This window comes from Nocardia sp. NPDC127526 (assembly GCF_042672265.1).
Taxonomy (GTDB): domain Bacteria; phylum Actinomycetota; class Actinomycetes; order Mycobacteriales; family Mycobacteriaceae; genus Nocardia.
This window is the reverse complement of the sequence record NZ_JBHXVO010000021.1, coordinates 1-57,494: the sequence shown is the minus strand read 5'-3', so window position 1 is coordinate 57,494 and position 57,494 is coordinate 1. Positions and strand designations below refer to the sequence as shown.

At 68.3% G+C, this 57,494-nt stretch carries 51 protein-coding genes (1 of these 51 running past the window's edge); 18 read left to right on the top strand and 33 right to left on the bottom strand.

The features are described from left to right. From tsaB to dapA, 4 genes are all read right to left on the bottom strand, one after another. Positions 1-128: the start of a tRNA (adenosine(37)-N6)-threonylcarbamoyltransferase complex dimerization subunit type 1 TsaB gene (gene tsaB, locus ACFVIV_RS27645; protein WP_379201195.1), read on the bottom strand. Its footprint begins 637 nt before the window's first position; 128 of the gene's 765 nt are visible here — the first part of the coding sequence; it begins with the start codon at positions 126-128; its stop codon lies off the left edge, out of view. Between the two features lie 62 nt (positions 129-190). Continuing rightward, on the bottom strand, positions 191-649 hold the full coding sequence (gene tsaE, locus ACFVIV_RS27640) for a tRNA (adenosine(37)-N6)-threonylcarbamoyltransferase complex ATPase subunit type 1 TsaE (protein ID WP_379201193.1): 459 nt from the start codon (positions 647-649) through the stop codon (positions 191-193). Further along, complete coding sequence (gene alr / locus ACFVIV_RS27635; protein WP_379201191.1) at positions 646-1,782, bottom strand: alanine racemase; 1,137 nt, start codon at positions 1,780-1,782, stop codon at positions 646-648. The genes tsaE and alr overlap by 4 nt, the downstream gene beginning before the upstream one ends. Before the next feature lie 152 nt (positions 1,783-1,934). Next, entirely contained in the window at positions 1,935-2,822 is an 888-nt protein-coding gene (gene dapA, locus ACFVIV_RS27630; RefSeq protein ID WP_379201189.1) for a 4-hydroxy-tetrahydrodipicolinate synthase, read from the bottom strand. A gap of 70 nt (positions 2,823-2,892) precedes the next feature. On the opposite strand from dapA, the gene ACFVIV_RS27625 reads away from it, so the two are divergent. Further along, entirely contained in the window at positions 2,893-3,768 is an 876-nt protein-coding gene (locus ACFVIV_RS27625) for a LysR substrate-binding domain-containing protein (protein ID WP_379201187.1), read from the top strand. A gap of 534 nt (positions 3,769-4,302) precedes the next feature. Here ACFVIV_RS27625 and ACFVIV_RS27620 read toward each other — a convergent pair. Beyond that, positions 4,303-5,751, bottom strand: a complete 1,449-nt coding sequence (locus tag ACFVIV_RS27620; RefSeq protein ID WP_379201185.1) for an NAD(P)H-hydrate dehydratase — start codon at positions 5,749-5,751, stop codon at positions 4,303-4,305. A 475-nt stretch (positions 5,752-6,226) separates the two neighbouring features. Here ACFVIV_RS27620 and ACFVIV_RS27615 point away from each other — a divergent pair, with 475 nt between their 5' ends. Continuing rightward, on the top strand, positions 6,227-6,643 hold the full coding sequence (locus tag ACFVIV_RS27615; protein WP_379201183.1) for a plastocyanin/azurin family copper-binding protein: 417 nt from the start codon (positions 6,227-6,229) through the stop codon (positions 6,641-6,643). Positions 6,644-6,718: 75 nt separating this feature from the next. Here the strand turns inward: ACFVIV_RS27615 and glmS are convergent, their stop codons facing one another. After that, positions 6,719-8,587, bottom strand: coding sequence for a glutamine--fructose-6-phosphate transaminase (isomerizing) (gene glmS, locus ACFVIV_RS27610; RefSeq protein ID WP_379201181.1), 1,869 nt, complete (start codon positions 8,585-8,587; stop codon positions 6,719-6,721). 101 nt (positions 8,588-8,688) lie between these two features. Between glmS and ACFVIV_RS27605 the strand changes: the two genes are divergently transcribed. Then, entirely contained in the window at positions 8,689-9,555 is an 867-nt protein-coding gene (locus tag ACFVIV_RS27605; protein WP_379201179.1) for a dienelactone hydrolase family protein, read from the top strand. Positions 9,556-10,162: 607 nt separating this feature from the next. On the opposite strand, the gene ACFVIV_RS27600 is transcribed toward ACFVIV_RS27605, so the two are convergent. The 4 genes from ACFVIV_RS27600 to ACFVIV_RS27585 all read right to left on the bottom strand — a co-directional run bounded on the left by ACFVIV_RS27600 (position 10,163) and on the right by ACFVIV_RS27585 (position 13,224). After that, positions 10,163-12,259, bottom strand: a complete 2,097-nt coding sequence (locus tag ACFVIV_RS27600; protein ID WP_379201177.1) for a hypothetical protein — start codon at positions 12,257-12,259, stop codon at positions 10,163-10,165. Beyond that, entirely contained in the window at positions 12,256-12,576 is a 321-nt protein-coding gene (locus ACFVIV_RS27595; RefSeq protein ID WP_379201175.1) for a hypothetical protein, read from the bottom strand. The genes ACFVIV_RS27600 and ACFVIV_RS27595 overlap by 4 nt, the downstream gene beginning before the upstream one ends. 33 nt (positions 12,577-12,609) lie before the next feature. Beyond that, complete coding sequence (locus ACFVIV_RS27590; RefSeq protein WP_379201173.1) at positions 12,610-12,918, bottom strand: DUF6802 family protein; 309 nt, start codon at positions 12,916-12,918, stop codon at positions 12,610-12,612. A gap of 63 nt (positions 12,919-12,981) precedes the next feature. Next, positions 12,982-13,224, bottom strand: a complete 243-nt coding sequence (locus tag ACFVIV_RS27585; RefSeq protein WP_379201171.1) for a PspC domain-containing protein — start codon at positions 13,222-13,224, stop codon at positions 12,982-12,984. Positions 13,225-13,340: 116 nt separating this feature from the next. Here ACFVIV_RS27585 and ACFVIV_RS27580 point away from each other — a divergent pair, with 116 nt between their 5' ends. Next, positions 13,341-14,987: an ABC-F family ATP-binding cassette domain-containing protein gene (locus tag ACFVIV_RS27580; protein ID WP_379201169.1), complete on the top strand. Its 1,647-nt coding sequence runs from the start codon at positions 13,341-13,343 to the stop codon at positions 14,985-14,987. A 237-nt stretch (positions 14,988-15,224) separates the two neighbouring features. Here ACFVIV_RS27580 and glmM read toward each other — a convergent pair whose 3' ends face one another. From glmM to ACFVIV_RS27555, 5 genes are all read right to left on the bottom strand, one after another. Further along, on the bottom strand, positions 15,225-16,592 hold the full coding sequence (glmM, locus tag ACFVIV_RS27575; RefSeq protein WP_379201167.1) for a phosphoglucosamine mutase: 1,368 nt from the start codon (positions 16,590-16,592) through the stop codon (positions 15,225-15,227). Positions 16,593-16,817: 225 nt separating this feature from the next. Then, a complete protein-coding gene (rpsI, locus tag ACFVIV_RS27570; RefSeq protein WP_379201165.1) occupies positions 16,818-17,333 on the bottom strand; it encodes a 30S ribosomal protein S9 in 516 nt (171 codons plus the stop codon). Beyond that, positions 17,330-17,773, bottom strand: a complete 444-nt coding sequence (gene rplM, locus ACFVIV_RS27565) for a 50S ribosomal protein L13 (protein ID WP_379201163.1) — start codon at positions 17,771-17,773, stop codon at positions 17,330-17,332. The genes rpsI and rplM overlap by 4 nt, the downstream gene beginning before the upstream one ends. A 231-nt stretch (positions 17,774-18,004) precedes the next feature. Continuing rightward, positions 18,005-20,098 carry a hypothetical protein gene (locus tag ACFVIV_RS27560; protein ID WP_379201161.1) on the bottom strand — a complete coding sequence of 698 codons (2,094 nt, stop codon included), beginning with the start codon at positions 20,096-20,098 and terminating at the stop codon, positions 18,005-18,007. Positions 20,099-20,144: 46 nt separating this feature from the next. After that, positions 20,145-22,889, bottom strand: coding sequence for an ATP-binding cassette domain-containing protein (locus ACFVIV_RS27555; protein ID WP_379201159.1), 2,745 nt, complete (start codon positions 22,887-22,889; stop codon positions 20,145-20,147). 100 nt (positions 22,890-22,989) lie between these two features. Between ACFVIV_RS27555 and ACFVIV_RS27550 the strand changes: the two genes are divergently transcribed. Next, positions 22,990-24,447 carry a metallopeptidase gene (locus ACFVIV_RS27550; RefSeq protein WP_379201157.1) on the top strand — a complete coding sequence of 486 codons (1,458 nt, stop codon included), beginning with the start codon at positions 22,990-22,992 and terminating at the stop codon, positions 24,445-24,447. A gap of 33 nt (positions 24,448-24,480) precedes the next feature. Here ACFVIV_RS27550 and ACFVIV_RS27545 read toward each other — a convergent pair whose 3' ends face one another. After that, a complete protein-coding gene (locus ACFVIV_RS27545) occupies positions 24,481-25,836 on the bottom strand; it encodes an FHA domain-containing protein (RefSeq protein ID WP_379201156.1) in 1,356 nt (451 codons plus the stop codon). A 207-nt stretch (positions 25,837-26,043) separates the two neighbouring features. On the opposite strand from ACFVIV_RS27545, the gene ACFVIV_RS27540 reads away from it, so the two are divergent. Both ACFVIV_RS27540 and ACFVIV_RS27535 read left to right on the top strand, forming a co-directional pair. Next, positions 26,044-27,240, top strand: a complete 1,197-nt coding sequence (locus ACFVIV_RS27540) for a hypothetical protein (protein ID WP_379201154.1) — start codon at positions 26,044-26,046, stop codon at positions 27,238-27,240. A gap of 88 nt (positions 27,241-27,328) precedes the next feature. Then, positions 27,329-28,906, top strand: a complete 1,578-nt coding sequence (locus tag ACFVIV_RS27535; protein WP_379201152.1) for a serine/threonine-protein kinase — start codon at positions 27,329-27,331, stop codon at positions 28,904-28,906. Positions 28,907-29,100: 194 nt separating this feature from the next. Here ACFVIV_RS27535 and ACFVIV_RS27530 read toward each other — a convergent pair whose 3' ends face one another. Both ACFVIV_RS27530 and ACFVIV_RS27525 read right to left on the bottom strand, forming a co-directional pair. After that, entirely contained in the window at positions 29,101-29,337 is a 237-nt protein-coding gene (locus tag ACFVIV_RS27530) for a hypothetical protein (RefSeq protein ID WP_379201150.1), read from the bottom strand. 30 nt (positions 29,338-29,367) lie between these two features. Then, entirely contained in the window at positions 29,368-29,517 is a 150-nt protein-coding gene (locus tag ACFVIV_RS27525) for a hypothetical protein (protein WP_379201148.1), read from the bottom strand. 200 nt (positions 29,518-29,717) lie between these two features. On the opposite strand from ACFVIV_RS27525, the gene ACFVIV_RS27520 reads away from it, so the two are divergent. From ACFVIV_RS27520 to ACFVIV_RS27490, 7 genes are all read left to right on the top strand, one after another. Further along, positions 29,718-30,170: a hypothetical protein gene (locus tag ACFVIV_RS27520; protein ID WP_379201146.1), complete on the top strand. Its 453-nt coding sequence runs from the start codon at positions 29,718-29,720 to the stop codon at positions 30,168-30,170. A gap of 13 nt (positions 30,171-30,183) precedes the next feature. After that, entirely contained in the window at positions 30,184-31,398 is a 1,215-nt protein-coding gene (locus tag ACFVIV_RS27515) for a hypothetical protein (protein WP_379201144.1), read from the top strand. Positions 31,399-31,603: 205 nt separating this feature from the next. After that, positions 31,604-31,933, top strand: a complete 330-nt coding sequence (locus tag ACFVIV_RS27510; RefSeq protein WP_379201142.1) for a WXG100 family type VII secretion target — start codon at positions 31,604-31,606, stop codon at positions 31,931-31,933. Positions 31,934-31,976: 43 nt separating this feature from the next. Next, positions 31,977-32,282, top strand: a complete 306-nt coding sequence (locus ACFVIV_RS27505) for a WXG100 family type VII secretion target (RefSeq protein ID WP_379201141.1) — start codon at positions 31,977-31,979, stop codon at positions 32,280-32,282. A 168-nt stretch (positions 32,283-32,450) separates the two neighbouring features. After that, entirely contained in the window at positions 32,451-32,927 is a 477-nt protein-coding gene (locus ACFVIV_RS27500; RefSeq protein WP_379201139.1) for a DUF1772 domain-containing protein, read from the top strand. 27 nt (positions 32,928-32,954) lie between these two features. Then, a complete protein-coding gene (locus tag ACFVIV_RS27495; protein WP_379201137.1) occupies positions 32,955-33,353 on the top strand; it encodes a PPOX class F420-dependent oxidoreductase in 399 nt (132 codons plus the stop codon). Positions 33,354-33,497: 144 nt separating this feature from the next. Then, a complete protein-coding gene (locus ACFVIV_RS27490; RefSeq protein WP_379201135.1) occupies positions 33,498-34,049 on the top strand; it encodes a hypothetical protein in 552 nt (183 codons plus the stop codon). A 102-nt stretch (positions 34,050-34,151) separates the two neighbouring features. On the opposite strand, the gene eccCa is transcribed toward ACFVIV_RS27490, so the two are convergent. Beyond that, entirely contained in the window at positions 34,152-38,177 is a 4,026-nt protein-coding gene (eccCa, locus tag ACFVIV_RS27485; RefSeq protein WP_379201133.1) for a type VII secretion protein EccCa, read from the bottom strand. A gap of 160 nt (positions 38,178-38,337) precedes the next feature. Between eccCa and eccD the strand changes: the two genes are divergently transcribed. Continuing rightward, positions 38,338-39,801: a type VII secretion integral membrane protein EccD gene (eccD, locus tag ACFVIV_RS27480; protein ID WP_379201131.1), complete on the top strand. Its 1,464-nt coding sequence runs from the start codon at positions 38,338-38,340 to the stop codon at positions 39,799-39,801. 11 nt (positions 39,802-39,812) lie between these two features. Next, positions 39,813-41,225 carry a type VII secretion-associated serine protease mycosin gene (gene mycP / locus ACFVIV_RS27475; RefSeq protein WP_379201129.1) on the top strand — a complete coding sequence of 471 codons (1,413 nt, stop codon included), beginning with the start codon at positions 39,813-39,815 and terminating at the stop codon, positions 41,223-41,225. 15 nt (positions 41,226-41,240) lie between these two features. On the opposite strand, the gene ACFVIV_RS27470 is transcribed toward mycP, so the two are convergent. Together ACFVIV_RS27470 and eccB are read right to left on the bottom strand one after the other, a co-directional pair. Then, positions 41,241-41,945, bottom strand: coding sequence for an Rpn family recombination-promoting nuclease/putative transposase (locus tag ACFVIV_RS27470; RefSeq protein ID WP_379201319.1), 705 nt, complete (start codon positions 41,943-41,945; stop codon positions 41,241-41,243). A gap of 98 nt (positions 41,946-42,043) precedes the next feature. Next, positions 42,044-43,525: a type VII secretion protein EccB gene (eccB, locus tag ACFVIV_RS27465; RefSeq protein WP_379201127.1), complete on the bottom strand. Its 1,482-nt coding sequence runs from the start codon at positions 43,523-43,525 to the stop codon at positions 42,044-42,046. 111 nt (positions 43,526-43,636) lie between these two features. Between eccB and eccE the strand changes: the two genes are divergently transcribed. Next, positions 43,637-45,280, top strand: coding sequence for a type VII secretion protein EccE (gene eccE, locus ACFVIV_RS27460; protein ID WP_379201125.1), 1,644 nt, complete (start codon positions 43,637-43,639; stop codon positions 45,278-45,280). Positions 45,281-45,285: 5 nt separating this feature from the next. On the opposite strand, the gene ACFVIV_RS27455 is transcribed toward eccE, so the two are convergent. Genes ACFVIV_RS27455 through ACFVIV_RS27445 form a run of 3 tightly spaced genes read right to left on the bottom strand, consistent with a single transcriptional unit; the run spans position 45,286 to position 48,019 of the window. Next, the gene (locus tag ACFVIV_RS27455) at positions 45,286-45,846 is read right to left on the bottom strand and encodes an NADPH-dependent FMN reductase (protein ID WP_379201123.1); all 561 of its coding nucleotides are present in this window, start codon (positions 45,844-45,846) and stop codon (positions 45,286-45,288) included. 42 nt (positions 45,847-45,888) lie between these two features. Further along, the gene (locus ACFVIV_RS27450; RefSeq protein WP_379201121.1) at positions 45,889-47,169 is read right to left on the bottom strand and encodes an NAD-dependent epimerase/dehydratase family protein; all 1,281 of its coding nucleotides are present in this window, start codon (positions 47,167-47,169) and stop codon (positions 45,889-45,891) included. Positions 47,170-47,203: 34 nt separating this feature from the next. Continuing rightward, positions 47,204-48,019, bottom strand: coding sequence for an S-methyl-5'-thioadenosine phosphorylase (locus tag ACFVIV_RS27445; protein ID WP_379201119.1), 816 nt, complete (start codon positions 48,017-48,019; stop codon positions 47,204-47,206). 96 nt (positions 48,020-48,115) lie between these two features. Here ACFVIV_RS27445 and ACFVIV_RS27440 point away from each other — a divergent pair, with 96 nt between their 5' ends. Then, positions 48,116-48,448: a metal-sensitive transcriptional regulator gene (locus tag ACFVIV_RS27440; protein WP_379201117.1), complete on the top strand. Its 333-nt coding sequence runs from the start codon at positions 48,116-48,118 to the stop codon at positions 48,446-48,448. An 84-nt stretch (positions 48,449-48,532) separates the two neighbouring features. Here the strand turns inward: ACFVIV_RS27440 and ACFVIV_RS27435 are convergent, their stop codons facing one another. The 9 genes from ACFVIV_RS27435 to ACFVIV_RS27395 all read right to left on the bottom strand — a co-directional run bounded on the left by ACFVIV_RS27435 (position 48,533) and on the right by ACFVIV_RS27395 (position 57,241). Then, entirely contained in the window at positions 48,533-49,516 is a 984-nt protein-coding gene (locus ACFVIV_RS27435; protein ID WP_379201115.1) for a nitrilase-related carbon-nitrogen hydrolase, read from the bottom strand. 79 nt (positions 49,517-49,595) lie between these two features. Further along, the gene (locus tag ACFVIV_RS27430; protein WP_379201113.1) at positions 49,596-50,558 is read right to left on the bottom strand and encodes a helix-turn-helix domain-containing protein; all 963 of its coding nucleotides are present in this window, start codon (positions 50,556-50,558) and stop codon (positions 49,596-49,598) included. 95 nt (positions 50,559-50,653) lie between these two features. Beyond that, a complete protein-coding gene (locus ACFVIV_RS27425) occupies positions 50,654-51,508 on the bottom strand; it encodes a nitrilase-related carbon-nitrogen hydrolase (RefSeq protein WP_379201111.1) in 855 nt (284 codons plus the stop codon). Positions 51,509-51,636: 128 nt separating this feature from the next. After that, positions 51,637-52,617 (bottom strand): AraC family transcriptional regulator, encoded by a 981-nt coding sequence (locus ACFVIV_RS27420; RefSeq protein ID WP_379201109.1) that lies wholly within the window; start codon positions 52,615-52,617, stop codon positions 51,637-51,639. 359 nt (positions 52,618-52,976) lie between these two features. Beyond that, positions 52,977-53,975, bottom strand: coding sequence for a helix-turn-helix domain-containing protein (locus ACFVIV_RS27415; RefSeq protein WP_379201107.1), 999 nt, complete (start codon positions 53,973-53,975; stop codon positions 52,977-52,979). A 356-nt stretch (positions 53,976-54,331) separates the two neighbouring features. Next, a complete protein-coding gene (locus ACFVIV_RS27410; protein ID WP_379201105.1) occupies positions 54,332-54,619 on the bottom strand; it encodes a hypothetical protein in 288 nt (95 codons plus the stop codon). A 26-nt stretch (positions 54,620-54,645) separates the two neighbouring features. Continuing rightward, positions 54,646-55,560 carry a tRNA pseudouridine(38-40) synthase TruA gene (truA, locus tag ACFVIV_RS27405; RefSeq protein ID WP_379201103.1) on the bottom strand — a complete coding sequence of 305 codons (915 nt, stop codon included), beginning with the start codon at positions 55,558-55,560 and terminating at the stop codon, positions 54,646-54,648. A gap of 64 nt (positions 55,561-55,624) precedes the next feature. Further along, positions 55,625-56,131, bottom strand: coding sequence for a 50S ribosomal protein L17 (gene rplQ / locus ACFVIV_RS27400; RefSeq protein ID WP_379201101.1), 507 nt, complete (start codon positions 56,129-56,131; stop codon positions 55,625-55,627). A 51-nt stretch (positions 56,132-56,182) separates the two neighbouring features. Then, positions 56,183-57,241, bottom strand: coding sequence for a DNA-directed RNA polymerase subunit alpha (locus tag ACFVIV_RS27395; RefSeq protein WP_029923719.1), 1,059 nt, complete (start codon positions 57,239-57,241; stop codon positions 56,183-56,185). Positions 57,242-57,494 lie beyond the last annotated feature (253 nt).

Genomic DNA, 57,494 nt, shown 5'->3' with positions numbered 1-57,494 from the left:
GCGTCCACGGTCACCTTCGCGGCGATCGTGGTGATTCGAGGTGCGGTTGTCTCGGCGTCCGCCGGTTCCAGTTCCACCAGTCCCGCCGTCACGGCCGGAGTCGAGGTGTCGACAGCCAGTACAAGCATGATTGCGTCAACAATACCGGGTGATAGCGGCCACTCGGTCCGTGCGTCCCACTCCCGACCTGCTAGTTGGCCGAAACCCACTCCCATTCGGCGGTGCGCACATCCGAGTCGGGTTCGCGGCGGAGCAGGACGCGCAGATGCCGGTCGGCCAGATGCTCGACGACGCCCAGACCCCATTCGACGACCACCACGGCGTCGTCGAGATCGGTGTCCAGGTCGAGGGCGTCCAGTTCGTCGAGATCGCCGCCGAGGCGGTAGGCGTCCACGTGCACCAGGCCGATGGAACCCGGTTCGGCGCCCGCGCGATGCTGCCGGGCAATGATGAAAGTCGGTGAGCTGACCCGGCCTTGGACGCCGAGACCGGCGGCGATGCCACGGGTGAGCGCGGTCTTGCCCGCACCCAGCGGGCCGTCGAGGATGACGAGATCACCGGCCTGCAACTGGGCGGCCAGCTCCTGTCCGAGCTTCTCGGTGTCCTCGACGGTGGGGAGCATCCGGTGGCCGCGACTGTCGGTGATCATGCGGCGCCGCCGATATGGGTGCGCACCGTCCGGCCGTGCGGAGAGCACACCACCTCGTAGTGAATGGTGCCGAGCAGATCCGCCCACTCCTGCGGATGCGGATCGCCGTCATTGCCGCCGAACAGGACCGCGTGATCACCCTCACGAATGCCGTCCGCGTTCGCGCCGAGGTTCACCACCAGCTGATCCATGCACACCCGGCCCACGGTGGGATACCGCTTCCCGCGCAGCGAGACGTCGATCCGGCCGCCCAGCGGGCGCAGCACGCCGTCGGCATACCCGGCCGGAACCAGGGCGACCGTGGTGTCGCGGTCCGCGATCCATTCGTGGCCGTAGGAGACGCCCTCACCGGCCGCGACCCGCTTCACCAGCACGACGCGGGCGCGGAAGGTCATGGCCGGGCGCAGCCCGAAGTCGGAGATCTCCGGCACCGGCGACAGGCCGTAGACGGCGATGCCCGGGCGCACCATGTCGAAGGCCAGGTCCGGGCGGGTCAGCGTGGCCGCCGAATTGGCCAGATGCACCAGCTCCGGTTCCAGGCCGTATTCCTTCGCGGTGGCGATGTATTCGAGGAATCGGGCGCGCTGCATGTCATTGGCCGGATGCTGCGGCTCGTCGGCCAGCGCGAGATGGGAGAAGATCGCCCGGAAGCGCACGGTTCCCGCCGCGACGAGCTGCTTCAGCAGTTCCAGGACCTTCGGGTATTCCGTCGGCGAGGCGCCATTGCGGTTCAGGCCGGTGTCCACCTTCAGCGTCACGATCGCGGTGCGCCCGGTCGCTCGCGCCGCGGCGGCCACGGCTTCCAGATGCGCCACCGACGACACCGCGATCTCGATATCGTTCGCGACGGCCTTCGCGTAGTCGACGTCGGAAGTGTTGAGCCAGCACAGAATCGGCGCGGTGATGCCCGCCTCGCGGAGGGCGACGGCCTCGGCGACCGTGGTCACCCCGATCTCGCGTGCCCCCGCCGCCAGCGCCGCCTTGGCGACCTCGGCGGCCCCGTGGTTGTACCCGTCCGCCTTCACCACCACCATGACCGCGGCCTCCCCGGCATGCCGGGTCAGAATGCGGACGTTGTGGGCGATGGCATCCAGATCGACGAGGGTCTCCACCTGCGGTTCAGGGCTGTTCACACCATCGATCCTACGGTCCCGCCTCCCCGCGACTTTGGCGCCCGGCTGAGAGCCGCCCATCGTCGGCAACGCGTGCCGGCGGTCGGGAGCCGGACCTATTTCGGTCGTAGCCGGTGAGTTACCCGGCCCGCACGAGATCATTGGGTCACCTTTCACACCACCGTGTAGACGCCGTCGAGGGCGCGCAGTGCGGCCGCGACCGTGGTCTCGTGCGCGGGGAGCAGGGGCAGCCGCACGTCGGCGGTGGGGATGCGGCCCTGTGCTGCGAGCACTCCTTTCAGGACAGTGGGATTGGGCTCGGCGAACAATGCCGCGGCGAGTGGGGCGAGTCTGTTGCCGATGGTGCGGGCGCGATCGAGCGGGCCGGTCCGCCAGGCGGAGATGAGTTCGGCGTAGCCGGCCGGTGCCACGTTCGCGCAGGCCAGGATGCCTCCGGTGGCGCCGAGCGCGAGCAGGGGCGCGGCGTGCAGATCGTCGCCCGCGAGGACGGCGGTATCGCTGGGGATCCGGCTCAGGAAGGCGATGGTGGAATCGTCGATGCCGCCGGCGGCGTATTTGAATCCGGCGATATTCGGCAGTTCGGCCAGGCGGCACAGGGTTTCGGCGCTGAGGGGGCGGCCGGTGCGGTAGGGGACGTGGTAGACCAGCAGTGGCACCGGGCTGACGGCGGCCACGCGCCGGAAGTGTTCGACCACACCGTCTTCGGACGGACGGTTGTAGTAGGGCACGACGGTGAGCGCGGCGGCGATGCGATCATCGAAGGCGGCGAGCGTGCGCACCGAATCGGCGGTCACGTTCGATCCCGCCGCAACGATCAAGGGCGCCTTGCGTTCCCGGCACACGGCACCGCAGATATCGAGGACCAGGCGGCGTTCGGCGCCGGTGAGGGTCGCCGGTTCGGCCGTGGTGCCGAGCGCGACGATCCCGCGCGCGCCGGCCTCGAGCACCTCGTGGGCCAGGGTTTCCAGTGCGGCCGCGGCCACCTCGCCGGTCGGGGTGAACGGGGTGACCAGGGGGACGAACAATCCTGTGAGCGTCATGCATTCAGCGTGAATGGCGAATCGCATCAGGTCTATTTCACGTTTCTGGTTTCGAGCTTAAGCTGAACTGATGCTCGATCTGCGGCGCCTGCGCCTGCTGCGTGAACTCGCCCACCATCGGACGATCGCGGCGGTCGCCGAGGCCATGTCCTATACGCCGTCGGCGGTGTCGCAACAGCTCACGGCGTTGGAGCGGGAAGCCGGGGTGCCGCTGCTGGAGCGCACGGGGCGCAGCGTCACGCTGACTCCGGCCGCGCTGCGGCTGGTCGAGCATGCCGAATCGGTGCTGGCGATCATGGAGCAGGCGAGTGCCGAACTCGCCACGGCTCGAACCGAACTCACCGGGGCGCTGCGGATCGGGGCGTTCACTACTGCTATCCGGACCATTCTGTCGCCTGCGCTGGTCAGTTTGAGTCGGGATCATCCGCGATTGGAATTGCTTGTCACCGAGCTCGATCCGGCGGCTGCGCCTGCGGCGCTGCGGGCTGGGACGCTTGATATCGCGTTGGTTCAGGAGTACGACTATGTGCCTATTGATCCTGAGCCTGGGCTGGATACCGAACCGTTGTTGACCGAAACCGTTCACCTTGCGGCGCGGACGACGGATTCGCTTGCTGATCACCGGGATTCGCCATGGATTGCTGGGACGCCCGGGACGCTGTGTCACACCATGACGGTTCGGGCCTGCCTTGCGGCGGGGTTCACGCCGCGGATCCGGCACCATGCGGATGATTTCGGGACTGTGCTGGCGCTGGTTGCTGCGGGGCAGGGGGTGGCGCTGGTGCCGGAGTTGGGGGTGCAGGCGGTGCCGGCGGGGGTTGCCCTTACTGCGTTGCCTACTTATCGGCGGACGCACCTCGCCTATCGGCGCGGTACTGGTGACCACCCTGTCATCGCTGCGGCGCGGGCCGCCCTGCAGGACGCCGGGCGGGCTGAGAGCTGTTGAGGGCGGGTCTGATCGGGACCGCTCGTGGCTGTGTTTAATTTGCCTCCGCTTCGCTCCGGCGGGGTTCGGGGCCTGACGGTCTCGATTTTTCCCTCCCTCCGCGCACGCCGGAGCTCCTCCGCTTCGCTCCCCCGCTCCGACGCACGCTCCACTCAGTCCAAAATCGAGACGGCCCCGAACCCACACAGCGAGTGGACCAACTGTCTTCCCTGCCGTTTATTGACAGTTCGCCTGCGGCGGACCAACACACAGGCGCACGGGCTGGTGACCAGACGGGCTGGTGACCCGGACCGGCCGACAATCGCACCGGCTGGCAACCGCACCAGCTGGCAACCGCACCGGCTGGCAACCGGGCCGGGCTGGGAACCGGGCCGGGCTGGTGACTCGACGGGCTCGTGACCACGCCAGTTCATGACCGCACCAGTGGGCGAGTGGGTCAGCTAGCGGGCAAACACCAGCGAGCGAGCAGATCAGCGAGCGGGCGGACAGTCAGGCGGGCAGGGTGGTGCGGCCCGGGCAGGGTGGTGCGGCCCCTCAGGAGGTCGCGACTTCGCGGAGTACCCCGATGGCCTCGCGGATGTGGGACAGCAGCGGTGAGGCCGAAATCGGTGAACCCGCGACTGTGGTGGCGTGGGCGGCGATATTGGCGGCTAGGGCGTGTACGCGGGCGGCGGCGGCCGCGGACCAGGCCGGGTCGCGGCCGGCGGCCAGGAGGGCGGCGATGATGCCGGAGAGGACATCGCCGGAACCTGCTGTGGCGGCCCAGGAACCGGCTGCCTCGTTGACCAAGACCGGGCGGCCGGGGGCGGCGACCAGGGTGGCGCGGCCCTTCAGGAGAACCGTCACCTGCCAGGAATCGGCCAGTTTGCGGACGGCGGCCACGCGGTCGGGGCCGGGTTCGTCGCCGGTGAGGCGGGTGAACTCACCGGCGTGCGGGGTGAGGACGGTGGGGGCGGTGCGGGCGGTGAGGAGGCTCGGATCGGCAGCCAGGAGGGTGAGGCCGTCGGCGTCGACGACCACTGGCAGGTCGGTGGACAGGATTTCGGCCAGGCGGTCGCGGGCGGCGGCATCGGTGCCCGCGCCGGGGCCGAAGACCCAGGACTGGACGCGGCCGGTCTCCGAAACGGTCGGGGCGGCAATGACTTCCGGGAAGTGGGACAGGACCTGGTCGGAGCCGGTGCCGGCGTAGCGGACCATGCCGGAGGTGGCGGCGACCGCGCCGCCGGTGCAGAGGATGGCGGCGCCGGGATATGTGGAGCTGCCGGCGCAGACGCCGGTGACGCCCTGGGTGTACTTGTCGTCGCTCGCGCCGGGAACGGGCCAAGCCGCACCGATCGAAGCAGATTCCAGCGCAGCGAGATTCGGCTCCGGCAAGTGTAATCCGATGGGTACCAGCTCGATTCGGCCGCAATAGGGTGCGGCGAGAGCATGGACGGGCTTGTAGGCGCCGAAGGCGACCGTGACCTCGGCGCGGACCGCGGGGCCGGTGACCGCGCCGGTGTCCGGGTCCACGCCGCTGGGCAGGTCGGCGGCAATGATCGGGACATCGACGGAGGCAACGAGTTCCGCCGCGTTCGGGCGGAGTGGGCCGCGGCCGGAGATGCCGACGATGCCGTCGATGATCAGGTCCGGGTTGCCGAGGTCGTCACGCACGCGACCGCCGGCGCGGCGCAGGGCGGCGAGTCCGGCGGTATGGGCGCGCTCGGGTGACAGGAGGACCGCCTGGACCGCGACGCCTCGTCGGCGTAGGAACGATCCCGCCCAGAGGGCGTCGCCGCCGTTGTCGCCGGAGCCGACCAACAGGGTGACCGTGCGGCCCGCCACTCCCCCGGTGCGCTCGCGCAGTTCGCGCGCCACCACGTCGGCCAGGCCGAAAGCGGCTCGGCGCATGGGCATTCCGGCAGGGATCCGAGTGAACAGTTCGGCCTCGGCCGCGCGGACCTCGTCGGCCGTGTAGTACCCGCGTACCGCCGGTGTGGTCATCGTTCGCCTCCCGCGACGAGGATTGCGCGGGGACGGGCCCCGCCTGGCTGCGACGACGCCAGCGTACGCTCCGGGGCCGGCGGCGAGCGGCCTCACCGCGCGAAGGCGGCGACCGCCATCGCGACACCCCAGCACGGCGCCTGCGAGCGACACGCCATCACGGTGAATGCGAGCGGCGGATCACGGTGAATTCGAGCGGCGGCACCGCTCGGCGGCATGGCAACATCTCAACTCGGCGCGTGCGACCGACGCCTCAGCGCAGGGCGTGCAACCAACACCCCAACGCAGGCCGTGCGACCGACACCCCAACGCAGGCCGTGCGACCGACACCCCAACGCAGGCCGTGCGACCCGCACCCCAACGCAGGCCGTGCAACCAACACCCCATTCCCGCCGAGCGGGAGCGGCACGCCGTTGCTGCGGCGGGAGCGGCTGCCTGCGAATAGCGGGCTAATCGTGGGGGTTACGCTGGCCGCATGCCTATCCGCCACTACTCGTCCGTGCGCGTCCTGTTCCTCGTTTCCGTGGTGGCGGGGGCGCTAGCGCTCGGCGGGTGCGGGTCCGACTCGTCGAAGACCGCGGGCACCTCGACGGCGGCGAGTTCGACGGCGGCCGCCACGTCGGGGCCGCGTACGCCTGCCACGATGACGGTGGATGTGGTGGACATGAAGTTCTCCCCGGCCGCGCTCACGGTCAAGACCGGGGACACCGTCACCTGGAAGTTCGAGGACAAGGCGCCGCATGCGGTGCAGGGGATCGGGGATGTGGCCATGGGGATCAACAGCCCGATCATTCACAAGGGCGAGTGGAGTTACACGTTCACCGTGCCGGGGACCTACCGGTATCTGTGCCCGCTGCATCCGGATATGAAGGGCACGATCACGGTCGAGTAGACGCCCCTACCGATATGACACGCCCCGCAGCCTTCTCAGAGCTGCGGGGCTTTCTGTTCCGAGCGGAACCGGAAGTTATTCGACGGTCACGGATTTCGCGAGGTTGCGCGGCTTGTCGACGTCGTAGCCGCGCGCCTGCGCCACTTCGGCGGCGAAGATCTGGAGTGGAACGGTCGACAGCAGCGGCTGGTAAAGAGTTGGGGCCGCCGGGATTTCGATGAGGTGGTCGGCGAACGGGCGCACCGTGTCGTCGCCCTCCTCGGCGATGACGATGGTGCGGGCGCCGCGGGCCTGGATCTCGCGGATATTGCTGAGCAGCTTGGAGTGCAGCACGGCACGGCCCTTCGGGGAGGGCATGACCACGATGACCGGCAGGCCGTCCTCGATCAGGGCGATGGGACCGTGTTTGAGTTCACCGGCGGCGAAGCCCTCGGCGTGCATGTACGCCAATTCCTTGAGCTTCAGCGCGCCTTCGAGCGCCACCGGGTAGCCGACGTGGCGGCCGAGGAACAGCACGGTGGGGACGTGTGCGAGCTGCCGGGCGAGTTCGCGCACCTGCGGAGCCGATTCCAGCACGCGGGCCACGAGTTTGGGCATGGCCTCGAGTTCGGCGAATTCGCGGGCGACCTCATCGGGGTACTTGGTGCCGCGGGCTTGCGCGAGGGCCAGGCCGACCAGGTAATTGGCGGTGATCTGCGCCAGGAACGCCTTGGTGGAGGCGACGCCGATCTCCGGGCCGGTGCGGGTGTAGACGACGGCGTCGGATTCGCGGGGAATCTGCGCGCCATTGGTATTGCAGATGGCCAGGACTCGCGCCTTCTGCTCCTTGGCGTGCCGGACGGCCTCGAGGGTGTCTGCGGTCTCGCCGGACTGCGAAATGGCGACTACCAGCGTGGAGCGGTCCAGAACCGGGTCGCGGTAACGGAATTCGCTGGCCAGCTCGACCTCGACGGGCAGGCGGGTCCAGTGCTCGATGGCGTATTTGGCGAGCAGGCCCGCGTGATACGAGCTGCCGCAGGCGACCACGAAGACCTTGTCGAATTCGCGCAGTTCCTGATCGGCCAGGCGCTGCTCATCGAGAATGATCTTGCCGTCGGCGAAATGGCCGATCAGGGTGTCGGCGACACCGGCCGGCTGCTCCTCGATCTCCTTGAGCATGAAGTAGTCGTGGCCGCCCTTCTCGGCGGCGGCGAGATCCCAGTCGATGGTGAACGGGCGGGTGCGGACGCCGTCGGTCGCGCCGTGGAAGTCGGTGACGGTGTAGCCGTCGGCGGTAATGACCACGGCCTGGTCCTGGCCGAGTTCCACGGCCTCGCGGGTGTGTTCGATGAAGGCGGTGACATCGGAGGCGATGAACATCTCGCCCTTGCCGACGCCGACCACCAGCGGGGTGTTGCGGCGGGCGGCGATGATGGTGCCGGGATGGTCGGCGTGCGCGAAGACCAGGGTGAACGCGCCCTCCAGGCGGCGCAGCACCGACAGGGCGGAGGCGACGAAATCACCGGCGGTGTCGCCCTTGTTGTAGGCGCGGGCGACCAGGTGCACGGCGACCTCGGTGTCGGTGTCGCTGCCGAGTTCGACTCCGGCCTCTTCGAGTTCGCGGCGCAGCGGCGCGAAGTTCTCGATGATGCCGTTGTGCACCACCGCGACCCGGCCGGTGCCGTCGCGGTGCGGGTGGGCATTGCGGTCGGTGGGCGCGCCGTGGGTGGCCCAGCGGGTGTGGCCCATGCCCGTCGCGCCGGCGAAGCGGGCCGTGCCCGATTCCGCCAGTTCGGCTTCCAGATTCGCCAGGCGGCCCGCCTTGCGCTCGACGGCGAGCCCGCCGGCGCCGTCCAGAATGGCCACTCCGGCGGAGTCGTAACCTCGATACTCCATGCGGCGCAACGCGTCCACTACTACGCCGAGGGCATCCCGATACCCCACGTACCCCACGATTCCGCACATGGGTCACCAGCCTAACCGGGCAGGTTCGACACGCGAATCCGGATGTGACCGGGACCGGGCGAAACGCCCCAAGCTCGCGCGCATCCTATAAGTTCAACGTCGTGTCGCCGTCTGTGAAAACGCTCCTGAGCACCCTGACCGCGCGTGGCCCGCACCAGGTGCTGCGCGGCAACCTCGGTATCGCCGGGCAGCCCGGCGTCGTCTACACCCCCGAGAAGGGGCTCAACCTACCGGCGGTCGCCTTCGGCCACGGCTGGCTGGCCGGTGCGGCGAACTACCGGCGACTCCTGGAGCACCTCGCCTCCTGGGGCTATGTGGCCGCCGCCCCGGACACCGAACGCGGCCCCATCCCCTCCCACCTCAACCTCGCCACCGACCTGCTCACCGCCCTGGACATCTGCACCGGCGTGCGCTTGGGCGTAGGCGACATCAGCGTCCACCCCGACAAACTGGCCCTCGCCGGCCACGGCATGGGCGCCGGCGCGGCCGTCATCGCTGCCTCCCAGCGCGAGGTAGCCGCCGTAGCCGCCCTCTACCCCGCCCCCACCGCCCCCTCCGGCGAATCCCTCGCCCCCGCCATCGAGGCCCCCGCCCTCATCCTGGCCGGCGCCACCGATCTGACCTCGGTCACCTCCAACGCCGTCCCCCTCGCCGCGGCCTGGGGCGGCGACGCCCTCCTCCGCTCGGTCGACAAGGCCACCAACAACGGCCTGGTAGAAGGCCGCCGCGCCCTGGCCGCCCTCGGCGCCGGCAAACACGAACCCAAAACCGAACGCCTCACCCGAGCCATCCTCACCGGCTACCTCAACTACACCGTCCTCGGCGACAAGAAATACAAACCCTTCGCCGACCCCGAAGCCCTCATCCCCCACACCCAATTCGTCGACCCCGACGCGGTGGAGGAAGAACCGGAAGAAAAGCCCCAGAAACTTCCCTTGCTCCAACTGGTCCAAGCTCTCCGCAAATAGCCGCTTCGCGCGAGACCCCGCGCGCGGACGGGCTGCCACCGTGTCCGACGCCGACGCCGATCCGAAACACCATCGACCGGGAACTGGTGGCGGGCTTCTCCGGCGTGTCACCGCCACCAGTTCCCGGTCGGCGATGTTTCACATGTCCCTTGCGCCGCCCGGGATCTCGACACTCGATTCGCCACCGCTGCGGGTTGGCACCGGTTCACCCGGCGCATCAGGGCTGTCGGCGGACAGTTCGGATCAGACGAGCGGCAGGTATCGCGATCCCTGAGCCGCCATCGCTGAGGGTGAAGCCGGATTCACCGACGCGCGAGGGCAATCGGCCTGCGCGACGTCGCCGTAGAGCCTGGTACGGATCCCCGCTGCGTCATCCGCTGGCATCAGGTAATCGACGTGGGCTGGGGATGGCCAGCGATCTACCAGTTCGGTCGCGCTCCGGGATTTCGGCGCTCGAGCCGCCATCACTGAGCGGTTGCACCGGATTCATCGACGCACCCGGGCAATCGGCCAGCTGCGGCATCGCCGTAGAGCCTGGTACGGATCCCGACCATGTCATCCGCCGGGGGAATGCCGCTCCGCGCGAACTCGTTGACAGGCATCGTCATCATTCCACGACTTCCGGGATTTCCACTCCGCCGTCTGGGATTTCGACGCTCGAGCCGCCATCGCGGAGGGGTGGCACCGGATCCACTGGCGTCCCGGGGCTATCGGCTGGTGGCGATGCTGCTTCCGGCGGCAATGTCCCTTGTCCGGGTGGGCTCGGATCGGCACCGAGGGGCGCTGGTTCCTTGTCGGGCGGCAGAGGGTTGCTGCCGGGCGGGGCGGGATCGCATTCGGGCACAGCGATATTGCCCGATGGTGGGGGACCCTGCTCCGGAGGTCCGGTTTCGTCCTTTTGGCCGCTCGTACCTTCCGGATTGTGGGCGCTTCCGGGCGGTACGCATTCGCCTGGTGGGGACAGGGTGCCCTCGGGCTGGGCCCGGTTGGGTGCGGGGGCGGGGATCTCGCTGGGCGGCACGGGATTTCCGGGTGGGGTGGTACCGCATTCCGGGTGGGGCGCGGCGTCTTGCGGCGGCGCGGCGCTGTCTCCCGGAGAGGAGGGGGGACAAGTCGTTGGCGCAGGAGCGTCTTGGCGTGGTGCGGCGTCGGCCAGCGTGCCGGCCGGCGGGCAGTCCTCGGACGGCGGGACGAGCTGGCAGCTTTCCAGGGAGGCGGGTGGCATGCGTTGGTCCGGAATGGGCGCTTCGCAGCCTTCCGGCACGCTCGGCTCGGCGGACTTCGCACCCTGGGCAGGTGGCTGACTATTGAGTTCGGACGGATCGGGCGCTTGATCGGAAGGCGGAGCGTCCGGCCCGGATTCGCGATCGTCGGACAGTGACGTTTCGATGCTGGGGTCGGCGGGCGGATCAGGTTCGGCCTCCGGGTCAGGTTCGGCCTCCGGGTCAGGTTCGGCCTCCGGGTCAGGTTCGGCCTCCGGGTCGGGTTCGGTGACCGGGTCGGGTTCGGTGACCGGGTTCTGGGGCTCGAGGAGGTCGGTGAGGGATGGGAGTTTGTCGAGGCCGAGGCCGGTAATCACGGAGCGGATGAGGTCGACCAGGCCGGAGAGGCCTGCCGTGAGGGTGGTGGACAAGTCCTCCATCGGCTGGGATGACTGCGTGGGGTTCGGGTCCTCGGGTGACGATTCCGGTTCGGATTGTGGTGATTTCAAATGCCGGCCGGATTGGAGCGATGCCGCAGGGTCGGATGGGGCGGGAACGGCGGCTGGAGAGGTCGACCCCTCGGGGGTCGATACCGGAGCTGCGGGGATTGGACCTTGTTGTGGCTGAATGCTCTGTTGCGCGGTCGGCGGCGACGCCTGGGTCGCTGGGGCGAATGAGGCTGGGGCGGATGGGGTTTCCGGGCAGGACTGCGATGCGGGCCCGCTGGAGTGTGAAGGCAGCTGTGGCGCGAGGCCGCCGGATTGTGGCGCCGGTTGTGGCGCGGGGTCGGCGGGTGGCGGGGATATGAGGAGGTCCACCGGTTGGGGGTAGGGGATGTCGATGACCCGGTTCAAGGCGGTGAGCAGTATTTCGTAGTGGGTTTCGAAGCACTGGTTCGTGGTTGTGCAGGCGGCCTTGAAGGCGTCGAGCTTGGTTTCCACGTCGGGGCGGAAGGTTTCGGTCAGCCAGGGGTCGGAGTTGTCGGCGAGCAGGGCGTCTACATCTTCGGGGGTGCGGCCGGCGATGGTGAGTTCGGTTGTGCCGTCCGGCGTTTGCGGCAGGAGGGCAAGGGCGTGTTCGGCCTTGGTGACGGCCGCTTGGCGGAGCGGGTCGATCATGTCGCTCAGGGCCGTGAGGGCCGAGCGGGCGGCGTCCAGGTCTTCGCGGGCGCGGCGGAGTTGGGTGTCGACCATGGCGAGGGCTTCGGAGCCGGTGCCGCCGGTCCAGATGGACGGGAGTCGGTGGGCGAGATCCAATTGGGTGGTCCAGCCGGATTCGGCGGTGTCGAGGGCTTTCGCCAATTCCGTTCGGGTGGTTTCGAGTTCGGCCAGGTTCATGCCGCGCTGCTCGTCGTAGGCGGCTTGCAGGGCGGTCACGGCAATGGGCTCGGGTGGGTCGAAGGCCTTGTCGTACAGGGGCAGGAAGTGTTCCCAGTACTGGAGGCCGGGTGCGCCGTGGTCCAGGATTTCGTCGATCGACTTGCCCGCCGGGTCGAAGGTCACGGGCGTGCCCCTGACAGGGCGGTGGTGCGGTTGCGGTCTATGCGGGTGTATTCGGCTGCGGCGCGGTCGAATACGTCGGCGGTGGCCGCGGCGGCGGTGCTCCAGTTGCGCAGGGCGGCGGCGATTCGCGCCAGGCCATCGTGGACGGCGATGCCCTGGCGCGAATAGTTGCGGCCCGCCCGGTCATGGCCGAGGCCGAAGGTGTGCTCGGCAATGCGGCGTGATTCCTGTGCCAGCGTGCCCGCGCCCGTGCGCAGGCTCGCGGCCGTCGTGCGCAGGGCGTCGATGTCGACGCCGAGCGCGTTCGATCCACCCATGTGTCCCCCCTTGGTCGAATCCCCCCGGTTCGGCTATCTGCCCAGCCGTCCCGCGTCGGTGCGCACCCATTCGGTGGACCCGTCCGGGTGGTGGTGGAACTCCCAGGCCGCGTAGTCGCCGCCGCTGTCGACGACGGTCACGTGGTCGGCGTAGCCGTCGTGGTCCAGGTCGGTCCACACCTGCATGGCGTTATCGCTGGTGGTGGTCACCGTGTCGAGGGTGCCGTCACCATCGATGTCCTGGGTGGGGTGCTGTAGCTCCACGGCGCCGAGCGCACCGAGTTCGGTGTGCGCGTCGAGGTTCGGCAGATCAAGGCCTGGCAGATCACCCGATGTGACCATGTGCGCTCCTCCGCAGTGACGTGGCTATCATCCTGTCACTCGGGCATCAGCGCCGCAGCACCTTCATACCGATTGTGGATAACTCACGTCCTGGGGATAGGTCGGGGTCTGCTTCTTCGGAATGATCAGCCACAGCACCAGGTAGATGATGAACTGCGGGCCCGGCAGCAAGCAGGACAGCACGAACAGCAGGCGAATGATATTGGCGTTCCAGCCGAAGTACTCGGCCAGCCCGCCGCACACGCCCGCGATCCACTTGTCGCTGGTCGAGCGGGTGAGCTTGCGGGTGGGGGTCGGTGTCGTCATACCTCCACTCTCCGCGCGCCCGGCCGCCCCGGCATCGGTCCCATGACCCATTCGCACCCTGATCTTCACCGGGCCCGGAGTCAGGGTGCAACCCTGAGCAGGGCAGAATCCCCCAGGTGAGCACCACTCTGCATGCGCGCGGACTCGCGGCCGGACACGGCGAGCGGACCCTGTTCTCCGACCTCGATCTGGTGTTGGCCCCCGGCGACGTGATCGGCCTGGTGGGCGTGAACGGCGCCGGCAAGTCGACCCTGCTGCGCATACTGGCCGACGGCCGCGCGCCGGAGGGCGAGATCACCCTCAGCCCGCCCGATGCGACCGTCGGATACCTGGCGCAGGAGCCGGAACGCATTGCCGGCGAGACCGTCCTGGAATTCCTGCGCCGGCGCACCGGAGTGGCCGAGGCGCAGCGCGTCATGGACACGGCCGCCGAACGCCTGGCCGACGGCGGCGAAGACGAGTATTCGCCCGCCCTGGAACGCTGGCTCGCTCTCGGCGGCGCGGACCTCGAGCAGCGCGCCGACGAGACCGCCGCCGAACTCGGCCTCAGCGACAGCCTGCCGCACGGCTTGGACACCCTCATGACGGTGCTCTCGGGCGGCCAGGCGGCCCGCGCCGGCCTGGCCTCGGTCCTGTTGTCCCGCTTCGACATCCTGCTGCTCGACGAGCCCACCAACGATCTGGACCTCGACGGCCTGGCCCGCCTGGAGCAGTTCGTCACCGGCGTGCGCGAACCTCTCATGGTCATCAGCCACGATCGGGAGTTCCTGGCCCGCACCGTGAATCGCATCGTCGAACTCGATCTGGCCCAGCAGCAGGTCGGCAGCTACGACGGCGGCTACGAGTCGTACCTGGAGGAGCGCGCCATCGCCCGCCGCCACGCCCGCGAGGCCTATGACGAGTACGCCGACACCAAGGCCGGGCTCGAGGCTCGCGCGACGATGCAGCGCAACTGGCTCGAACACGGCGTCCGCAATACCCGCCGCAAGGCCAAGGGGGCCGACTCCGACAAGATGGGCCGCAAGGCGCGCGCCGAATCCACCGAGAAGCAGGCGTCGAAGATCAAGCAGACCCTCAAGCGCATCGAACGCCTGGACGCGGTCGAGGAGCCGCGCAAGGAGTGGGAGCTGCGCATGTCCATCGCCGCCGCCCCGCGCAGCGGCACGGTGGTGGCGACGCTGTCGAATGCGACCGTGGCGCGCGGCGACTTCACCCTCGGCCCGGTCACCGTTCAGGTGGACTACGGCGACCGCATCGTCCTGACCGGAGCCAATGGCGCGGGCAAGTCCACCCTCCTGTCACTCCTGCTAGGAAAAACCCGGCCGGACAGTGGATCCGCAATGCTGGGCTCCGGCGTCGCGATCGGCGAAGTGGATCAAGCGCGCGGCCTGTTCCGCGGAACCGCCACGCTCGCCGATACTTTCAGCGCCGAAGTCCCCGATTGGCCGGAGGCCGAGGTCCGCACCCTGCTCGCCAAATTCGGCCTGCGCGGCCCACATGTGCTGCGCCCCAACGACACCCTCTCCCCCGGCGAACGCACCCGCGCAGCCCTGGCTCTACTCCAAGCGCGCGGCGTGAACCTCCTGGTCCTCGACGAACCCACCAACCACCTGGACCTCCCCGCCATCGAACAGCTGGAACAGGCCGTCGAAACCTTCGACGGCACAGTCCTCTTGGTCACCCACGACCGCCGCATGCTCGACAACGTCCGCGCCACCCGCCGCTGGAACATGAACGCCGGTCAGCTCACCGAAACCCTCTGATCCTCACCTTCGGTGAGTGGAAAGAAGAGCGGGGGCTAAGCCCCCGGACCCCCCTTAGCGGGGAGAGAAGACGGGGGCCTAAGCCCCCGAGCCCCCTTGGTGAGCGAAGGAACGGCGACCGAGCCCGGGACCCTCACCGGCACAGGAACGGCGACCGGGCCCGGAAACCCAGCCAGCGGAGGAACGGCGGCCGGGCGCAGGCTCTCTCGGAGGTCGGATGGACCTGCGGGCTTTGGTTCAGACCGCTGCTACGAGTTTGGCGAGATCGTCGGCTAGGCGTTGGGCGCGGTCGGGGTCGGTGGCTTCGACCATGACGCGGACGAGTTGTTCGGTTCCGCTGGGACGGAGGAGGACTCGGCCGGTGTCGCCCAGGACGCGTTCGGCTTCGGAGACGGCTTCGAGGACTTCGGGGGCGGTGGCTACGGCGGCTTTGTCGGAGACGGGCACGTTTACCAGGACCTGGGGGACGGTCTCGACTACGGCGGCCAATTCGGCCAGGGTGGAGCCGGTTTGGGTCATGCGGGCCATGAGGCGCAGGCCGGAGAGGATGCCGTCGCCGGTGGTGCCGAATTGGGGGAAGACCACGTGGCCGGACTGTTCGCCGCCGAGGGTGAAGCCGCCGCGGCGGAGTTCCTCGAGGACGTAGCGGTCGCCGACGGCGGTGGTGCGCACCGCGATTCCGGCCGCGCGCATGGCGATGTGCAGGCCGAGATTGCTCATGACGGTGGCGACCAGGGTCTGCTGGGCCAGTTCACCGGAGTCCCGCATGGCCAGGGCGAGGATGGCCATGATGGCGTCGCCGTCCACGATCGCGCCGGTGGCGTCGACGGCCAGGCAGCGGTCGGCGTCGCCGTCCACGGCCAGGCCGAGGTCGGCGCCGTGTTCGCGCACCGCGCGCTGGATCTGGTCGAGGTGGGTGGATCCGCAGCCGTCGTTGATATTGAGGCCGTCCGGATCGGCATTGATGGCGATGACGGTGGCGCCCGCCTCGCGCAGCGCGGCCGGGCCGACCTCCGAGGCCGCGCCGTGCGCGCAGTCGAGCACCACGGTGAGACCGCTCAGGTCGCGCCCGGTGGCCTCCACCAGGTGTTCGACATAGCGTTCGTGAGTGCCTTCCAGGCTGTACCGGCTGTCGGTGTCGAAGGCGTGCCCCGGTCCGCCCAGCACCCGGCCCACGCCCGCGCCGGTGGGCCGCGTGAACGCGCCCTCGGCGAGCAAAGCCTCGATGCGATCCTCGAGCTCGTCGTCGAGCTTGTGCCCGCCCGCGGCGAAGATCTTGATGCCATTGTCCGGCATGGGATTGTGCGAGGCGGAGATCATCACGCCCAGGCACGCGTCGTACACGCTGGTCAGGTAGGCGACCGCCGGCGTCGGCAGTACGCCCACCGAAAGCACGTCCACCCCAGCGGAAGTCAGGCCGGCGGTGACCGCGGCCTCCAGCATCTCGCCGCTGGCGCGCGGATCACGCCCGACGACGGCCAGGGCGCGCTTCTTCCCCCTGCTCAAAACCTGCGCCGCCGCAGCCGAAACCTGCAGTGCCAGCTCAGGACTCAGAGAGTCATTGGCGAGCCCGCGGACTCCGTCGGTGCCGAACAAACGTCCCATAACCTCACCCCTGGTCGGTCGATATAGCACGAGAGCAGGCCCTTGGCCCTCTCCCCGCCTCTCGCACCCCGCTGCGTTCCGCAGCGGGGTGCGCCCAGAAGGAAAGAAGGGGCATCGGTTGCGAAAACCGTTGCCGGGAGCCTGCTCTCGTACAGGTTGCCGTGTAGACCGTACCGTGCCCGACCCCAGGAAGGGCCGGGCACGGTAGAGCCGGACGGCGCAAAATCAGCGCTTCGAGTACTGAGGCGCCTTACGGGCCTTCTTGAGGCCGTACTTCTTGCGCTCGGTGGCACGCGGGTCACGGGTCAGGAAGCCGGCACGCTTGAGGGCGGGGCGGTCCTCCGGGGTGACCTCGATCAGCGCACGCGCGATGGCGAGACGCAGCGCGCCGGCCTGACCGGACGGGCCGCCGCCGACCAGGCGAGCGTGGATGTCGAAGGTCTCGGTGCGCTCGACGGTCACCAGCGGCGACTTGACCAGCTGCTGGTGCACCTTGTTCGGGAAGTAATCCTCGATGGTGCGGCCGTTGAGCACGAAGTTGCCGGAACCCGGCACCAGGCGCACGCGGACCACGGCCTCCTTGCGGCGGCCGACGGTCTGCACCGGGCGATCGATCACGACCGGGGCGGCGTAGGAAGCGGTGTACTCGGCCTCGGCCTCGTAACCGTCGCCTTCCTCGACGACCTCGACGGCGGTGTCCTCGACGACGTAGTCGTCGTTGAATTCCTCAGGAGCGGTCACTGGGCCACCTGCTTGATCTCGAACGGGATGGGCTGCTGAGCGGCGTGCGGGTGCGTCGGGCCTGCGTAGACCTTCAGCTTGCCGGCAATGCGGTTGCCCAGCTTGTTCTTCGGGATCATGCCCTTGACGGCACGCTCGACCAGGCGGTCGGGGCGGGTGTCCAGGATCTGGCCCACGGTACGGCCCTTCAGACCACCCGGGTGACCGGAGTGGGTGTAGAGGACCTTGTCGTCGCGCTTGTTGCCGGAGACGGCAACCTTGTCGGCGTTGATGATGATGACGAAATCGCCACCATCGACGTTCGGCGCGTAGGTCGGCTTGTTCTTGCCACGCAGGATGTTCGCAGCCTGCACGGCGAGACGGCCGAGCACTACGTCAGTGGCGTCGATGACGTACCACTTGCGGGTCACGTCACCAGCCTTGGGGCTGTACGTAGGCACAGTGCTTCCCTGTCTGTCGTATGTGATGCCAGCCAAACGTGCGATCGAGTTTGTCCCGGCGGCCGGTGGAGACCCGGGGACCCGTGGAACACACCGGGAGACCCGGCGGTACCGCACGCCAACGAGCCACGATACCAGCGCGGACGTACCCACCCGAAATCGGGTGAAGGAGCCGCCGCCGCGCGAGGCCACCCCGCAGGGTCTCGGCGGGATGGACGACGACCAGCTCGGCTAGATCTGCACGGGCGGACCCGGATCGATGCCGCGCGCCGGGCCGGGAATCGTATAGCGCAGGGTGCCGATGCCCAGGCGCAGGCATTCCGCGTCCTGCTGCTCGTCGATGGCGGAGATGCCCTGCCGCGGGATATTGGTGATCGAGGGGGCGAGGGCGCACGGTTCGGCGGTCGCACCGGCCGACGGGGCGTCGGCGGTCTGCAGGCCGATGGCGGTGAGCGCGGTGGCGCCGATGACGATGGGCGCGCCGAACTTGTCCTTCATCTTGCCCCAGAGCTTGCCCTTGCGCGGTTTGCGCTCCCCCTCGGCGCCGGACTCCGAATCCGGCTGCCCAGCGACATCTTCCGGCGATCCCGGATGCGATGGACGCGACCCACTGGACGGCATCGACCCACCGTACATGGAACCGCCCTGACCAGGAGCGTTTCCGGAAGGACCGGGATATGTTCCGGGTGCGCCGTAACCGCCCTGGCCGTAACCGCCGGGCTGGCCGCCCTGATAACCGGGCTGGCCCTGACCGTAGGAGCTCTGCGCGCCGGGCTGGCCGTACGTCCCGCCGGCTTGCTGCGATCCCTGCTGATCGCCCTGCTGGGACTGCGGTCCGCGGCCCATCACGGCCGTCATCTGATCATCGGCGGGGGTGCCCGGCGGACGGGTGAAGCGACCGCCGACTCCGGCCAGCCCGGGCGGCAATCCACCGCGGGAGGCCACGGGAGCCTGCGCGACTTCTTCCGGTGTCATCCGCCGCGTCTGCTCGACCCCGGCCGGATCGGCCGGGGGCTGGGCGACATTGCGGGGGCCTTGATCGAGCGGCCGCGCCGCGCCGCCCGCTTCCGCGCCGGACTGTCCCGCCGGCTGCTGCCCGGGCTGTCCCGCCGCCTGCTGCCCGGCCTGGCCAACCACCGGTTGCTGCCCCGACTGACCGACAGGCTGCTGCTGCCCGGCCTGGCCGACCGGCTGCTGCCCGGCCTGACCCATCGGCGGTGTCTGCCCGGTCTGACCCATTGGGGGTGTCGCCGCAGGCTGCCCCTGCGGGACAGGGTGGGCCGACGCGCCCACCGGAGTGCTGTGGCTGTGCCGCGGCGGCGCGAATTCCCCCGTGGCGGGCTGCGCGGGCCGGGCCGGGCCGTGTTCGGCATGGCGAGGACCGCTCGGCGCGGGTTGCCCGGCCGGGCCGTGCTCGGGAGCGCGCACCGCTTGCTGCCCACCGGTACCGGATGAATCCGGTTGGCGGGCAGCGGGTTCCGCGAACCCCTCGGCTTCGCTGTCGGCGACCAGCAGATGGGTCGCCCCCAGCACGAGCGCATGCATGGGATGGTCGGCCACCTGGAAGCGATGGCCGAGATGGTTCTGGAAGGCCAGGCGCAGTGCGTCGTTGAAGCACACATTGCCCGACAACAGGATGGTGGAGGTGTCGGCGTCGATGGCGCGGGCGGCGGCCATCACCTCGATGACCACATTGTCGGCGGCGCGGGCCTCGTGCAGCGCGGCCTCGGTAATGGGCACGCTCACCGATTCGGTGGGCTGCTCGTCATCGCCGTGCACGGCCACCACGAGGCATTCACGCCCGTCGGAGTAGACGCCGGTGGCGCCGACGGCGGGTCCGCGCCCGGGTCCCCGGACCAGGCCGAGGGCGCGGATGTACCCGGACAGCGCCACGGATTCCGGCAGCGCCTCGGCGACCACGCCGAGCTGCTCGACCAGGCGCACGTATTCGTCGACCTGGGGGTCGGGCCATTCGTCCGGGAACGGCAGCGCGAGCACATCCGGCTGCCCGCCCAGGTGTTTGGCGACCGCGGCGAGCGGATTGTGCAGCCGCGCCCGGAACACCAGATCGGCGGGCCAGGTCGCCCCGGCCACCACGATCTGCGGGTGCCCGAGGATGTCGCGCACATCGGAGATGGCGATGCCCACATCGGGTCGCCGGTCCACGCCGGCGGTGTGCAGCCGGCCGGACGAATCCGCCAGCAGGTACGCGGGCGGTGTGTAGGTGCCTTCGACTTGAACCGGGCGTATGGGCGCACCGCCGCCACCGGCGGCCACCGAAACCACGTCCCAGCCGAGATGCACGGCTCCAACTCGAGCTGTCACAGCCACCAGTCTGCCCGTTCGACGAATTCCGCGCGCGGCACCCTGCTCATGCGGTCGACTTCTTCTTCAACCGCAATCGCGACCAGGTGAGCAGAATCAGCACGAGCGCGATCCCCGCGAGCACGCCGATGTCCAGGTACCAGATCGACGCCTGGTGTTTCCACAGCGCGTCGGGCTGCGCGGCGGGGAAGATCTCGCGGATATTGATGGTGGACGCCCCCGAGGCATAACCCCAGCGCGACGGGAAGATCCACGAAATCTGTTCCAGCACGGGCCGACCGGTCACCTGGATCATGCCGCCCGCCATCACCAGCTGCGCCATGATGGCGACCACCAGCAGCGGCATCACCTGTTCATTGGACCTGGCGATGCTCGACAGCAGCAGACCCAGCACGACGCAGGTCACCGCGGTCATGGCGACATCGATATACAGTTCCGCGCTGCCCGCGGAGATGACCGCACCCGGTCCGGGCCCGTTCTTGACCGCCAGCACGATGCCCAGCATGACCGCGGCCTGCAGCAGCGCCGCAATGCTGAACACCACGACCTTGGACATCAGGTAAGCGCCGGAACGCAATCCGACCGCGCGCTCGCGGAAGTAGATGGGCCGCTCGCCCACCAGGTCGCGCACGCTCAGCGTGGAGCCCATGAAGCAGGCGCCCAGTACCAGCACCACCAGCAGCTGTTGCGCCTCGCTGCCGCCATTGAGCACGAAGCTGCCATCGGGCGCCTGCACCAGCGCGCCCTTCTGGAAGCCATTGCTGCCGGGCACCACTAGTGACAGGCCGCCCAGTACGAATGGCAGCACCAGCAGGAACGCGAGATACCCGCGGTCGGCGAGTATCAGCCGCACCTGCCGTCGCGACAGCGTCGAGAACTGTTTGAAGGCACTGGATTTCGGCGGCTGCGCCTTGGCCGCCGGTTTGGCCGCCGGCGGCGGTGGCGCGGAGGCCTGGCGGGAGCGGTAATTCGCGAAGGCGCCGTCCGGATCGGCGGCGACCCGCCCGAAGATCTCGGCCCAGTCGCTGGTGCCGAGGAAGTCGCGCACCGTGCCGGGATGCCCGAAGAACGCGGTCTTGCCGCCGGGCGCCAGCAGCAGCACCTGATCGCACATATCGAGGCAGGCCACCGAGTGCGTGACCACGATGACGGTGCGCCCGGCATCGGCCAGCTCGCGCAGCATGGTCATGACCTGACGGTCCAGCGCCGGGTCCAGGCCCGAGGTGGGCTCGTCGAGAATCAGCAGCGACGGACCGGTCAGCAGCTCCATGGCCACCGAGGCGCGCTTGCGCTGACCGCCCGACAGCCGGTCCACCCGGGTGTCCGCGTGCTGGGTGAGCGAAAGTTCGTCCAGCACACCGGCGATGACCTGCTGCCGGTCGGCCTTGGAGGTATCGGGGGGCAGGCGCAGCTGGGCGGCGAACCCGAGCGCCTGCTTGACGGTGAGCTGTTTGTGCAGCACATCGTCCTGCGGAACCATGCCGATGCGGGAGCGCAGCGCGTCGTATTCGGCGTGCAGATCGCGGCCTTCGAAGGTGACCACGCCCGCGGACGGCCGCGTGGATCCCGCGATGAGCTTGGACAGCGTCGACTTGCCCGCGCCCGAGGGGCCGATGAGCGCGGTCAGCGAGCCGCGCCCGGCCTGCATGTTCACATCGATGAGCAGCTTCTTGTTGCCCTCGACGGTGAATTCGATGCCGTGCACGTGCAGGCCCTGTTCGGCGACCGGCCGCTGCCGGTGCACCAGGGTGCCCTCCTGCACGACGAAGTCGACATTGCCGATGGTGACGATGTCGCGTTCGCGCAGGACGGTGCGCTGCTCCCGGCGGCCGTTGACGAAGGTGCCGTTGGCCGAACCCAGATCCTCGATGGTCAGGCCCTGCCGGTCGCCGATCAGGCGGGCGTGCTTGCGCGAGGCCAGCGGATCATTGACGACGATCTGATTGTCGCTGGTACGACCGATGTTCAGGCCGCCGGGCGGCAGGCGGTCGGCCTTGGCGATGGGCGCGGTGGAGGCGCGCGCCCGGACCGGCGGCGCCGCGGCGATATTCGCCTTGGCGGTCATGTTCATGACATCCGGGGCGTCGGGATGCAAGGGCATCGCGGGCTGCGCCGGGGGCTGCTGGACCGGGGGCTGCTGCACGGGCGGCTGCTGCGGCGGCACCTGTTGCTGCTGATACGAGTGCGCGGGCGCGGGCCGCTGCTGCTGGGGCTGCGGATGCGCCGGGGTCTGCGGTCGCTGCATCGGCGGCTGTTGCGGCGCTTGCTGTCTCGGCTGCGCCGGCGCCTGATGCCGGCCCTGCGGCGGCGCCTGATGTCTGGGCTGCTGCACCGGCGGCTGCTGGCGGGGCTGCGGTTGCGGGGGCGTGAGCGGCCGCTGCACCGGCGGCGGGGTCTGCTGGCGCGGCGGCTGCTGCGGGGGCGGCATGCGGCGCTGTTGCGGCTGCGGCGGCGTCATCGGCGGGGCGGGTATCCGCGACCCCTGCGGCAGCAGGTGCAGCAGCGGCCCGCTGATGGCGTCGCCGAGGCGCACCTGGGTGGGCCGGTTGATGACGATCGGAGCGCTCAGTCGCCGAGCGTCCACGAAAACACCATTGGTGCTGCCGTTATCGGTCAGCATCCACGACCCGGCCTCGAAGGTGAGGGTGGCGTGCACTCGCGATACGAGCGGGCTGTCCACGAACAGCGTCACTTCGGGGGCGCGCCCCATGGTGATCTGCTGACTCGCGTCGAAGACCCGTTCGTTTCCATCATGACGCACGGTGATCTGCTGCGCCCCCGGTGAAGACATGGCCGCATAATATGCGAAGGCCCGGACTACGGCCTCGTGCTTTATCGCCCGAGCGCTCGTGCGCGGGCCGGGAGTACGGTTGGCCTGGGAGGGAGTGGACGTGGCGAGACGCCAGGGGGCGGCTGTTTTCCGAACGGGTGCCGTGCTCGGCATCCTGGTGCTGGTGGTCGCGCTCTTGGCCGGATGTACACGAAATGTTCACGGCCGCGCGGTTTCCATCTACGACGATCCCTTCAAGGTGGCCGGATTGCCCACCACCAGTGGTCCCAACGGGCCGCGCGCCGGGGTCCCGGACACCACGCTGCGGGCGGAGAACACCGACGGCGGCGAGATCGACACCCTGGTCATGAATGCCATCGAGGATATCGAGACCTATTGGCAGGGTGAGTACTCCAAGGACTTCGACGGCGACTTCCTGCGCGTCACCAAATTGCTGTCCTGGAGTGCGAAGGCGCCGCGGTCGCAGGATGTGCAGTTCTGCGAGGAGAGCACCTACCGGCTCGTCAATGCCGCCTACTGCAGTCTCGACCACTCCATCGGGTGGGATCGGTCGGTTCTGCTGCCGGCGGTGCAGGAGACCTTCGGGAAGATGTCGGTGGTCATGGTGCTGGCCCACGAATACGGGCACGCCATCCAGTCCATCGCCAAGATCGTCACCCGCAAGACCCCCACCCTGGTGAAGGAACAGCAGGCCGACTGCTTCGCGGGCGCGTTCATCCGCCATGTGGCCGAAGGCAAGTCGAAGCACTTCACCATCAATACCTCCGACGGCCTGAACGAGGTGCTGGCCGCCACCGTGGCCATTCGCGACGACAATCCCGAGGATCCCGAGAGCGTGCACGGCTCGGCCTTCGAACGGGTCACGGCCGTGCAGATCGGCTTCACCGACGGCGCCAAGGGCTGCAAGGCCATCGACATCGACGAGATCGAGGCCCGCCGCGGCAAACTGCCGCAGAGCTTCGAGAACGATTCCACCTTGGGCGAATCCAATGTGGATCAGGACAATCTGAGCGCCATCGCCGAATCCATGGGCGAGATCATGCCCGTCGATCCGCAGCCGAAGTACGACTATTCGACGGCCACGCTGGACTGCCGGAATGCGAAGGACACGGTGCCGGTGACCTACTGTCCGGCCACCAACACCATCGGCACCGATCTGGCGGCGCTGCAGGATCGCGGCGTGGCCAATACCGATGAGCAGGACGGGTTGCCGGTCAAGGTGACCGGCGACTTCACCGCGTACGTGGTCTTCATATCCCGGTACGCGCTGGCGGTGCAGCATGATGCGGGGCAGACGCTCAAGGGCGCCAAGACCGGGTTGCGCGCGGCCTGCCTGGCCGGGGTGATCACCGGAAAACTGGCCGACCCCAATCGATCCGAGAGTCAGGTGCGGCTGTCGCCGGGCGATCTGGACGAGGCCGTCTCGGGCCTGCTCACCGACGGCCTGGCGGCCAGTGATACCGACGGCAATACCGTGCCCAGCGGTTTCGCCCGTGTGGACGCCTTCCGCGCCGGCGTGCTGGGTGATCAGAAGACCTGCGAATCGCGGTATTCGTAACCGGCCGAACGGCTTCGGCCGCAGGGCGAGGGTTCAGCCGAACGGCGGCGGCGCGACCGGTTCCAGCCGCAGCACCCGATTGCCGAGCATGACCTCCGCGCCCGGGATCAGCACCATCGGCTGATTCGGTTGCAGCCGAACCCAATCCCGGTAACCGGGCATCCGCACCCGGGTGCCGTTGGTGGATCCCCGATCCACCACGGTCACATCCCAATTCACCAGGCGGATCTCGGCGTGCGCGCGGGACATGCCGCCGGAGTTGTCGTCGATCTTCAAGGGCACCAGGCCCGATTGCGCAGCCGCGGACTGCTCCGGATCGCGGCCGACCACGGCGTCGGCGGCCACCACGTAGGTCATGCCGTCGTCGAGCACCAGCATGCCCAGCGGCGGCCGGATCACCTCGGCCACCTGCTGGGTCTGATCCACCGGCATGCCGCACACTGTGCAGAACGCCGCCCGCGGATCACTGGGATGCGCACGCGCGCACTTGAATCCGAGCACCTTCACGGTGAGCGCCGTCGCCTTGGCGGTGGCCTCCATGCGGCGCTGCAGATCCGGATCCGGCTTGGGCGCGGGATTGGTGCCGATGGCCGGATTGGTGCCGCCCTGCTCGGTGGGCGCGTGATGCGGATCGAAGCCCGGCGCACTGCCCTGGTCGTAGCCCGCGGTGGCGGCCGGGGATTCGGGCTCGAGGTCCAGCCCGGCGGGCAGGCTGGTGGAGGTGCGGGTGGGAACCAGGTTGGGGTCCAGCGGAATCGGCTCGGGTTCCGGATCGTAGGCCGCGGTCGGCGCGGGCGGTTCCCGGCGCACCCGGGGCTTGCCCGGGTCGCTCACCGCACCGGATCGCACCGGCCGGCGCGCCGGCAGCGGATCGCCCTCGAACCACACCACCGCACCGGCCGCCAGTGCGACGCCCTCGACCAGTGAGCCCACGCCGCGCTCGGGCAGTTCCGGCGCGCGCCGCCGCCCTTCGTCGATGAACAGCGCCGCCGCCCGCTCCGGATGCTCGGCGACCCGGTCCACGGTGAAGGCGGCATCGCTGCCGCGGTAGTACTCGACGTTCGTCCCGGCCAGCACCGCGGTGGCCGAACCGTGCAGGAAGATGGCCACCCCGCCGGTGTCGGCGGCGGAGAGAATGCCGAATTCGATGGGCTCACCGGGTGATATGCGCTCGGCGTCCTTCATGAGCCAGCGGGTCGCCTGCCGCGCCACCATCCGGCCGGGCCCGTCGGGTTCGTGGTCGGTGGCCTCGGCGACCAGATCGGCCAGCGCCCGCGCGGCCACCACGGCGCGCGAGTCCTCGGCAGGTTTGCCCTTCTCCCGATGTGCGACCAGGATCACAGCCCCCGCCGTCCGGATGAGAATATGGCTGCCCGCGACAACCTCCACCTGCCGATCCATCAAAGGAACCGGCCCCCGGTGTTCGCGCGGCGCGGGACTCTCAACACAGTGACCAGGTTACGTGCCCGTCCGGCGTTGCGTCCGGGCCGCCCGCGGACGATGTGCCGGTGAGAGCGCGACGTTGTGCGACGGCCCCCGGCCGTGCGCCGGGTCCGCTACTTTGAATGCACCGTACGGGAGGAACGAGGACCTGACATGGTTCGCACAGCACGCACACCGCTCTTCGCCGCCTGCCTTTCCCTGACCGCCCTGCTACTCGCCGCGTGCAGTGTCCCGGGCACGCCGACCGCCGGGGAGATCGACGTCCGCAAGCTCGAGGTCGGCACCTATCCGGTCGACAAGTTCAGCTACGGCCAGGACTCCGCGGGCAAAGGCGCACTGCTGGAAGGCTTCCGGATGGCCGATGCCGTGGTGCCCAGCTATCGCGTCGATTCCTCCCTGATCTACGGCGGCAGCGGGCGCGCCGTGGTCGATATCGAGGACGCCACCACCACCGCGCTGGCGGCGGTGTCCAAGCCGGTGCTGGAACGCAACAATATGCTGACCGCCTTCATCGCCAGCGGCGCCGACAAGCTGGGCGGCGAGGGGGCGGGCGTCACCACCCTCACGAATATGGTGATGCGCTTCGCGGACGAGCGCACCGCCAAGACGGCCGCGCGGGAGCTCGAGGACGCCGACTTCGGGGTGGCGCCGGATGTCAACAAGAAGCTCACGCTGAGCCAGTACCCGGACGCCCTGGTGCACTGGCGGCCCGGGGTGGCGAATGTCGGAACCTTCATGGCGTACAAGGAGTTCGTGATCTCGCTGTTCATCGAGCGCCCGAGCGCCGAGGAGAAGGATCTGCTGGAGTGGGTGCGCAAGACGCTGGACGCGCAGGTGCCCGCGCTCGACAAGTTCTCGCCCACCCCGCAGACCAAGTTCAACAGCCTGAAGGTGGATCCGGACAATCTGCTGGCTCGCACGGTGGTCGAGGAGCGCGGCAGCGCCACTCCGGATCCGCGGGTGTTCGCCGTGTACGGCGGCACCAAGATCGTGCACGATGCCAACAACCAGCGTGATGTGGCGAAGGCCGTGGCCGACAGCGGCGCGGACGCCATCACCACCGTCGGCGCGGCCGCGGTGCTGCGCGCCCGCGACGAGGCCGGGGCCCAAGTGCTGCTGAACGGGCTGGTGGCCGATGAGAGCGATCATTACGACGATATCGAGGCGCCCAAGGATCTGCCCGGCGCCAAGTGCGTGCAGCTGAACAGCAAGGGCGACACCGAATCCGAGTACAAGAACCGCTGCTATGTGGTCTACCACCGCTATGTCGGCGTGGTGAGCAGCGATGACGAACCGGATGTGCGGCAGAAGATAGCCGCCCAGTACGCGCTGCTGGCCAATAGCCTGTAACCGATCTCGGTCGACGGCGCGGGCTGCTGCCCTTCGGTAAGCTCCGACGAGCAGCAGCCCGCACCACCGAGATCCAGGAGTTCGAAGAATGGCGATGAGTCCGGGAACCATCGTCGGCGGCTACCGGATCGACCGCGTTCTCGGCTCCGGCGGTATGGGCACCGTCTACCTCGCCAAACATCCGAGCCTGCCGCGCATGGACGCGCTCAAGGTGCTCTCCGCCGAGCTGTCCCGCGATTCCGAATTCCGCCGGCGCTTCGAGCGCGAGGCCAATGTCGTTGCCGGACTGGATCATCCGAATATCGTCTCGGTGCACAATCGCGGCGAGGAGCACGGGCAGCTGTGGATCGCCATGCAGCTGGTGGAGGGCACCGACGCCTCCGCGGAAATGCAGCGCGACCCCACGGCCATGACCCCGCTGCGGGCGCTGCGCATTGTCACCGAGGTCGGCAAGGGCCTGGACTACGCGCACCGCAAGGGCCTGCTGCACCGGGATGTGAAACCGGCCAACTTCCTGCTTTCTAGCGCCGACGGCGAGGACGAGCGGGCGCTGCTGGCGGACTTCGGCGTGGCCAAGTCCACCGAGGACACCGTGGAGCTCACCCAGACCGGCAGCTTCGTGGCCACCATCGCCTACGCGCCGCCCGAGCAGCTGTCGGGGCAGCCGCTGGACCACCGCGCCGACCTGTACAGCCTGGCCTGCTCGTTCTACAAACTGCTGGTCGGCCAGAACCCTTATCCGGCAACGCAACCGGCGCTGGTCATGATGGGGCATCTGCACGAGCCGCCGCCGCGCGCGACGGCGATCAATCCGCACCTGCCCGAGGCCATCGACTACGTCTTCGCCCGCGCGCTGGCGAAGAATCCGGCCGAACGCTTCGGCAGCGCCCGCGAATTCACCGATGCCGCGGCGAATGCGCTTGTGCCCGGCTACAACCCGGGCGCGACCAACACCTCCCCCACCTATCCGATTCAGGTGGCCCCGCCGGGCATGCTCCGGCCGCCGGGTGAGAACACCGGTCTCACCGGGCATTCGGTCGCCGCTCCGGTGGCCGCGCCCGCCAAGCGCCGCCGCAAGGGCTGGGTCATCGAAATCGCGGCCGCCCTCGCCGTCATCGTCGCGGTCGGCATCGGCGCGGTCGTCTTCTCCGGCGGGGACCAGGGCGGCGGCACGGCCGCGAGCAGCACCACCGCGGCCCCGACCACGACGAGCACCGCGGTGCCGACGCTGGAACAGGCGCGCGCCGACAATCCCGTCTTCCAGGGCAAGACCATCACCCTGGTCGATGTCACGCCGGGCAGCGGCATCTCGCCCGATGTGGGCATCTACCTGTCGGGTACCGCGCAGGCCAAGTTCATGGAGGCCCTCGGCTTCGTCTACAACCTGGACTACGCGCCCAAGGGCGATGAGCCCTCGCCGCGGCCCGCCGAAAGCTACAGCTCGCTGAAGGTGCCCGACAACTCCTACATCATCGCCATCCGCAGTGACGAGAAGGCCGGGGGCGGGGGCCTGCTCGGCCTGCCCAGCTCGGTGACCGGCCAGCGCGCCACGGTGCTGCCGCTCGACGATGCGGCGGCGGTCGCGGCCATGCGCAACTGGTCGGCCGCCTCCGAGCAGACCCTGCTGGCCAAATTGCTGCCTGTGCTGAAGAAGGGCGTCAAGTAGGGTTCGGCTGATCGTTTTTCACCGGGGAGGGAATTCATGCGGAGTTTCGGCCGTGCGGCTCTGGCCGCCGGGGTGGCGCTATCGGTCGCGGTGACCGGCGCGTGCGGATCGGATTCGGAGCCGGGCGCGCCCGCGGCGCCGGTCATCGATCTGGCCTCGCTCGATGTCGGCAATCTGCCCACGCAACCGAAGGTTTACGACAAGGCGGCCACTATCGAGCAGGCCAAGCTGGTGGAGGCATGGCGGCTCGGGAACGCGCTGCCGCTGCCGTCGGAGATCATGCCCGAGGTGAAGTACGCGCCCTCGGCCATGGGCGGTGCGATTCGGGCCTTCATCGATCTGAGCTCCTCGGTCATGAAGTCGCGGGCCTCGGCCGATCCGGCGGCGATGACCGCGGCCGCACCGGGATTCGTGACCGGGTTCCTCACCACAGGCCGCTCCGATTCGAAGCCGAGCCTGTCCTACGAACTCGACAATGTGGTGATGATCTTCGCCGACGAGCAGTCGGCGGCCAATGCCGCGACGGCGCTCGGGCGGATGAACTTCGAGGCCGAGCCCGGCAGCGAGGAAGTGCGCCTGGCCAAGTATCCGAACGCGGTGTCCTTCGCCACCGACAATATCTCCGGGCCGGGCCAGCTCCGATCCTTCTATGCCACCGGCAAATTCGTCATCTTCTCCTATGTCTACGACTCGGTCATGTCCGCGCTGAAAGAGCGCGATCTGGGCAAGCTGACCGAGCCGCGCCGAGCGCAGTTTCGAGACGATCTCGGCGCGCCTGGCGAGCTTCCAGCCGACACCGCAGGACAAGCTGATGGATCTGGTGCCGGATCCGGACGGCATGCTGGCGCGCGCCCTGCCGACCGTTGCCGACGATCAGTCCCAGCGTGGCGTGCCCGGCGTGTACGACCGCCAGGGCGGATTGCAGGTGTCCCTCGCACCGGATATCGATACCGCGCTGTTCCAGGAGACCGGTGTGGACCGGGTGTCCTGGCGGGGCAATTTCGTCTATCGCGCCCAGGACGCGGCGGGGGCCGCGAAGATTGTCGTGGCGCACAGTGAGACCTCGCGCAAGTTCCGGCCCGCCGAATCCCCGGCGAATCTGCCGAATGCGCTGTGCCGGGAGTACTTCGGTTCCAAGTACGACATCGCCTACTACTGCTTTGTCTCGCACGGCAGGTATGCGGCCTCGGTGGCGGCGAACCAGCTGCTCGATGCGCAGCAGCGGATCTCCGCGCAGTACGCCCTGCTGGTCAATGCCGGATAGCGGAGGAGCACAGATGTTTTCCCGAGGTTCTCGTTTCGCGGCGCTGGCGGTGGCCGCGCTGGTGGTGACCGGGTGCGGATCCAGCGTCAACGGCAGCTCCGCGCCGGCCGAACTCGATGTGCGCACGCTCGACGTGGGCAAGTACGCCACCGATCCACTGGAAATGCGCTACACCTACAACCCCGACCTGGGGATGGGCACCAGCCTGGCCCTCATGCGCCTGGCGAATCAGGTGGTGGCCGGCCCGGATATCGATCCGAACTTCAAGTACGGCACCGGTTTCGAACCGTTCGTCGATGCGGAGGGGGCGACCGAGATGCTCGCCGACGACACCGCACCGGTGCTGGAGAGCAACAAGCTGCTGTTCGGGCTGTCGGTGGGGCATGCCGAACAGCCGATCGACAAGTCCGGGAAAGCGCCGGACGGTACGCCTTTCACGACGGTCACCGTCATGCAGTTCCCGGATGAGGCGGCCGCGAATCGCGCAGCGGCCGGGATAGACGAGGCCGATTTCGCCTTCGCCGCCGGGGAGAACCAGAAGCTGTCCGTGCCGAAATATCCGGCCGCGCACGCCCATTGGCGACCGGGCGTGCCCACCATCGGCTCGACCATGGCGCGGGGCAGCTATGTGATCAGCATCTTCGCCGGGGTGAAGGAGGCCGACAGCACGCAGCTGACCGCCCTGGTCGAGAAGATCTACAACGCGCAGGCTCCGCTGCTCGACGCACTGAAACCGTTGAGCCGCGAGGACATTCTGCGGATGCCCTACGATCCCGACGGGATGCTCCGGCAGACCCTGAATGCGGACGGGATCGGCATTCCCGATTTCGAGAGCCACGCGGTCTTCGAATTGCGCGGGTTCCTGCATATGACGGGTGAGCAGGATTACTGGTCGCGGGTCATGAAAGACAGTGGCGTGGATCGGTATTCGTTCAGCAAGTCGATGTCGAACTACTCCAGGCTGTTTCGCGCGCGCGATGCCGAGGCGGCCGGAAAACTGGCTTCGGTCATTCTGGACAAATCATATCCGGGGGTCGCCGATGCTCCGGCCGGCGTGCCCGGCGCCGAATGCGGCGAGACGACCGCCAAGAACGATTATTCGACCAAGCGGTTCCGTTGTGTGCTCACCTATCGCAACTACGTGGCCACCGTCGAAGGCGATCAGATCGGCGATGCGCATCAGCGTGCGGCCGCGCAATACGCGCTGCTCGCCAACAGCACGTGGTAATCGCCTTTTCCGGAGATTCGCGGGCGGCCTGTGAGCTTCCTCTCGCGTGGATGACATCACCCCGTCGACGTTAGGGCTGGTCAGAGGCACCAATCCTGCGTTAGTGTGCTGGCGAATAGCTGTACAGGGGTGGAACCGCAGGGCCGTGACCCCCGTCCAATCACTGCACAAGGGGTTGTCCGCCCGCGAATCGAAAGGAGGCACCGTGGCCGGTGCATTCGAAGCCAGTAATGAGCTCATCCAGGCCAAGGCCGCCGAGTTCAAGCAGACCCACGAGATGCTGATGGGCAAGATCCGTCAGCTCAAGATCGATGAGGACAACATCACCACCGGCTCCAATTGGAAGGGCGGCGCCGCCGACGCCTTCAACGCCTTCATGGAGCGCTACTACTTCCAGGCCGACAAACTCAACGACAAGTTGATGCAGACCGCCGAAACCCTCATCAAGGTGGGTTCGAACTACGAAGAGCACGATCAGGATTACGCCGCCCAGGTGAAGGCCCAGGTTTCCAGCCTGGATCTCCCCCCGGTCTAATCCCCCTTTCGCTCCTTTTCGCTACCTCACCTAAGGAATTCCCATGGCAGCATCCACCGGTGGCCAGATCATCTCGGCCCAGTTCGCCAGCGTCGCCGACAACGCGACCGCCATCATCAATCGCGCCGAACAGATCCGCAACGACCTCGAGGCCTTCCACAAGAGCGTCGAAGACTTCGTCGCCAACAACTGGAAGGGCGACGCCAACGAGGCCTTCGCCGACCTCCAGCGCACCTGGAACACCCACGTAGGCCAGCTCAACACCACCCTCGGCGGCGCCGCCACCCTCGTCCGCACCGGCAATGCCGAACTCCAGGCCAAGGACACCGCCCTCGCCGGCCTGTTCTGAATCACGCACAACCGCACACCGACAGCGCGCCCGGCATCTGTGCCGGGCGCGCTTCGTTTACACCCGGTCCTGGCAGCGATCCGCAATCTAGCAACGCTAGACAAGCCGGCATCCGAATGTTACCGTTGCTCCAGTTCCTAGCACTGCTAGATTGAAAAGGGAGCCGAAATGCTCATTCTCACCGGCCAGATCATTGCCGCCGTCGCCGTTCTCGCCAATGCCGTCATCTACGGCACCGATATCTGCGCGGCCGTGATCATGCGGTCCGTGTACCGCAAGCTCGACGACGCGACCGTGACCACGAGCGCCGGCTGGGGCCACTACTACGGCGACAGGCGCATGCCGATTTTCGGGATGATCGGAGTGGTCAGCGCGGTGCTCACACTGCTGATCGCACTGGCGACCGGGCAGATCGGCGCCGCTGTCGCCGCGGGCATCACGGTGGCGGCCCTGCTGACCTGGCTCGCCTTCTACGTCCGCATCGCCAAGCCGATCAATTCCCAGCAGACCGCCGCCGCCCAGAGCGGCATCATCCCGGCCAATGCCCGTGCACTGCAGGACAAGTGGGACAGCATCCTGAAATACCGGATCTCCCTGCAGTTCATCACCCTCGCCGGCCTGTGCGCCGCCCTGATCCTGTTCTGACATCGAATTCACAAGGAGTACAACGACATGCACTTCACCAGCAACGAACAGCGGTTCCTCGCCGAGGCCGGCATCGGCCGCCTGGCCACCGTCTCACCCGACGGCATAGTCCAGAACAACCCGACCAGCTACCGAGTGAACCCCGACGGCACGATCGACATCGGCGGCATGCGCATGCGCACCAGCCGCAAGTACCGCAATGTCGAAGCGGGCAGCCGAGTCTCCTTCGTCATCGACCAACAGGTCTCCTTGGACCCCTACGTAATTCGCGGCATCGAAGTCCGCGGCACAGCCCAGACCCTCGACGACGAGGAGCCGCCGTTCCCATTCCAGGAACGCACCCTCATCCGAATCCACCCCGACCGCATCATCTCCTGGGGCATCGACGGCGACTCCTTCGACTTCACCAGCCGCAGCCCCGAGTAGTCGGACAGTCCTCTCGAAAAATCTGCGTTTCACAATCGTTATCCCATTCCCGGTGAATGCGGCTGACAGCGGTGCCATTGTTTAGGTGTTTTGCTGCACTTCAGAAGGTCCCGTGTTCGATCTCCTATCGAAAGGTGTGACCGAATGAGGATCCGGAAATTTGTTGCGACGTCCCTGATGACGATCGCCGCCACGGGGATCGCGGCAATTACCGTTCATGCTGAGCCCGTCACCCAGCCGGGGTGGAGTGGAAGTGAGCATGGCATCAGCTATTCGACGGTCGTGTCCGACGACGGCAAGGCTGTCGTCACGCGTCTGGAGAATGGGCGGTTCGATCAGGAATTCGACGGGAAGGTTGTCACCGTCAGTGCGGCGGACGGCAGCCTCGTCGAGCGGTGGCCCATGGTGTACCAGGCCGGGGGGTACGCCATGCGGTTGAACTCGGAGGTCAGCCCGGACGGGAGCACCTTGACCGTCTATCCGACGGATCAGGTGCTGACTCCTGAGGGGCAGCAGTTGCAGGATGTCGGCCTGATCGGCGCTATCGCCGGCGGCATCGTGGGCATTCCGATCGGTGTGGCCCTCGGGTGCGCGGTGGGCCTGATTTTCCTGTTGGTCGGGTGTATTCCGGGCATCTTTATCGGTGGTGTGATAGGCGGTATCGTCGGCGGCGGTATCGGCTTGGTTCTCATCTGACGTTTTCGGAAACCGAGGCAAGCCGCGACCGTGCTCACGGTCGCGGCTTGCACGGGGAATTCTGTCGAAAGCGTTTTACGTTCGCCTCGCCCCATTCGAATTTCAGGCGGGCGGGAGCCAGCCGAGCTGAATGAGCTGGTCGCCGGAACGGGTGACGTAGGTGCCCCGCCCCGGGGGCATGAGTGCGGGTTTGGTGGTGCCGAAGAGAATGCCCTCGTCTTTGTGGCAGCTCATGATGAGGGCCGCCGAGTTGAGTTCCTTCAGGCGGTTCATGGTGGCTTCGTAGAGGGCTCGGCCGGCGCCGCCGGAGCGGCGAGCGATGATCAGGTGGAAGCCGAGGTCCCGGGCGTGGGCCAGGTGATCGACCAAGGCGTGCAACGGATTGCCGCTGGCGGTGGCGACCAGGTCGTAATCGTCGACGAGCACGTAGATTTCGGGGCCGCGCCACCAGGAGCGGTCGCGCAGTTGCTGGGGCGTGACGTCGGGCCCGGGCATGCGCTGGGTGACGTAGGCCGCGAGATCGGCCATGTTCTGGGTGAATTGCGGTGCGGTGGAGCCGTAACCGGCGAGATAGCCCTGCGGGACGGCGCCGAGCAGGGTGCGGCGGTAGTCGCCCATGATGATGCGCGCCTGGTCGGGGGTATTCGATTCGCAGATCGAGTCGATCAGGGAACGGAGCATCGTGGTCTTGCCGGACTCCGAATCGCCGATGACGACGAGGTGCGGGCTGGCATTGAAATCCAGGTAGACGGGTGCCAGTTCGGCCTCGTTGATGCCGAGAGGGAAACGCAGGACCGCCTTCGATCGGTCGATTCGAGCGGGCCAGTCGTCGGCGAGGTGCAGGAGTTCCTCGCGGGGAAGGCGTTCGGGGAGCATGCGCACGCTGGGGGCGGGCCGTCCGGGAGTGGCTTCCGCAATCGCCGAGACCGCATGCGCCACAGCCGGACCCAGGGTGGCGGGATCCGGCTCGGCGTCGATGCGCGGCAGGGCGGTGAGCATGTGCAGCAGGTCGGGCGTCATGCCGCGCCCGGGACGGCCCATCGGGACCAGGGCGGCGAATTTGCGGCCGAGGTCGGAGTCCATCGGATCGCCGAGGCGCAGTTCGACACGGGTGCCGATCTGGTCCTTGAGGGCCGGGCGGGCCTCGGGCCAGCGGGCGAGGGAGATCACCACGTGCACGCCATACGAAAGACCTTGTACGGCAAGGTTCATGAGGGTTTGCTCGAGGGCCTCGAACTCCTGGCGGAAGGTGCCGTAGCCGTCGATCACCAGGAAGGCGTCGCCGTACGGATCCCGATGTGCGCCGGTCGCGGCCGCGCTGGTATTCGGTTCCAAGGCGCGCAGCCGCCGGAATTCCGCCATGGATTCGATGCCCAGCTGCCGGAACCGGGCCTCGCGCTGCCGCACCAGGGTGACCATTTCGGCGACCGTGCGCCGGACCCGGTCCTCGTCCATACGACTGGCGACCGAGCCGACATGCGGCAGGCCCTCCAGCCCGAGCAGCGTGCCACCGCCGAAGTCGAGGCAGTAGAACTGCACCTGCTCGGCGGTGTGCGTGAGCGACATGGCCATGACCAGGTCGCGCAGCGCCGTGGACTTGCCCGATTGCGGACCGCCGACCACGGCGACATGGCCGCGCGAACCGGACAGGTCCACGATCATCGGATCGCGGCGCTGATCGTAGGGACGGTCCACGATGCCGATGGGCGCGCGCAGGGTGGCGACCGGATTCCATTCGCCGGTAAGGATCGAGCGCGGAATGAGCTGATCGAGAGTGGCGGGCTCATCCAGCGGCGGCAGCCAGATCTCGTGCGCGGCACGCCCGTGCCCGCGCACGCGCGAGACCAGCATCTGCAGATTGGAGATCTCCTCACCGTCGGGCTGCGCCTGCTCGGCCTCCCGCGGGATGGGCAGTGGAATACGGTCGGCGGCACGGAAATCCACGTGGGTGGCGGTGAACGGCCGCGCGGTCACGTCGATATCGCCGGAGTGGCCGGCGTCGGTCACATCCGGCTGGGATCCGCCGCCTTCGTAGGGGCCGGAGACATAGGCGGCCTGGAAGCGCACGATCTCGCCGGAATCTGATTTGAGATAGCCGCCGCCCGGATTGTTCGGCAGGTTGTACGCATCCGGCACGCCGAGTACCTGGCGGGATTCATTGGCGGAGAAGGTTTTCAGGCCGATCCGATAGGACAGGTGGCTTTCCAGGCCCTTGAGCCGTCCTTCTTCGAGCCGCTGCGAGGCGAGCAGCAGGTGCACATGCAGTGAGCGGCCCAGCCGACCGATCATGGTGAACAGCTCCGCGAAATCCGGGTGCTGCGAGAGCAATTCGGAGAACTCGTCGAGCACCACGAACAGCGCGGGCAGCGGATCCAGATCCGCCCCGGCCGCCCGCGCCTTCTCGTATTCGGAGACATTCGCGAAATTGCCCGCGGCACGCAGGACTTCCTGCCGCCGGTTCATCTCACCGGCGAGCGCGTCGCGCATGCGCTCGACGAGATCGGCCTCTTCCTCCAGGTTGGTAATGATGGCCGCGACATGCGCGACACCCTCCAGCCCCAGGAATGTCGCACCACCCTTGAAGTCGACGAGCACGAAGTTCAGCTGGTCCGGCGAGTGCGTGGCAATGAGCGAAAGCACCAGTGTCCGCAGGAATTCCGATTTGCCGGAGCCGGTCGCGCCGATACACAGGCCGTGCGGGCCCATACCGCCCTCGGCGGCCTCCTTGATATCGAGAATGACCGGCAGCCCGTCCGCGCCGATGCCGAACGGCACCCGCAACCGCTCCCGCCCATAGCGCGGCCGCCAGGCGTTCTCGGGATTGAACGTGCCGATATCGCCGAGCCCGAGCAACTGCGCCCAGGTCGAAATGATCTCGCCCTCATCACCGGTGGACTCACTCGCCCGCTGTGTGGCGGCCCGATACGGTGCGAGCCGCCGCGCCGCCTGTTCGGCCTCCTTGGCGCTGATCCGGTCGATGGCGGCGAACCGCTCCATCGCCCCGGTTGGCCCGCGTCCCGCGCATTCCCCGTTCTCCACCAGCATCTGAATGCCCCGCGAGGCCGCCAGCCGCGGCGCGTACCCGCACAGATCAACGACGGTGACGCCCTCGAATCCGGTCTCCCGCAAGGGATCTTCCTCGGCTTCGAGCAGCCCGCCGTCGACCACCAGCACGATCTGCACCAGATTCGGATTCGGCGGCTGATTGCGCGAGTACCGAACCCGGTTGTGCAGCAAGGGCGCCAGTCCCGCCTGCGCCGCGCGCATGGATCCGTACACCATGCGCTCGGTGCCGACCCCGTCCTGGGATTCCGGATGCTGAGTGTGCGGCAGCCATTTCGCCCACTCCCACTCCGCGGCCGTGTCCGGTCCGCAGACCACGGCGACGAGCACCTGGTCCGGAGCCTGGAACATGGCCAGCTGCAACAGCATCGCGCGCGTCATCTCCCGCGCCTGCACCCGATCGCCGGACAGCTGCACACTGGCGAAACCCTTCACCGCAATGGCGGTGGGCAGATCCGGCACCGTCGAATGCGTGCGCACGAACCGGCGCAGCGAGACCGCGGCAATGGGCTCGAGCTCCTCCACCGGCCCGGTCTCCGGCGCGACCAGCCGGGTCGCCAGCCGCTGGCTGCCCAGGCCGATGCGGGCGTGGCAGAAGTCCTTGTCGCCGGGCCGGCGCTCCCACATGCGGGTGGTGCCGGCCAGCATCCAGATCAGGCCCGGTTCGGGATGGCTCCATTCGATGGCGGCGCGCTGCTGTTCGGCGGTGTCCTCGACATCGCGGCGGACCTGGTCCAGATAGCGCAGATAGTCCTTGCGGTCCTCATTGGCCTCGGCCGCCTTGGTGCCCTTGCCGCCTTGACCGGCGTACATGCCGACCATGGAGAAGACCATCATCATCGGGAACATCAGGCTCATCGGATTGGACGCGATGGCGCTGCCCGAGGTGAACAGCAGCGCGACCATGCCGAGCATGCCGACCACCATCACCACCGGCATGAGCTTGGTGAAGAGGTTCGCTGGAATATTGCGAGGAATCTCCGGCGGCGGCTGGAGCGTCACCTCACCGCCCGGTGAGCGTGGAATCTCCCGGCGCGGGCGACGCTGGAACCGTACGGTACTCACGCTGAATCCCCCATCGGATGGCTGGACTGCGGGCCTCAGTCTACGGATAGCGGAACGGATGCCGTAGAGTGCGGTCAGCATTTGTGCACTTCACGGCGTTGCGACAGCGATACGCGCGCCTCTACGGAAATTACGAGGATCGATCAGAGCTGGGGGCAGCGTGACGCACGCGCGAACGGATCATATCGACGATGCACGCGGCCTGGTCCGCGTGCCGGATCTCGCGCGGGTCACCATTCTGGCCAAGCACACCCAGGTCGATATGGCCATTCCGGTGGACGTACCGGTCGCCCTGGTCATTCCGAGTGTGGTCGATATGGTCGCCCAGCACAGCCGGGCCAATGACTTCGACCATGACGGCGAGCAGTTCGAACCGCACGAATGGGTGCTGGCCCGGGTCGGCCGGCCGCCGTTCTCCAATTCGCTCAGCCTCGCCGAGCAGGAGGTGCGCGACGGCGAGTTGCTCATGCTGGAGAGCGCCGAGCACACCGCGCCGACGCCGCTGTTCGACGACATCATGTACAACGTCGCGATTGCCGACGCCGACCATTTCCGCGGGTGGACGCCCCGGACCGCGCGGCTGACCGGATCGATTCTCGCGGTGCTCACCATGCTGGTCGGCTGCCTCGGGCTGCTGGCGGCACCCGATGCCGTGCCCGGTTGGGTGAGCGGGACGGTGGCGCTGCTGGTGAGCGTGCTGCTGGTGGTCGCGAGCATGGTGCTCGGCCGCATGTACGGCGATACCGCCAGCGCCCTGGTATTGGGCGGATGCGCACTGCCGGCCGCCTTCGCCGCGGGCCTGCTCTTCGTGCCCGACCACTACGGCTGGGCGAATTTTCTGCTCGGCGCGGCGCTGCTCGGAGCCATCGCCCTGCTGGCGTGGCGGGTGAGCGGGGTCGGGCCGGGGTTGTTCATCGGGGTGACCACCCTCGCCGTGTACGCCGTGCCCGCCGCCTTGATCGGACTGCTCACCCATGTTCCGGCGAAGGCCATCGGCGCCGGTGCGGCCGCGCTCGGGCTGGCCGGATTGTCCCTCGCCCCAAGGTTTTCCATGCTGCTGGCCAAGCTCCCGCTGCCGCCGGTGCCCGCACCCGGTACGCCGATCGACCCCACCGAGGACGATCCCGACGACCATCGCGCACTGCCGACACTCGATGCGCTGCGCACGAAGTCCGAACGCGCCCGCCGGTATCTGGCCGGGCTGGTGGCCGCCACCACCGTGGTGGTCGTCGCCGGAGCCGTTGCGAGCGTGTGGAATCCGGATGCGGATGGCGTCTACTGGCCGGGCCTCGCGCTCGCACTGGTCTGCGCGGTCGTTCTCATGTTCCGCAGCCGCACCTACGCGGGCGCGGAACAGGCCGTCGTCCTCATCGCGGGTGGCGCCGCCGTGCTGCTGATCCTGTTGGGCGCCGGTTCCTTCCGGCTCGATCAGCCCCTCGTCATCTTCGGCGCGGCCCTGCTCCTGCTGGCGGCGGCGCTGGTGTTCGGCATCATCGTTCCGCGCCAGCAGGCGACCCCGCCCATGCGCCGCGCGGTCGAGCTCCTCGAATACGCCTTCGTGGCCGCCGTGGTGCCGCTGGTGTTCTGGGTGACCGACCTGTACTCGTACGTGCGCGGCCTCTGACCGGATAGCTGATGTCCTCCAAGGTTTTCCGAGCAATCGCCGCAGCCGCGGTACTGGCACTGAGCATCTCCATCGGCTCGGCGTCCGGCATCGCCCACGCCGACCGTCCCCCCGCAATCGATCCCGGACTCCTGCCCGCCGGTGGCCCCGCCGCCCCGCCCGGCCCCACCGAACATCCGGCCAACTCGCCGTGCATCAGCACCCAATCCGGCGGCGGCGGTTCGACCATCCCGCCAACCCAGCGCGCCCTGGACCTCGAATACGCATGGCAATTCTCCAAGGGCGCAGGCCAATTGGTCGCGGTCATCGACACCGGCGTCTCACCGCACCCGCGCCTCCCCGGCCTCATCCCCGGCGGCGACTACGTCGCCAACGGCGGTGACGGCACCGAGGATTGCGACGCCCACGGCACCCTCGTCGCGGGCCTGATCGCGGCCACCCGGGAACCCGGCCAGGGTTTCGCGGGCGTCGCCCCCGAAGCCCGCATCATGACCATCCGCCAAACCAGCGCCATGTACCAAGCCGAGGGCGCCGGCCGCGACAAGGGCCCCGACGACATGCCCGACGGCTACGGCAAAATCTCCGCCCTGGCCTCCGCCATCCGCCGCGCCGCCGACGCCGGCGCCCGCATCATCAACATCTCCCTCGTCGCCTGTCCCACAAGCAAACCCGACAGCCGCGAAATGGGCTCCCTCGGCGCCGCCGTCCACTACGCCGCCGCCGAAAAGGACGTAGTCATCGTCACTTCCGCCGGCAACACCGACACCTGCAAAGCAAGCAACCCCGGCCTGGACCCCCTGCACCCCACCGAAGATCTCTGGAACAACGTGCGCTCCTACGTGGCCCCAGCCTGGTGGGACGACTACGTCCTCTCCGTAGGCTCCATCGACTCCTTCGGCCAGCCCTCGAAATTCACCGTCCCCGGCCCCTGGGTAGGCGTCGCGGCCCCCGGTGAAGACGTCATCTCCCTGGACCCCCGCAACACCGGCCTCACCACCGCCAAGATCACCAACCAAGGCCAAACAGTCCGCTACAGCGGCACCAGCTTCGCCGCCCCCTACGTCTCCGGTGTAGCCGCCCTCATCCGCTCCCGCTTCCCCGACCTCCGCGCCGCCGACGTCATCAAACGCATCGAGGCCACCGCCCACGCCCCCGGCGAAGGCTGGAACCCCTACGTCGGCTACGGCGCAGTCGACCCTGTCGCCGCCCTGACCGCCCAGGTCCCGACCGAACTGCCACCCAAACACCCCAGCACCATGGTGGACAAACAACTCGCCATCCCAACACCACCGCCACCCCCGGACAACACCGCCCGCAATATCGCGCTCATCGGCACCGGAATCGTCGCCCTACTACTGCTTCTCGGCTTCCTCGCATCCTTCCCCCTCCGGCGGCACTTCGGCATCCGCAACGACGACGTCTGAAACGACATCGATGTTTCACATCAAGGTGCGGTCGAGATGAGCTACTCCTCGAAGACCTCTTCGATGCTGTCCGCAGTCAGCGCCCGGGTGGTCCAGACTCTCAATTGCGCTACATCCGCACTGCGCACTGTGCTGGCGATCCCGGTTGGCGCGGGCCCGAATTTCTGCGTCAGTATCTCGAGTAATGTCTCGGCGCGTCCTCGGGCTTCTCCCCGAGCTTCTCCTTCGGCGCGAAGTTGTTCCGCGGTTGTCATGATGACCTCCCTTCGCGTCGGGGCCGAGCTGGTCGAGGAGCGGTTTCAGGTCTGCGGCCGGGGTTTCGCCTACCTTCATAATGTACGTCGCCACCCATGCCAGCGTCTCGGTGCCGCCGGGCGCGGCAACAAGAGCGTTCAGGTCTGGTGCCACCGGCAGCAGCTCCACGCCCAGGTGCTTGTTCTTGGTGGCGAGCTTCAGCGCGACCAGCAGCACCCGGGCGGCTGGTGTCAGGTCTCGTGCGCAGAGCGCGGAGACCGCTTGGACGGTGAGATCGTCGAGCAGGAAACGGAAGCTGGGCAGCAGGTCTCCGCGGGCTTCACGGGTGGCGGGGTCGACATCGATCAAATCTGCCAGGTCGGTTGGCTTGTTCCAGCTGCGGCCGTCCGGGTTCGCGTGCACCACCAGCGGAATCACCGCCGGCAGCCACCGGTGTTCTTGTGGTCGCGCACGTAAAGAGCCCAGATGCTGACCATGTATTGCAGCATCCGCATCGGCATCAGCGGGTCCGGGCGGCTCTGATCGGACGCGGACATTCCAGCTCGAACAGCAACACCGACTGGTCAGTTCTGTGGCTTCACAGGGTCTTTCGCCGGGTCCGGGTCGGGGGCTACGCCGTCGTGGGCGACCATGGCGGCTTCGCGGCTCAATGTTGGGCCGGGGGCCAGCAGTCCGATGATGGGCCAGGGGGCCGGTTCGGGGCGGACTGATTCCGGGTCCATGCCAAGGGCTTTGGCGGATCCCAGGTCTTTGATGCCGTAGCGGACGCCGAAGTCGGAGATGTAGAAGAGGGAGTCGCGGCGTTGGCTGTCGGGTTCTATGCCGGTGGTTTGGAGGTAGTAGCCGGCGCCGGGTTTGGTGTAGAAGGAGTCGAGGTTGGGGCCGTTGGCGTCGGCTCGAGCGAGGGGGACGAGTTTGGCGCGGTCGGGGATGGGGATGGCGTGGCCGGTGAGGATGGTGAGGTCGGCGTGGCGGCTGCCGTCGGAGCTGTCGGCGGCGGTGAGCGGTTTCCAGGACAGGCAGTCGACCGGCTGGTCCTTGCCGTCGACGATTTCCGGTGCACTGTCGGGATATTCGGAGATTTGCAGGGCCGAGGAGACAGGGGCTCCGGTGCGGTCGGCTTGGGTGATGCGGTCGTCGGCTGCCGTTGAGCGGTAGGCGTTGCGGATGATGTCGGCGGTCAGGAGGGAGACCGGTTGCAGGCCGTCGGCGAGGACCACGTAGTACTTGTCGTCGTCGGTGCGGACCTGGACGACGTCGCCGATGCGGTGGTCGCCGAGTGAATATCTCGGGGCGGCACCGGCATCGGCGATGGGCGGGGCCACCAGGGGCAGGACTTCGGGAATGGCGTTGAGCAGGCCCTCGCTGATGGGTCGGGGGGTGCGGCCGCGCAGGTCGAGGGCGTCGACCACGGCCCGGTCGTGCACATCGATTCGGGCGCGGTGGTTGTCGTAGACGAGGTAGGTGCTGTCGCGGCCCTGGACCAGGAGCGCTTTGCCGGAACCCATGGCGGATGCCTTGTCGCCCAAGGCCGGATCGCCGGCCAGGACGGAGGTGGTGATGCTCTGGCTGCCGTCATTGGCCAGCATGTCGCACACGGTCCAGGTGTGGCCGGTGCTCGCGGCGTCGAAGTTCAGGGAGGCGGGGGCGCCGGGGATGCCGATGAGCTGCCCGCGCGGTTTCTTGGCCAGTTCGGATTCCTTGACCGTGGCGGGCTTGGCGGCCTCGCCGGCCGCCAGTCGCGCCGAGGCCAGGTTCAGCGCCGGGTGCACCACATTGTCGATGACCACATAGACGGCCCCGGTGTCCTTGCCGATGAGGATCTGATTGGAGCCGATCTTGTCCTGCGGACGCAATAGAGCTAACACTCCGCAACCGGCGAGGGCGACGACCGCGAGGATGATGCCGACCGCGTAGGCGCGCGATTGCGACCGCATGGGGTCGTGCAGCATCCGCACGTCCCTGCGCACCAGGGCGTGTTCCATGCGGCGGACCAGGAAGCGGTACCCGCTCACCTGCCAACGCGTCGTCGGTTTTGAAGGCATGAAAACTCCCCCGACCAGTGATTGCGTTCGCCGAACACAGTACAGTTCCCGGGGATCTTCCTTCGCCATCGGCCGCGGACCCGAGGCCGATCCGGAATGTTGGAGACGACGATGACCGAATCGGGGAGGGCGCGATTCCGCCCTGCGGCGGCGCATGTGACGCTGGCGAATCTCCTGGTCGCTCAGCTGACCGGGGTAGTCGTCATACTGGTCGCTCTGGTCTGCGGATTGCCCTTCTGGCCTGCGCTCGGCATGGCCATAGTCGCCGGATTGATCCTTTTGATCCCATTTGGCAAACGTTCGGTTGCCTCCTGGATCGCCACCCGCGCCCGCTTCCGGCCCACCCGCGCCCACCTGCCCGCCGACCTCATCGACTTCCGCGCCGGCGACGGTCGCTCCCTCGGCCTGTACTGCGACGGCAGCCGCGTGGTCGCGGTCGTGGAGGTGCTGGCGCCCAAAGGCGGACTGACCCGGCTCGGCCGCTCCACCGTGCGCGCCTCGCATCTGCTGCCGCTCACCGAACTCGCGAAACGCCTACAGCAGCACGACATTCTGCTCGACGGCATCGATATCGTCTCGCACGGATTCCGCAGCCGCGCCGGCACGCCCGCGGGCGCCATCTACGAATCCCTGCTCGGCCCGCTGCCCGCGACCGCGCATCGCACCGTCTGGCTGGCCATCGCCTTCGATCCGCTGCGCTGCCCGGACGCGGCCGCCCGGCGCGGCGGCGGACTCGCGGGCGCGTGCCGCGCGGTCACCATCGCCACCCAGCGCATCGTCCGCACCCTCGAGGACGGCGGCTGCTCGGCGCGCATCCTCACCGCACCGGAGATCACCCAGGCCGCCCTGCAGATCACCGCGGGCGTGGACCCGGCCGCGCTGACCCAGCGCTGGCGCTACGCCGAACTCGGCAACAGCGTGAACATCGGGGCCGCGGTGGATCCGCGCGAAATCGACTCCGAACGGCTCGCCGGGCTGTGGGTCCCGCCCTCGCGCGGTACGACGGTGGCGGTGCGGCTGCGCCCCGGCAAGACCGCCGATACCGTGCGCATCGGCGCGGCCTGGCGGCTCACCGCGCGGGAGCTGCCGGAGGAACCGGTGCAGCGGCACATGATCTCCATGAACGGCCGGCACCGGGAAGGACTGCTCGCGCATCTGCCGATGGCGGTGCCCGGCCTGGACGCCACGGTCCCCACCCGCGAGCGCGAGATCGATGACATCGACGCGGTGCAGCTGCCCGCGGCGGGCTGCGGGCAGCTGCTCGGCTCCGACGACGAGGGCAATGGCGTCGCCATCCGCGTTGTCGGCCAGGGCATTTCGAGTGTGTACGTGGCGGGTGAGCTGTATCTGGCGCAGCAGCTGGTGTTCCGCGCGCTGGCCGTCGGCGAGCGCATCCTGATCCGGACCGACCGGCCCGAGACCTGGGAGCATCTGATCACCACCATCGGCAATCCGGAGCGGCTGACCCTCGCCGCCGAAACCCATCAGGCCGATGCCGGATTCACCGCGACGGTGGTGGACGGCGTGCTCGCCCCCGCCCCGCACGCCGGTATCACCACCATCCACCTGGCCGGGCATCCGTTGGGCTGGCCCGCCGCCCGGCCGGATCTGTCCATTACCCAGCCCGATGCGATGGGCAACCGCATCCTCGTCCGCACCGGAATCACCGAGGTGGAATTGAACCTGGTCTCCATTCCCCGCGAGACCACCTATATCGGCCGTCCCCGGACCGCCGCGGCTTTCGCGACGCCGTAGTCCGCTCAGCCCGGATACGGGTCGGCCGCACGCGCGTCCCGCAATGTGCGCCCCCACCAAGCGAGTTGGCGCAGCATCCGCTCACACGCGTCGATGGCCGCGCCGTCGCGGGTCTCCCCCACGTCATCGAATTTCCGCTTGGCCTCGGCGAAGCCGACGGACTCGCGTATGGACACCATGTGAATCTCCGCGACCACCTGACGCAATTGCTCGACCGCCCGCAGCCCGCCGGACAGTCCGCCGTAGCTCACGAAACCGATGGGCTTGGCCCGCCATTCGCGCTTGGCGGTATCCAGGGCGGTCTTCAGGGAGGCGGGATATCCATGGTTGTACTCCGATGTCACCGCGACGAAAGCATCGGCGGCGGCGATCCTTTCGCGATACTCCCCCACCCCGGGCGCCTCGCTCAGATCCACGGGCAACGGCGTATCGAGCAAATCGATGACGCCCACCGTGAATCGCTCATCGGCCCGCGCGGCCTTGAGGAACCAGTCCGCCACCACGGGCGCGAACCGTCCCGGCCGGGTACTGGCCACAATGACTTCCAGCCGCAGCGGATTCTCCATAGCGCGAGCCTAGATCCCGCCGCGACGGATATCGCACACCGGCTAATGGCGGGCCGCGCCGGTCGCGTAATCCGGCAGCCCGCGGGCGGGCGCGGTGCGCGCGGTGAAGTCCAGCGCATGCCGGGCGCGTTCCGGATTCGCCACCACATGGCGGATATCGGTGAGCCGGTACTGCCCGGTCACGATGGGCGCCGGACCATTCAGCGCCTTGGCCATCATGGACGCCACCTCCCACAGCGTGAGCGGCCGCCCCGAGGCGATGTTCAATGGCACGAAACCGGCCGGCCCGCGCTCGACCGCCGCGACGGTCGCGGCGGCGACATCACGCACGTGCACGAAATCCCGGACCTGCCCGCCGTCTTCGAAGATCTGCGGCGCCCGCCCGGCCAGCAGCTCCGCCCGGAAGCGTGCGACCACACCGGATTCCGCGGTCCGCACCGGCGGAACCTCCGCGACCGGATCACCGTAGACGTGGTGATAGCGCAGCACCGTGGCCGCCGATCCGGTGCTCGCCGCCCAGGCCAGCGCATAGTGCTCCTGCGCGACTTTGCTTGCCGCATAAGCGCTCCGCGGCCGCAGCGGCGCGTCCTCGCCGAGCGGCTCCCAGGTCAGCACGTCACCGGTGCGCGGCGCCCGATGATCGAACAGCCCGCGATCCAGATCGGCGCGCCGCCGCAGGCCCGGGAAGAACGGGCCGCCGCGCACCGCGCGATACCGGCCCTCCCCGTACACCGCCACCGACGAGGCCAGCACCAGCCGCCGCACGCCCGCCCGTTCCATGGCGGCCAGCAGGACAGCCGTCCCGGCGTCGTTGTGCGTGGCGTACACCGCGGCCCGCTGCATCCCGACCGGGCCGGGCCGCTGCGGACCGGACTCCGAGCGGTTGTCGACGGGCCCTCGGACACAGGGCCCCACCGCGTGGCTACCGGGTCCCTTGGCGGGCTGCCCGTCACCCCCGGTCTCGGGCCCGCCGCGCAGGGCCGGCCCCACCGCGGAACGCCCGCCGGGTCTGCGCCCCGGCGGCGGTTCGGCACGTACCGAGCCTTCCGGAAAATTCACCAGCGGGACGGCCGCCGCGAGATGACAGACGACGTCGACACCGTGCAGCAATGGCTCCAACTGCTCCGGATCGCGAATATCGGCCAGGGAAATCCCCTCGGGCGGAGTCGCATTCGGGCCGTGCACGGTATCGAGCATGGCGTCCACGGCGAGCACCTCGTGCCCGGCCGCGCGCAGGGCGCGATGCACATGCGAGCCGATATACCCCGCGGCGCCGGTCAGCAGTACCCGCAACCGCTCGGCTCCCGACTCGCCTCCGCTCATCCCTCCAGCGTAGGGGAATCGGAATGCCGCGAAATTACGGCAGCTCGAACGGCAGGTTCACACCGGTTCCGGCGTGCACCCGGCACTTGTCACAGGTGTCGTCACCGTCGACCGCGGCCACGGCCCGGCGCACCAGCGCCTTGAACGGCACCAGGTTTCGCTCGAACTCGGCGAAAACGTCGGCGGCGCTGACGCCTTCACCGGATTCCAGACCGGCGTCCAGGTCGGTGACCAGAGCGATTGCGGAGTAGCACATTTCGAGTTCCCGGGCGAGCACGGCCTCTGGATGCCCGGTCATATTGACCAGTTCCCAGCCCTGCCCGGCGAACCAGCGGCTCTCGGCGCGGGTGGAGAAGCGCGGCCCCTGCACCACGACCATGGTGCCGTAGTCCTTCACCGGCAGCTCGGTCCCGGCGGATGCGATTGCGGCGGTGCGCAGTTCACCGCAGTACGGATCGGCGAAGGAGACGTGCACGCCGCCCGCGTCGAAGAAGGTCTGATCCCGCCCGGAGGTGCGATCCACCAGCTGATCCGGCACGGCCACGGTGCCCGGGCCCCAGTCGGCGCGCAGGCTGCCCACCGCGCACGGTCCGAAGATGCGGCGCACCCCCAGCGACCGCAGCGCCCACATATTGGCCCGGTACGGCACGGTGTGCGGCGAGTACTCGTGCTTGCGGCCGTGCCGCGGCAGGAAGGCGACCGACCGCCCCTCGACCTGGCCGATGGTGATGGGGGCCGACGGCGCGCCGAAGGGAGTCTCCAGCTCCACGGTGGTCGCGTCGTCGCCGAAGAAGTCATAGAACCCGCTGCCGCCGATAATGGCCAGCGTGGCCCGTGGATCCGCACTCATGCGCCTGATTCTTGCGCATGCGGGCATAGGTGGCCGCACCAGGCCGAACGGTGTACCCTAGGGGGGTATTAATGCCCGGGAGTGAGGAAACAGTCGGTGACCACTGAGCAGACCACCACAGCCGAGCAGCCCTGCCACGATCACGCTACGCACGGCTACATCACCGCGAAAGACGACTACCTCAAGCGCCTGCGCCGCATCGAGGGTCAGGCGCGCGGCCTGCAGCGGATGGTCGAAGAGGAAAAGTACTGCATCGACATCCTCACCCAGGTCTCGGCCATGACCAAGGCCCTGCAGGCGGTCGCCATGGGCCTGCTCGAGGACCACATCAGCCACTGCGTGGTCGACGCGGCCGTGGCCGGCGGCCCGGAGGCCGAGGCCAAGATCAAGGAAGCCACCGACGCCATCGCGCGCCTGGTGCGCTCCTGACCCCGGCCATCGGCGCGACCACGCCCTAGGGACCGGCACTCGGCGCTGAGCAGTTCGTGCTCAGCGCCGAGCCCCTGCCCGGGGTCAGCAGGCGGCCATACCCGCCGGATAGTCCACGACCATGGGCATGGCCCACGAGTCGCCCGGCCGCCGGGTGGCCCCGGTGCGCGCGGCGGTCCGCCGCCCCGGCGCCCGGCCCTGCCGGTGCCGTCGCCCGCCGGCCATGTCGTGCCCGTGGCCGCCGAGCTCGTCCACTTCGAGGTCCGCGTAGAGAATTCCCTCCGCGCCCTCGGCCAGCGGTGTCACCACCTCGGTGCCGTCCGAGTTGTAGATGCGGGCGCGCCCGGTGCGCCGCGGCGGCCGCAGGAATCCGCCGGTGCCGTCCGGTGCGGCGGCTTCCCCAACCACCGCACAGGGCGCGAGCACGAAGGCGTGCGATTCCAAGGCGTACATGCGACTGACGGTCGCGCCCGAATCGGGCCCGGTCGGCGCGAGGTCGCTCGGGGCTCCCGCCCAGGCGGCCACATGGATCTGTTCCTCGTCCGCGCGTAGCGCGCGGGTCAGCAGCGGTCGCTGATTCTCCTGTCCGGCGAGCGCGCCCAGCCGGCCCAGCGAACCGTGATGCACGGTAGGCAGATTCGGCGTACCGGAGGCGAACACCTTGCGTTCCACGCTGTTGAGCCCGGCTTTGCGCCGGACCGACTGCACCTGACCGAATTCGTCGATGACGGCCTGTGCCATATAGATTCGGCGATCCTGTCGCTCGCCGAATCCGAGTACCACCTGGATGCCATTGCGACCGGCCGCATCCGAGACGGCGCGCATTTCGGCGCCATCGCGTGTCATCGAATTCTCGCGGCAGCGAGTCGAATACTCGACATTCCATTGATTCGATTCCACCCACCGCCACCACGGATAACCTGGTAAGAAGGTCTCCGGGAATGCGACCAGGTGGGCGCCGGCCACCGCGGCGGCGCCGATCAGTTCGACTACTTGTTCGACACCGTCCGATAGCCGCAACCATTTCGGCTCGGCTTGAACGGCGGCTACTCGGACCGTATTACTCATCCTGTATTCCTCATGGAACGTGATGCTGGTCAACGGTTTCCGATCGAACAATGGCGAATTGTGCCTTTCTACCGACTATTCATGCCATGGCCCGGAATGCGCCCGGTGTAGTACCCATTTCCATGCGGAAGGATCGATAGAAACTGCGCTCGGTGAGGAATCCCGAGGCCGTCGCCACCGCCGACAGCGGGAGCTGCGGCGCATTGCGCAACAACTCACAGGCCCGTTCGATTCGCATGCGCCGCAACATGGTCCCCGGTCCGTCGGAGAACTCGCCGAATACCCGATACAGCGTCCGCCGGGACATTCTGCACCCCTCGGCGATACGGTCCACACCCAGGTCCGGATCCGCGCAATGCTCGCGCATGTAGGCCAGCACCCGCTGCCGGTTCAGGGCATCGGCCGACTGCTCGCGCGGGACGCCGCCGGAGGCCGCCACCACGGCCGCGGCCAGCAGATCGACCGCGGGCGCGGCCAGCAGTGCGGCCGCGCCCGGATCATCACCCTGCAATCGCGCGAGTTTGCGGAAGAACTCGCCGACGATTCCGGGCGCGCTCTCACTCGAAAAGGCCGTGGCCGTCGGCACATCGGAGTCCACCACGCCGTAGCGCTCGCGCAGCTTGTTCATGGGCACCTGAACGACGACATGTTCCCAGTCCCGCTCGACCTCCCAGTGGAACGGGCGGGTGGCGTCGTAGAAGACGATGGAGCCGGGATCCACCTGGGCGATGCGGCCGTCCTGCCGGACCCGGCCGCCACCGCTGAGCGGAATGCTCGCGAAGAGAAACTCCTCGTGATTGCGGTCGATGAGCCGCTTGGTCCGGTCGATGAGCTGGGGCGTGCCCGCCAGAATGCTCACGTGCAGATTGCCGTAGCGGGCATGTTCCAGCGATCCATGAAAACGATCGGTCTGTTTTGGTGAAATCGCCAGCGGCACATACGCCTCGCTCAGCAGCGCTTCCCAGCGTTCGAAGGCCTCCCCCGCCGGTGTTTCCACCTCGGATCCGATCTCGATCCGATTAACCGCCTCCGACTGCTCCACTCCGCATCCCTCGATGACCGTCGACGGTCCTTCGCCCGACCGAATACCGGGCAGTGTCTCAGATTCCGGCGCGCGCGACCAATAGCGGAATACCACTATGCGGCCGATTCGAAGCTCAGGTCCAGCTCCAGATCGGCATACAGGATGCCCTCCTCGTGCCCGCTCAGCGGTTTCGCCAGCTCGTCTCCGCCGGGCGCGTAGATCCGCGCGTGCCCGCCGGGTCCGCGCACCAGCTGCTTGGCGGAGTCCGGGCCGCGCCGGGTCTCGCTGCCCGCCACATCCATGATCGAACAGGCGGCGATCACATTCAGCTGCCCGACCACCGCGTACCAGAGCGTAGCCGCATTGTTCACGCGCACACCCCATTCCACGTCACGGGCAATGATGAATCCGGGCCAGGACACGATGTGCACCTGCGCGCCCGTGCGCTCGAGTTCGCGACGCTCGGGCAGATGCAGCTGTTCGGAGCCGCCGTGCACGCCGATCCGGCCGATCTCGGTACGGAACACGTACTGATCGGAACGCTCACCGGGTTGGAAGATCTTGTGCTCCAGGGCCGTCAACTCCGGCTTGCGGCGCACGCCCAGCAGCACCCCGCGCTCGTCGATGAGGCACTGCGACATGTACAGCGAGGTGCCGCAGCGCTCGCTGAAGCCCAGCAGCACGTGAATGCGGTGCCGCCGGGCGGCATCGGCGATGCGGCGGAACTCGGTGCGGCCCACGGTCATCGAATTGGTCCGGTAGCGCGCGAAGAAGCCCTGCCCCCAGCTGACCGAATCCAGCCACAGCCACCACGGGTAGCCCGGTAGAAACGTCTCCGGGAAGGCGATGAGCCGGGCGCCGCCCGCCGCCGCGGTCTCGATGAGTTCGATTGTCTGCGCGACGCCGCCTCGCAGATCCAGCCATCGTGGTTCGGCTTGGACGGCCGCTACTCGCACCTTCGTCGGCACCCTCGGCTCCTTCGGCACGGATTGATGTCCACGCCGGGTAGCCCGCGAACAAAACGCTGGTCGGACGAGCCGGCATGCCATCACCCTTCGCCGAACGGTCGCTGAGTGCAGTGACAAACCGTGCCGAGCTAGTGACCGGGTGTGCCTGGCGCCAGCTGGGCGCGGAACTGACCGGGGGTGAAGCCGGTTTCCTCGCGGAATGCCCGGTAGAAGTGCCGATCGGTAGCGAAACCCGAGGCCGCGGCAATGGCCGCCAGCGGGCGGGCGGGGTCGGCGCGCAACAGCCGGCGGGCGTGCTCGACCCGCATCCGGCGCACCAGGGCCGCCGGGCCGCCGAAGCCCTCGCACAGCCGGTACAGGGTGCGGCGCGAAACCAGGCAGGCATGCGCCACCTCGTCGACGGTCAGCTCCGGATCGGTATAGCGCTTACGTAGATAGGCCAGCACCTGCTGGCGGTTGAACAGCGAGTCCGACGGCGCCGGGGAGGTATTGCCGGTGGCCAGCAGCACCGCGGAGGACAGCATGCCGGCGATCTCGGACTCCAGCACCGTTGCGGCACGGGTGGTTTCCTCCGGCGGTAGCTCGGCCAGGCCGCGGAAGAAACCGGCCACCACGCCCAGCGCGCCGGTGGTGGGCAACGGGGTGGCGAGCGGTAGTTCGTCGCGGATGAGCCCGGCGTGTTCGAGCACCAGGTTCATGGGCGCGCGCACGATGGTGGAGATGGCGTCATCGGTGGTGCGGCTCTCCAGCGGGCGGGCGCTGTCGAAGAAGACGATGGAACCGGCCGGGCTGTCGGCCAGCTGGCCGTTCTGCTCGGTCCAGTTCGCGCCCTCGACAACAATATTCACCAGTAGGAACTCGGCGCTGGCCTGTTCCACCTGGCGTTTGGTGCGCACCACGCGCTGAGCGCTGGCGCGCATCCGGGTGATCATGGAGCGGTCGAACTGACTGACGGTGACCTCGCCGCGCCAATGCCCCGTGACCAGTGGCTCGATGGTGGCGGGCACGACAGTATCGGCGATGATCGCCTCCCACTGTTCGAATGCCTCACGCGCGGAAGTGTCGGAGCTCGAGCACACTTCGGCGCTGGCGGTTGCCGCGTTTCCCACTCTTGCATCATCCCATCCTCCGCGCCCCAGCAAACAGGTTTGAACCTGTTCGAAACCGGCAAATAGGACCAGTTCAGGGGCGGGGCATCGAGTTCGCTGCCCGGCCGTCTGCGGCTCAGCGACGACCGGGCGGCGCCTCCTCGTCGCACGACCCGGCCCGCCGGCATCATCGACGACTACGCCTGACGTGCGAGCGGCGCGGTTCGCCTCGGGGCACTATCGCGACGAAAAACCACACGACGCACGGGGTCCACGACTTGGTTCAGGGAAATCACCGGTATCAACCGATGCCTCACAAGTATTCCCATCGCCCGCGATGCTGTGACTGTCAGCTCGTGCCAGATCACTGCCAATTCACGTCAGGCGGGCAGGACGGGGCTGCCCGCCAGATTCGGCACCGATCCCGCGCGGAATTCCCCGGGGGTCATGCCCATTTCCCGTTTGAAGGCGCGATAGAACTGCCGCTCCGAGACGAATCCCGAGGAGCGCGCGATGGACAGCAGCGGGCGCGCCGGATCCGTCCTGATCAGCGCGAGCGCGCGCTCCACGCGTAACCGCCGCAGCAGCGCCGCGATCCCGTCCTCACCCTGTTCGAACAGGCGATACAGCGTGCGCCGCGAGACCGAACAGGCATGCGCCACATGGTCGACCGTGAGCGTCGGATCGGCGTAGTTGCGCTGGATGAAGGCCAGCGCGCGCTGTTTGGTCAGCGCCTGGCCGGGCGCCTCGCGCGGCAGCTCACCGGCCGCCAGCTGCACCACCGAGGCCAACAGCCCGGTGCCGTGCCGGGCCAGCACCGCCGCCTGCTCCGGCGCGGTGTGCTGCAATTGCGCCAGCCCGCAGAAGAACCGGCCCACGATGCCGGCCGCGCCGTCCGGCGGGAACCGCACCGCGGTGGGCAGCCGGTCCGAGGACACGCCCGAGGCGCCGACCACCTCGGCCAGCGGCACCTGCACCGCCACCACGCCCCAGCTCTGCTCGAAATGCGCGGTGAAGGGCCGCGAGCTCACATAGAGCATGAGCCCGCCATCGGCCATCTCGCCCACCCGGCCGTCCTGCTCGAGCCAGCCGTGCCCGTGCGTGGTGATGCTGGCGAACAGCACCGGTTCCTCCGGCTCGTGAATCAGCCCGGGAATACGGCTGATTTGCTGACCGGTGGCCGACACCGTGGACACATCGATGTCATCGAACCTGGACTGCACGATGCGCGCCCGGAACTCGCCCCGGCGCACCGGCGTGACCACCATGGGCACATAGGCCTGCGCGACCGCTGCCTCCCACTGCTCGAATGCCTCCTTCTCGGAAACCTCGGGCGTGGTGCACACCTCCACTACCGCAGGCTCAGAGCCGCCGCTCATTGGCCGATTGTCGCACCCACGTGCGCGCGAAAAAGCCGAAATACCTTCATATCGTCCAACTTTCGGCCATCACGCCCGAAATAGGCCATCTGTCCGAAACTCGGCTAGCCCTCCGCGATCGGCCCGGAAATAGCCTCCCACCACCGCTGAACCGCTTCCGGACAAAGGATTCTCAGCATCGGCGGACGCGAAAGCCGCTGCCGCGCAGGCATCCGGATCACAATCCACGCAATGAATCAGCGAACTGCAACTTGCATGACGAATCCCCAGGGGACATCGCTCGATTTCCGGCTCCGGAGACCGCGCCCGGGTCCTGCCACCGGTTACAGATCAGCGAGGTTGCACGGTGTTTGCCATCACCGCCGGGAGGTGGCCTTGCGGACGGTCACCGCGGCGGCGATGAGAACTGCCGCCGCGAGCGCGAATTCGGCGATGAGGAAGGGCAGGAAGTTGCCGCCGGTGATCCCGCCCGCGAGAATCGGGCCGACCAGCACCGGGATCAGCAGCACGGTGTAGGCGCGCCAGATCTCGGCGCGGCGGGTGGCCGCGTCCATATCGACCGTGCGGCGCAGCGTCACATAGATGACGACGGCGCCGACGATCAGATAGAGGATCACCGGGAGGGCGTAGAGGATGGCGTGCACGGATCAGTCCTCGGTTTTCGGGAAGATCAACTGCCGCAGCAGCCTTCGGCGGCGGGGACGGTGCGCATCTCGCGGGTCTGGGCATTGCGCGCGGCCAGGTCGGCCGCGGCCGGATAGTCGACCGCAATGAGGCTGAGACCGTGCGCGGGCGCCACGGTGACCGCGCTGGAGCGTTCCCGCTCGTTCAGCAGGCCCGCGATCCACTCGGGCGTGCGCCGGCCCTCGCCCACGGCCAGCACGCCGCCGACCAGGCTGCGCACCATGGACCAGCAGAAGGCGTCCGCACTGACGTAGGCGGTGAGCAGATCGCCCTCGCGCTCCCATTCGAAGCGCTGCAGTTCGCGCACCGTGGTCGCGCCCTCGCGGCGGCGGCAGAAGGCCGCGAAATCGTGCAGGCCCAAAAGCTTTTCGGAGGCGGCGCGCATGGCGTCGAGATCCACGTCGGAGCGGCAGGCCACCACATGGCGGGCCTGCAGCGGCTCCGCGCCGTAGGCGGCGGTGGTGAGACGGTAGGCGTAGTGGCGGCGGATGGCGGAGAACCGCGCATCGAATTCCGCGGGCGCGAGCCGGACGTCCTTGACCCGCACGTCCTTCGGCAGGAACCGCGCCAGCCGGTGCACCAGTCGCGGGCCGTCCACCTCGGCGGTGGTGTCGAAATGCGCGACCTGGCCCTCGGCGTGCACGCCCGCGTCGGTGCGGCCGGCCACGGTCAGCTGAATCGGTTCGCGCAGCACCTTGCTCAGCGATTCCTCGAGCACGCCCTGCACGGTGCGCAGTCCCGGCTGCCGGGCCCACCCGATGAAATCGGTGCCGTCGTAGCCGATGTCCAGCCGTACTCGAATCGAAACCGGTTTGCTCGCCGGATCGTCCACGCTCACAGCGATCTCCTGGTTAACATGGAGAAAGCCCGCCGACCCGGAGGGGACGGCGGGCTCACTCATAGCCTCACCCGTTTCGGGGTTTCCGGGGCTGCCCCGGAAACCCCTATCGGGTCCGAAGGACGACTCAGGCGTCCTTCTTCTCCTCGGCGGCAGCCTCGGCCGGCGCATCCTCGACCACGGTCTCGGCGACGGCCTCGTCGGCCTTCTCCTCGGTCTGAGCGGCCTGCTGCGAAGCGGCGACCCGGCGAGCGCGATCGGCCTCGTTGGTCACGGTCTTCTCGCGAACCAGCTCGATGATCGCCATCGGGGCGTTGTCGCCCTTGCGCGGGATGGTCTTGATGATGCGGGTGTAGCCACCCTCACGGCCCTCGAACGAGGGGCCGATCTCCGCGAACAGGGCGTGCACGACGTCCTTGTTGCGGATCACCTTCATGACCTCGCGACGGTCGGCCAGCGAGCCGGCCTTCGCCTTGGTGACGAGCTTCTCGGCGTAGGGGCGCAGCGCCTTGGCCTTGGCCTCGGTGGTCGTGATACGACCGTGCTCGAAGAGCGCCGTCGCCAGGTTGGCGAAGATCGCCTTCTGGTGCGACGCCGACCCGCCGAAGCGGGCACCCTTCTTGGGCTTGGGCATTGTTGGAATCTCCTGTGTCAAAGTCGATTCGGGGCGCTACACCCCGGTCGACTAAAGCTGTTCGGTCTCGGCGTAGTCCTGCTCGCCGCTGTCGGTGTCGCTGAACGAGCCGCTGTCGCTCCAGGTGCCGCTCGCCGCGTCGTAGCCGACGACGGAGGACGGATCGAAGGAAGCCGGGGAATCCTTGAGGGACAGGCCGAGCGAGTGCAGCTTGACCTTGACCTCGTCGATGGACTTCTGGCCGAAGTTCCGGATGTCCAGCAGATCCGACTCGGTGCGGGCGACCAGCTCGCCGACGGTGTGCACACCCTCGCGCTTGAGGCAGTTGTACGACCGCACGGTGAGGTCCAGGTCCTCGATCGGCAGACCGAACGAGGCGATGTGATCGGCCTCGGCCGGGCTGGGGCCGATCTCGATGCCCTCGGCCTCGACGTTCAGCTCGCGCGCGAGACCGAACAGCTCGACCAGGGTCTTGCCCGCCGACGCCAGCGCATCCCGCGCGGAGATCGAGTTCTTGGTCTCGACATCCAGGATGAGCCGGTCGAAGTCGGTGCGCTGCTCGACACGAGTCGCCTCGACCTTGTAGGTCACCTTGAGAACCGGCGAGTAGATCGAATCCACCGGGATCCGGCCGATTTCCGCACCCGACGCCTTGTTCTGCACGGCCGGGACGTAGCCGCGACCGCGCTCGACCACGAGCTCGATCTCCAGCTTGCCCTTGTCGTTCAGGGTGGCGATGTGCATATCCGGGTTGTGCACGGTGACGCCGGCCGGGGGGACGATGTCACCGGCGGTGACGGTGCCCGGGCCCTGCTTGCGCACGTACATGGTGACCGGCTCGTCCTCTTCGGACGACACCACGAGGCCCTTGAGGTTCAGGATGATGTCGGTGACATCTTCCTTCACGCCCGGAACCGTGGTGAACTCGTGCAGCACGCCGTCGATGCGGATGCTGGTAACCGCGGCACCCGGGATGCTCGAAAGCAGGGTGCGCCGCAGCGAGTTGCCGAGGGTGTAACCGAAGCCCGGCTCCAGCGGTTCGATGGTGAACCGCGACCGGTTCTCGGACACGACCTCTTCGGTCAGCGTCGGTCGCTGTGAAATCAGCATGGACTGTTTCCTCCTTCTAGACGCCCACTATTTGACGTCTACGACATGGATTGCAGGAGAGCAGCTTCGGGGCCGAAACCCCGCCTCCAGGTGGAGGCCGGAGCCACCACCCTTCGGGGGTTGGGGCGGTAGCCCCTCCCTCCGGGGGTTCGGGGGCTGGCCCCCGTTCCCCTTTTCGGGGGTGTGGGGGCGCAGCCCCCACAAAACTTCTCTCCTACCAGCGGCGCGGTTAGCGCCTTACTTCGAGTAGAAC

Excerpts from the sequence above, each read along its gene's own strand:
- tsaE (WP_379201193.1), bottom strand. The coding sequence starts at position 649 with ATGATCACCGACAGTCGCGGCCACCGGATGCTCCCCACCGTCGAGGAC.
- dapA (WP_379201189.1), bottom strand. The coding sequence starts at position 2,822 with ATGACGCTCACAGGATTGTTCGTCCCCCTGGTCACCCCGTTCACCCCG.
- ACFVIV_RS27625 (WP_379201187.1), top strand. The coding sequence starts at position 2,893 with ATGCTCGATCTGCGGCGCCTGCGCCTGCTGCGTGAACTCGCCCACCAT.
- ACFVIV_RS27620 (WP_379201185.1), bottom strand. The coding sequence starts at position 5,751 with ATGACCACACCGGCGGTACGCGGGTACTACACGGCCGACGAGGTCCGC.
- ACFVIV_RS27615 (WP_379201183.1), top strand. The coding sequence starts at position 6,227 with ATGCCTATCCGCCACTACTCGTCCGTGCGCGTCCTGTTCCTCGTTTCC.
- glmS (WP_379201181.1), bottom strand. The coding sequence starts at position 8,587 with ATGTGCGGAATCGTGGGGTACGTGGGGTATCGGGATGCCCTCGGCGTA.
- ACFVIV_RS27595 (WP_379201175.1), bottom strand. The coding sequence starts at position 12,576 with ATGGGTGGATCGAACGCGCTCGGCGTCGACATCGACGCCCTGCGCACG.
- ACFVIV_RS27590 (WP_379201173.1), bottom strand. The coding sequence starts at position 12,918 with ATGGTCACATCGGGTGATCTGCCAGGCCTTGATCTGCCGAACCTCGAC.
- ACFVIV_RS27585 (WP_379201171.1), bottom strand. The coding sequence starts at position 13,224 with ATGACGACACCGACCCCCACCCGCAAGCTCACCCGCTCGACCAGCGAC.
- glmM (WP_379201167.1), bottom strand. The coding sequence starts at position 16,592 with ATGGGACGTTTGTTCGGCACCGACGGAGTCCGCGGGCTCGCCAATGAC.
- ACFVIV_RS27555 (WP_379201159.1), bottom strand. The coding sequence starts at position 22,889 with ATGTCTTCACCGGGGGCGCAGCAGATCACCGTGCGTCATGATGGAAAC.
- ACFVIV_RS27540 (WP_379201154.1), top strand. The coding sequence starts at position 26,044 with ATGGTTCGCACAGCACGCACACCGCTCTTCGCCGCCTGCCTTTCCCTG.
- ACFVIV_RS27535 (WP_379201152.1), top strand. The coding sequence starts at position 27,329 with ATGGCGATGAGTCCGGGAACCATCGTCGGCGGCTACCGGATCGACCGC.
- ACFVIV_RS27520 (WP_379201146.1), top strand. The coding sequence starts at position 29,718 with ATGGATCTGGTGCCGGATCCGGACGGCATGCTGGCGCGCGCCCTGCCG.
- ACFVIV_RS27515 (WP_379201144.1), top strand. The coding sequence starts at position 30,184 with ATGTTTTCCCGAGGTTCTCGTTTCGCGGCGCTGGCGGTGGCCGCGCTG.
- ACFVIV_RS27505 (WP_379201141.1), top strand. The coding sequence starts at position 31,977 with ATGGCAGCATCCACCGGTGGCCAGATCATCTCGGCCCAGTTCGCCAGC.
- ACFVIV_RS27500 (WP_379201139.1), top strand. The coding sequence starts at position 32,451 with ATGCTCATTCTCACCGGCCAGATCATTGCCGCCGTCGCCGTTCTCGCC.
- ACFVIV_RS27495 (WP_379201137.1), top strand. The coding sequence starts at position 32,955 with ATGCACTTCACCAGCAACGAACAGCGGTTCCTCGCCGAGGCCGGCATC.
- ACFVIV_RS27490 (WP_379201135.1), top strand. The coding sequence starts at position 33,498 with ATGAGGATCCGGAAATTTGTTGCGACGTCCCTGATGACGATCGCCGCC.
- mycP (WP_379201129.1), top strand. The coding sequence starts at position 39,813 with ATGTCCTCCAAGGTTTTCCGAGCAATCGCCGCAGCCGCGGTACTGGCA.
- eccB (WP_379201127.1), bottom strand. The coding sequence starts at position 43,525 with ATGCCTTCAAAACCGACGACGCGTTGGCAGGTGAGCGGGTACCGCTTC.
- eccE (WP_379201125.1), top strand. The coding sequence starts at position 43,637 with ATGACCGAATCGGGGAGGGCGCGATTCCGCCCTGCGGCGGCGCATGTG.
- ACFVIV_RS27455 (WP_379201123.1), bottom strand. The coding sequence starts at position 45,846 with ATGGAGAATCCGCTGCGGCTGGAAGTCATTGTGGCCAGTACCCGGCCG.
- ACFVIV_RS27450 (WP_379201121.1), bottom strand. The coding sequence starts at position 47,169 with ATGAGCGGAGGCGAGTCGGGAGCCGAGCGGTTGCGGGTACTGCTGACC.
- ACFVIV_RS27445 (WP_379201119.1), bottom strand. The coding sequence starts at position 48,019 with ATGAGTGCGGATCCACGGGCCACGCTGGCCATTATCGGCGGCAGCGGG.
- ACFVIV_RS27435 (WP_379201115.1), bottom strand. The coding sequence starts at position 49,516 with ATGAGTAATACGGTCCGAGTAGCCGCCGTTCAAGCCGAGCCGAAATGG.
- ACFVIV_RS27415 (WP_379201107.1), bottom strand. The coding sequence starts at position 53,975 with ATGAGCGGCGGCTCTGAGCCTGCGGTAGTGGAGGTGTGCACCACGCCC.
- truA (WP_379201103.1), bottom strand. The coding sequence starts at position 55,560 with ATGAGTGAGCCCGCCGTCCCCTCCGGGTCGGCGGGCTTTCTCCATGTT.
- rplQ (WP_379201101.1), bottom strand. The coding sequence starts at position 56,131 with ATGCCCAAGCCCAAGAAGGGTGCCCGCTTCGGCGGGTCGGCGTCGCAC.
- ACFVIV_RS27395 (WP_029923719.1), bottom strand. The coding sequence starts at position 57,241 with ATGCTGATTTCACAGCGACCGACGCTGACCGAAGAGGTCGTGTCCGAG.